50 protein-coding genes are annotated in these 53,401 nt (G+C 64.1%); 24 read left to right on the top strand and 26 right to left on the bottom strand.

Going from position 1 to position 53,401, the window contains the following annotated elements:
- Nucleotides 1-117: 117 nt before the first annotated feature.
- Nucleotides 118-1,011 (top strand): PfkB family carbohydrate kinase, encoded by an 894-nt coding sequence (locus K940_RS0117520; protein WP_028478603.1) that lies wholly within the window; start codon nt 118-120, stop codon nt 1,009-1,011.
- 66 nt (nt 1,012-1,077) lie between these two features.
- Here K940_RS0117520 and K940_RS0117515 read toward each other — a convergent pair whose 3' ends face one another.
- On the bottom strand, nt 1,078-1,890 hold the full coding sequence (locus K940_RS0117515; RefSeq protein ID WP_051407312.1) for a maleylpyruvate isomerase family mycothiol-dependent enzyme: 813 nt from the start codon (nt 1,888-1,890) through the stop codon (nt 1,078-1,080).
- 259 nt (nt 1,891-2,149) lie between these two features.
- Here K940_RS0117515 and K940_RS0117510 point away from each other — a divergent pair, with 259 nt between their 5' ends.
- Genes K940_RS0117510 through K940_RS28900 form a run of 3 tightly spaced genes read left to right on the top strand, consistent with a single transcriptional unit; the run spans nt 2,150 to nt 4,843 of the window.
- Nucleotides 2,150-2,701 carry a DUF5987 family protein gene (locus K940_RS0117510; RefSeq protein WP_196812252.1) on the top strand — a complete coding sequence of 184 codons (552 nt, stop codon included), beginning with the start codon at nt 2,150-2,152 and terminating at the stop codon, nt 2,699-2,701.
- The gene (locus K940_RS28905) at nt 2,698-4,308 is read left to right on the top strand and encodes a GMC family oxidoreductase N-terminal domain-containing protein (protein ID WP_051407310.1); all 1,611 of its coding nucleotides are present in this window, start codon (nt 2,698-2,700) and stop codon (nt 4,306-4,308) included. The genes K940_RS0117510 and K940_RS28905 overlap by 4 nt, the downstream gene beginning before the upstream one ends.
- A gap of 31 nt (nt 4,309-4,339) precedes the next feature.
- A complete protein-coding gene (locus tag K940_RS28900) occupies nt 4,340-4,843 on the top strand; it encodes a DUF2505 domain-containing protein (RefSeq protein WP_051407309.1) in 504 nt (167 codons plus the stop codon).
- A 214-nt stretch (nt 4,844-5,057) separates the two neighbouring features.
- On the opposite strand, the gene K940_RS28895 is transcribed toward K940_RS28900, so the two are convergent.
- From K940_RS28895 to K940_RS0117430, 14 genes are all read right to left on the bottom strand, one after another.
- Nucleotides 5,058-6,293: an epoxide hydrolase family protein gene (locus K940_RS28895; RefSeq protein ID WP_051407308.1), complete on the bottom strand. Its 1,236-nt coding sequence runs from the start codon at nt 6,291-6,293 to the stop codon at nt 5,058-5,060.
- Nucleotides 6,280-7,644 (bottom strand): NAD(P)/FAD-dependent oxidoreductase, encoded by a 1,365-nt coding sequence (locus K940_RS28890; RefSeq protein ID WP_051407307.1) that lies wholly within the window; start codon nt 7,642-7,644, stop codon nt 6,280-6,282. The genes K940_RS28895 and K940_RS28890 overlap by 14 nt, the downstream gene beginning before the upstream one ends.
- 30 nt (nt 7,645-7,674) lie before the next feature.
- A complete protein-coding gene (locus tag K940_RS0117485; protein WP_028478600.1) occupies nt 7,675-8,865 on the bottom strand; it encodes an acyl-CoA dehydrogenase family protein in 1,191 nt (396 codons plus the stop codon).
- A 47-nt stretch (nt 8,866-8,912) separates the two neighbouring features.
- Nucleotides 8,913-10,298, bottom strand: coding sequence for a condensation domain-containing protein (locus tag K940_RS0117480; protein WP_028478599.1), 1,386 nt, complete (start codon nt 10,296-10,298; stop codon nt 8,913-8,915).
- On the bottom strand, nt 10,298-11,995 hold the full coding sequence (locus K940_RS28885) for a non-ribosomal peptide synthetase (RefSeq protein WP_051407306.1): 1,698 nt from the start codon (nt 11,993-11,995) through the stop codon (nt 10,298-10,300). The genes K940_RS0117480 and K940_RS28885 overlap by 1 nt, the downstream gene beginning before the upstream one ends.
- A complete protein-coding gene (locus K940_RS28880; protein ID WP_196812251.1) occupies nt 11,992-13,203 on the bottom strand; it encodes a cytochrome P450 in 1,212 nt (403 codons plus the stop codon). The genes K940_RS28885 and K940_RS28880 overlap by 4 nt, the downstream gene beginning before the upstream one ends.
- A gap of 1 nt (nt 13,204) precedes the next feature.
- Entirely contained in the window at nt 13,205-14,218 is a 1,014-nt protein-coding gene (locus K940_RS0117465; protein WP_036529049.1) for a VOC family protein, read from the bottom strand.
- 186 nt (nt 14,219-14,404) lie between these two features.
- On the bottom strand, nt 14,405-15,733 hold the full coding sequence (locus tag K940_RS28875) for a class I adenylate-forming enzyme family protein (protein ID WP_051407303.1): 1,329 nt from the start codon (nt 15,731-15,733) through the stop codon (nt 14,405-14,407).
- A complete protein-coding gene (locus K940_RS0117455) occupies nt 15,730-16,215 on the bottom strand; it encodes a hypothetical protein (RefSeq protein WP_155980931.1) in 486 nt (161 codons plus the stop codon). The genes K940_RS28875 and K940_RS0117455 overlap by 4 nt, the downstream gene beginning before the upstream one ends.
- Nucleotides 16,212-17,339, bottom strand: coding sequence for a beta-ketoacyl synthase N-terminal-like domain-containing protein (locus tag K940_RS0117450; RefSeq protein ID WP_028478596.1), 1,128 nt, complete (start codon nt 17,337-17,339; stop codon nt 16,212-16,214). The genes K940_RS0117455 and K940_RS0117450 overlap by 4 nt, the downstream gene beginning before the upstream one ends.
- Nucleotides 17,333-17,869, bottom strand: a complete 537-nt coding sequence (locus K940_RS0117445) for a 3-hydroxyacyl-ACP dehydratase FabZ family protein (protein WP_081706444.1) — start codon at nt 17,867-17,869, stop codon at nt 17,333-17,335. The genes K940_RS0117450 and K940_RS0117445 overlap by 7 nt, the downstream gene beginning before the upstream one ends.
- A complete protein-coding gene (locus tag K940_RS28870) occupies nt 17,862-18,296 on the bottom strand; it encodes a thioesterase family protein (RefSeq protein WP_051407302.1) in 435 nt (144 codons plus the stop codon). The genes K940_RS0117445 and K940_RS28870 overlap by 8 nt, the downstream gene beginning before the upstream one ends.
- Nucleotides 18,293-19,687: an aminotransferase class III-fold pyridoxal phosphate-dependent enzyme gene (locus K940_RS28865; RefSeq protein ID WP_051407301.1), complete on the bottom strand. Its 1,395-nt coding sequence runs from the start codon at nt 19,685-19,687 to the stop codon at nt 18,293-18,295. Before K940_RS28865 ends, K940_RS28870 begins: the two co-directional genes overlap by 4 nt.
- Nucleotides 19,684-19,926: an acyl carrier protein gene (locus tag K940_RS0117430; RefSeq protein WP_028478594.1), complete on the bottom strand. Its 243-nt coding sequence runs from the start codon at nt 19,924-19,926 to the stop codon at nt 19,684-19,686. Before K940_RS0117430 ends, K940_RS28865 begins: the two co-directional genes overlap by 4 nt.
- A gap of 209 nt (nt 19,927-20,135) precedes the next feature.
- Here K940_RS0117430 and K940_RS0117425 point away from each other — a divergent pair, with 209 nt between their 5' ends.
- The 3 genes from K940_RS0117425 to K940_RS0117415 are packed head-to-tail and all read left to right on the top strand — an operon-like array spanning nt 20,136 to nt 22,932.
- Nucleotides 20,136-21,155 (top strand): ketoacyl-ACP synthase III family protein, encoded by a 1,020-nt coding sequence (locus tag K940_RS0117425; protein ID WP_028478593.1) that lies wholly within the window; start codon nt 20,136-20,138, stop codon nt 21,153-21,155.
- A complete protein-coding gene (locus K940_RS0117420) occupies nt 21,152-21,394 on the top strand; it encodes a hypothetical protein (protein WP_028478592.1) in 243 nt (80 codons plus the stop codon). Before K940_RS0117425 ends, K940_RS0117420 begins: the two co-directional genes overlap by 4 nt.
- Nucleotides 21,391-22,932, top strand: coding sequence for an AMP-binding protein (locus K940_RS0117415; protein ID WP_036529011.1), 1,542 nt, complete (start codon nt 21,391-21,393; stop codon nt 22,930-22,932). The genes K940_RS0117420 and K940_RS0117415 overlap by 4 nt, the downstream gene beginning before the upstream one ends.
- Before the next feature lie 37 nt (nt 22,933-22,969).
- On the opposite strand, the gene K940_RS0117410 is transcribed toward K940_RS0117415, so the two are convergent.
- The 4 genes from K940_RS0117410 to K940_RS0117395 all read right to left on the bottom strand — a co-directional run bounded on the left by K940_RS0117410 (nt 22,970) and on the right by K940_RS0117395 (nt 27,447).
- On the bottom strand, nt 22,970-24,163 hold the full coding sequence (locus K940_RS0117410) for a cytochrome P450 (protein WP_028478590.1): 1,194 nt from the start codon (nt 24,161-24,163) through the stop codon (nt 22,970-22,972).
- Between the two features lie 73 nt (nt 24,164-24,236).
- Entirely contained in the window at nt 24,237-25,079 is an 843-nt protein-coding gene (locus tag K940_RS28860) for a prephenate dehydrogenase/arogenate dehydrogenase family protein (RefSeq protein ID WP_081706443.1), read from the bottom strand.
- The gene (gene pabB / locus K940_RS0117400) at nt 25,076-27,142 is read right to left on the bottom strand and encodes an aminodeoxychorismate synthase component I (protein WP_028478589.1); all 2,067 of its coding nucleotides are present in this window, start codon (nt 27,140-27,142) and stop codon (nt 25,076-25,078) included. The genes K940_RS28860 and pabB overlap by 4 nt, the downstream gene beginning before the upstream one ends.
- On the bottom strand, nt 27,139-27,447 hold the full coding sequence (locus K940_RS0117395; protein ID WP_028478588.1) for a chorismate mutase: 309 nt from the start codon (nt 27,445-27,447) through the stop codon (nt 27,139-27,141). Before K940_RS0117395 ends, pabB begins: the two co-directional genes overlap by 4 nt.
- A gap of 215 nt (nt 27,448-27,662) precedes the next feature.
- On the opposite strand from K940_RS0117395, the gene K940_RS0117390 reads away from it, so the two are divergent.
- From K940_RS0117390 to K940_RS0117340, 11 genes are all read left to right on the top strand, one after another.
- Nucleotides 27,663-28,034, top strand: coding sequence for a helix-turn-helix transcriptional regulator (locus K940_RS0117390; protein ID WP_196812249.1), 372 nt, complete (start codon nt 27,663-27,665; stop codon nt 28,032-28,034).
- Complete coding sequence (locus K940_RS0117385; RefSeq protein ID WP_028478586.1) at nt 28,034-28,483, top strand: SRPBCC domain-containing protein; 450 nt, start codon at nt 28,034-28,036, stop codon at nt 28,481-28,483. The genes K940_RS0117390 and K940_RS0117385 overlap by 1 nt, the downstream gene beginning before the upstream one ends.
- Before the next feature lie 39 nt (nt 28,484-28,522).
- A complete protein-coding gene (locus K940_RS28855; protein ID WP_051407299.1) occupies nt 28,523-30,109 on the top strand; it encodes an MFS transporter in 1,587 nt (528 codons plus the stop codon).
- A 1,026-nt stretch (nt 30,110-31,135) separates the two neighbouring features.
- Nucleotides 31,136-31,744 (top strand): response regulator transcription factor, encoded by a 609-nt coding sequence (locus K940_RS30925; protein WP_196812247.1) that lies wholly within the window; start codon nt 31,136-31,138, stop codon nt 31,742-31,744.
- Nucleotides 31,722-32,468: a LuxR C-terminal-related transcriptional regulator gene (locus K940_RS30920; RefSeq protein WP_051407298.1), complete on the top strand. Its 747-nt coding sequence runs from the start codon at nt 31,722-31,724 to the stop codon at nt 32,466-32,468. Before K940_RS30925 ends, K940_RS30920 begins: the two co-directional genes overlap by 23 nt.
- Entirely contained in the window at nt 32,465-33,181 is a 717-nt protein-coding gene (locus tag K940_RS30915) for a 4'-phosphopantetheinyl transferase superfamily protein (protein ID WP_081706441.1), read from the top strand. The genes K940_RS30920 and K940_RS30915 overlap by 4 nt, the downstream gene beginning before the upstream one ends.
- Nucleotides 33,178-34,212, top strand: a complete 1,035-nt coding sequence (locus K940_RS28835) for a DUF1702 family protein (protein WP_051407296.1) — start codon at nt 33,178-33,180, stop codon at nt 34,210-34,212. Before K940_RS30915 ends, K940_RS28835 begins: the two co-directional genes overlap by 4 nt.
- A gap of 81 nt (nt 34,213-34,293) precedes the next feature.
- Nucleotides 34,294-39,915, top strand: a complete 5,622-nt coding sequence (locus K940_RS28830) for a type I polyketide synthase (RefSeq protein ID WP_196812246.1) — start codon at nt 34,294-34,296, stop codon at nt 39,913-39,915.
- Complete coding sequence (locus K940_RS0117350) at nt 39,912-40,358, top strand: thioesterase family protein (RefSeq protein WP_028478584.1); 447 nt, start codon at nt 39,912-39,914, stop codon at nt 40,356-40,358. Before K940_RS28830 ends, K940_RS0117350 begins: the two co-directional genes overlap by 4 nt.
- 76 nt (nt 40,359-40,434) lie before the next feature.
- Nucleotides 40,435-41,505, top strand: a complete 1,071-nt coding sequence (locus K940_RS28825) for a DUF1702 family protein (RefSeq protein WP_196812245.1) — start codon at nt 40,435-40,437, stop codon at nt 41,503-41,505.
- Entirely contained in the window at nt 41,502-42,791 is a 1,290-nt protein-coding gene (locus tag K940_RS0117340) for a cytochrome P450 (RefSeq protein ID WP_028478583.1), read from the top strand. The genes K940_RS28825 and K940_RS0117340 overlap by 4 nt, the downstream gene beginning before the upstream one ends.
- A 248-nt stretch (nt 42,792-43,039) precedes the next feature.
- On the opposite strand, the gene K940_RS0117335 is transcribed toward K940_RS0117340, so the two are convergent.
- Nucleotides 43,040-43,420 (bottom strand): SgcJ/EcaC family oxidoreductase, encoded by a 381-nt coding sequence (locus tag K940_RS0117335; protein WP_028478582.1) that lies wholly within the window; start codon nt 43,418-43,420, stop codon nt 43,040-43,042.
- Nucleotides 43,421-43,613: 193 nt separating this feature from the next.
- Between K940_RS0117335 and K940_RS28820 the strand changes: the two genes are divergently transcribed.
- From K940_RS28820 to K940_RS0117310, 5 genes are all read left to right on the top strand, one after another.
- Nucleotides 43,614-44,726, top strand: coding sequence for a sulfite exporter TauE/SafE family protein (locus K940_RS28820; protein ID WP_051407294.1), 1,113 nt, complete (start codon nt 43,614-43,616; stop codon nt 44,724-44,726).
- Complete coding sequence (locus K940_RS33940; protein ID WP_255342604.1) at nt 44,723-44,845, top strand: hypothetical protein; 123 nt, start codon at nt 44,723-44,725, stop codon at nt 44,843-44,845. Before K940_RS28820 ends, K940_RS33940 begins: the two co-directional genes overlap by 4 nt.
- A 289-nt stretch (nt 44,846-45,134) precedes the next feature.
- The gene (locus K940_RS28815) at nt 45,135-46,796 is read left to right on the top strand and encodes a VCBS repeat-containing protein (RefSeq protein ID WP_051407293.1); all 1,662 of its coding nucleotides are present in this window, start codon (nt 45,135-45,137) and stop codon (nt 46,794-46,796) included.
- Nucleotides 46,793-47,764, top strand: coding sequence for an enediyne biosynthesis protein (locus K940_RS28810; protein WP_196812244.1), 972 nt, complete (start codon nt 46,793-46,795; stop codon nt 47,762-47,764). The genes K940_RS28815 and K940_RS28810 overlap by 4 nt, the downstream gene beginning before the upstream one ends.
- A gap of 11 nt (nt 47,765-47,775) precedes the next feature.
- Nucleotides 47,776-48,843 carry a dTDP-glucose 4,6-dehydratase gene (locus K940_RS0117310; protein WP_028478581.1) on the top strand — a complete coding sequence of 356 codons (1,068 nt, stop codon included), beginning with the start codon at nt 47,776-47,778 and terminating at the stop codon, nt 48,841-48,843.
- Between the two features lie 26 nt (nt 48,844-48,869).
- On the opposite strand, the gene K940_RS33080 is transcribed toward K940_RS0117310, so the two are convergent.
- The 4 genes from K940_RS33080 to K940_RS0117290 form a co-directional block, all read right to left on the bottom strand.
- On the bottom strand, nt 48,870-49,013 hold the full coding sequence (locus K940_RS33080; RefSeq protein WP_196812243.1) for a hypothetical protein: 144 nt from the start codon (nt 49,011-49,013) through the stop codon (nt 48,870-48,872).
- 248 nt (nt 49,014-49,261) lie between these two features.
- Nucleotides 49,262-49,390 (bottom strand): hypothetical protein, encoded by a 129-nt coding sequence (locus K940_RS34030; protein WP_304412485.1) that lies wholly within the window; start codon nt 49,388-49,390, stop codon nt 49,262-49,264.
- 272 nt (nt 49,391-49,662) lie between these two features.
- Nucleotides 49,663-49,998, bottom strand: a complete 336-nt coding sequence (locus K940_RS34140; RefSeq protein WP_155980933.1) for a helix-turn-helix domain-containing protein — start codon at nt 49,996-49,998, stop codon at nt 49,663-49,665.
- Nucleotides 49,999-50,625: 627 nt separating this feature from the next.
- Nucleotides 50,626-51,423, bottom strand: coding sequence for a hypothetical protein (locus K940_RS0117290; RefSeq protein ID WP_155980928.1), 798 nt, complete (start codon nt 51,421-51,423; stop codon nt 50,626-50,628).
- An 86-nt stretch (nt 51,424-51,509) separates the two neighbouring features.
- Here K940_RS0117290 and K940_RS0117285 point away from each other — a divergent pair, with 86 nt between their 5' ends.
- Nucleotides 51,510-52,301, top strand: a complete 792-nt coding sequence (locus K940_RS0117285) for a carboxymuconolactone decarboxylase family protein (protein ID WP_028478578.1) — start codon at nt 51,510-51,512, stop codon at nt 52,299-52,301.
- Nucleotides 52,302-52,340: 39 nt separating this feature from the next.
- Here the strand turns inward: K940_RS0117285 and K940_RS0117280 are convergent, their stop codons facing one another.
- Both K940_RS0117280 and K940_RS0117275 read right to left on the bottom strand, forming a co-directional pair.
- Nucleotides 52,341-52,721, bottom strand: coding sequence for a hypothetical protein (locus K940_RS0117280; protein WP_155980927.1), 381 nt, complete (start codon nt 52,719-52,721; stop codon nt 52,341-52,343).
- A gap of 78 nt (nt 52,722-52,799) precedes the next feature.
- Nucleotides 52,800-53,401: SAM-dependent methyltransferase (locus K940_RS0117275; RefSeq protein WP_028478576.1), on the bottom strand; the 602-nt coding region annotated here is incomplete at its 5' end.

The raw sequence follows: 53,401 nt of genomic DNA, 5'->3' as shown, positions 1-53,401 counted from the left end.
CCCGGAGTTGCTCGAGAAGTTCCAGCTCACCGACCGAGACCGGACCGCATGGTGGCACCAGCGCCTGGCCCGGGTACGCGACGAACTCACCCAACGACTCCGCCGAGGAGATATCCAGTGACCAGGGCATTGTTCGTCGGATTGTCCACCTTGGACATCTCCCATGCCGTCGCACGATATCCAGGTGAAGACACCAAAAGTCGAGCATTGGACCAGTTCCTGGGCGCCGGCGGACCCGCCGCCAACGCCGCGGTGGCCTGTGCACTCGTGACCGGAAAGCAGTCGACCCTGATCACCGCGCTCGGCTGCCACCCGCTTGCCGACCTGGTGCGTCACGATCTGACCGGTCACAATGTCGCAGTCGTCGATGCCACCCCAGCCGGCATCGACAAGCCGCCGATCTCGTCCGCGGTGGTCGCAATGGACGCGCAGACCCGCACGGTCGTCGGCCTCGACGCCACTCGGATCCAGGCGCCGTGCACCGTCGAGCTCACCCGGTACGTCGAACAGGCATCGATAGTGCTCGTAGACGGTCACCATCCCGATCTCGCGATGGGAGTCGCCCGCCGTGCCGCCGAGATCGGGGTGCCGATCGTCCTGGACGCAGGCCGGTGGAAGCCGGTTCACGACAGGCTCTTGCCGCTGGTCGATGTCGCGATTTGCTCAGCGACCTTCGCACCGCCCGGCTTCGACGGTGACAGTTCGATGCTGCTGGACTACGTGCGCTCGATCGGGCCGACACAGGCAGCGGTCACGCGCGGGCCCGATCCGATCCTCTACGCCGACCGAGGTCGACACGGAGCGGTCGACGTCACGCCCGTGACCGGCGCCGACACCCTCGGCGCCGGCGACATTCTGCACGGCGCATTCTGCGCCTATTACAGCAGTCGCAGTGACTTCGTCGACGCGCTGACCCACGCATCCGCGGTGGCTACACGGTCATGTCGCTCGTTCGGCACCCGCAACTGGGTCGACACTGTCGATGGCCTACCCAGGCGACACCGCGACTAGCTCGCTGCGGTCCGGTGGATTTCGGTAGCTCGGAGGCGAGTTGCGTTGGGGCGGAAGCATCTCGGATCACCGGCTGGCGAACTGACCCGGCTTCCGGTCATCTCCGGCCGGGCCGCGGTACGCCTGCGCAATGGACATCCACCGCCGAGCCAGCTCCGTCCCGCCGCTCAGTGCGAGGTCGTCGGGGTGGCGGCGGCGGGTGACGAGCAGAGCCAAGTCCCATGCGTCGCCGGACACGACGTCGTCACCCTCGGGATTCCCAATCGTCCAGTGCTGGCCCCTCGGTGAGTTCAGCTCGAAGCGGAGGTCGAGTTCAGCAGGTGGTTGCGCCCCCCGGCCGAGCCAGCCGAATTCGCGAGTGTGATAGGCGAACTCACAGATCGCGCGCACATGATCGTTCGGTGTGCGCAGGGTTCCGAAGGTGTCGCGGATATCCTGACCGTGGGCAAAAGCCTCCGTGGTTCCGGCCATGGCGAGCACAGAGACCGGAATGTCATTGAGCAGCCAGGGCAGCATACGATCACCGGGCAGCGAATCAAGGGCAATGACGGCCTCAGCTGCGACATGTTCCCACGTCGCAGTGAGCTCGACCTGGCTCTTGGCGAGCAGCGGTTGCATCGAAGCGGCCACGTCACGGGTGAAATCACCACTGAGCTGGGCGAGTAGCGACCGGAAGCCTTCAGGATCGTTCGCTGCCTGCGTAGCGAGGCGATAGACGCTGATCAGGTGCGCGACCTGATGGCGAACCGTCCAACCGGTCGCAGGTGTCGGGGTGTCCCATTCCTCGCCGCCGAGATCGGTGAGCAATGCGGTCACGGTCTCGGCCTCGAACCGAAGTGCGGCAATGAAGACGTTCTCCACCGAGCTGGATGTTGGCATGTCGCTCCTCGATCGGTCGGGTCGATGCACGCACTGTCTATCAGGATGAGTGCTTCAGGGATCGGACAGATCGATGTCAGGTTCCCGCCACCACGTTCGGCCCCCGCGGACAGGCCCACCGCGCGAGGACGAGTCGCCCACCCCTCCAGTGGTCCGGCAGCGCACAGAACAAGACGTCCTGGTCGGCAGAGTGCTTAACGTTTTGGATGTCGACCCAGGCGCTCGAGCCTGACCGTCCAACCGATCAGAGGTGAGAATCGTGGCGCTCACTACCACAGAGATCACTACGCTGGAGGCGTTCGCCGACACCGTGCTCCCCGGTCGCAAGCGGCACGAGAACGACCGTGCGATCGCAGGCGTCTCGCCCCTTCCAGGGGCAGTGGAGGCAGGCGCTCTGACCGTGCTCCAAGACCCCGCGACCGGCATCGACGACGGCATCGCCGAGATGGCCCACCTGCTCAACGAGCACGCGCGAGAGCATGCAGCTCGAATCGGGGTAGAAGTGGGAGACGATGTCCCTTTCGCCGACCTCGACTACCAGGCGCGCAGGGGATTGGTAGCCGATCTCAGCGCGCCGGACGCAGCATTGCGCGACTTCTGGTTCCTGCTCGCGCTCTTCTCCTATATGGCCTATGACTCTGCACCGCACCGTGATACCGCCACCGCGATTGCCGAGGAGCACCCCGGACTACTCGCAGTCGGATTCGCTCGGCCGGACGAGAACGGACATTGGGGCTTCGAGCGAGCGAGTTACCGACAACCCATGGCGCGACTGCATCCCGACACCGATGAGAACGGACACTTGCCATGAGCGTTCACCAAGACACCGTCGACGCAGTTGTTGTCGGGTCCGGCTTCGGCGGCGCCATTACTTCCTTCCACCTCGCCGAGGCCGGCGCGAGTGTTGTGGTGCTCGAACGCGGACCACGGCTGGAAAGCGAAGATTTCCAGCAGAGTTTCCAGTTCGGCAGCTCGAGCACACAGATCTTCGACTTCACCGCTGGCGATGGCATGAGCGTGCTGGCCGGAAATTGCGTGGGTGGAGGCAGCGTCGTGTACTTCGCCGCCATGCCGCGAGCGCCCCACTTCGTCTTCGACCGCCGTGGCTCGCTCAACCGACCACTGTGGCCAGCTGCAATCGACCGAGCCTCGCTCGACCCGTGGTACGACCGAGTGGCACATGCACTACCGGTCACCCGGCACGACTGGAACGACGTGAGCTACCCCGGCGGTGTGTGGGCACGGTTGTGTGACCACGCCGGCTACACCGCCAACCCCTTGCCCTCGGCCGTCGATACCTCTCGCTGCACGAATTGCAACTGGATGATGTCCGGCTGCCGCGAGGACGCCAAGCAATCCATGCTGCTCAACTACATCCCTGCAGCCGAGGCGGCGGGCGCCGAGATCAGGCCTCTGCACGAAGTGCAGACGATCACTCGCACTGCGAACGACGAATATCTCGTCGAGTACCGCGTGGTGGACTCGATCGACTACCGCGAGTACACCGGCCATGGCAGCATCCGGTGCAAGGTCGTGGTGATCGCTGCCGGGGCCGGCGCGACCCCTGTCATCTTGCAACGTTCACGCGAGCGGCTCGGTGGCACGCTGCCGCACGCAGTCGGCAAGTACTTCTCCGGTAACGGAGAGCGGATCATCGTTGCGCTTCTCGATGATTCCCGGCTCCGCGAAGAGTTCGGGCTCGAGGCCGGCAACGGCTCTGCATATCGCTCGTTCCAGGTCGGCCGTGGCCCGGTGGTCTCGACCTGGGACCACCTCGACGCGAGCCGAGCCGAGTTCACTCGATTCTCGGTCGAGCAGCTCTATTTTCCGCCCGGGCTCGGCACGATTCTTGCTCAGGCGTCCGAGCCCGAACCGGGCGGCCCCGCGTGGTTCGGGCTCGAGAAGAAGCGAATGCTGGACGACTGGCAGTCGTGGCTGATGTTGTTTCAATTGATCGAAGACGACAACGAGGGTGTCTTCGGCGTGCCACCACCTACCGGGAACGCAGTGCGGCTCAGCCAGCAATTGCTGGGTCGGGGGACTCTGCGGTACCGGCCACGCGCGAGTACCCTCACCGCCTGGTCGGAGGCCGACGATCTGGTATACCGAGTCGTCGAGGAGCCTGGGTTCGGCACGGTCACCCCATGGACGAACGACCTCGTCGGCGCATATACCGTGCATCCCTTGGCCTCGTGCCGAATTGGCGACGACCCCGCGATAAGCGCACTGGATCCCATGCACGAATTGCGCGGCCACCAGGGGATCTTCGTTGTCGACGGATCGGCGGTGCCGACCGCCCTTACCGTCAACCCGTCCAATACCATCGCGGCTCTGGCCGAGCGTGCCGCACCCCACATAGTGCGCCGCCTCCAGGACCGCGGCGCCCAGGTCCGCTATCGAGGCACGTTGCCCCGCTGATCCGCCGTCGACGACACACAGGGAAGTCCACATGTACGTTGAGACCGCACGCACTTTCAGCTCGCCGCCCGCCGAGGTGCACGCCGCGCTGGTCGCTCCTGCCACTCAGGCATCCAAAGCCGCGGCTGTCGGTGCGCTCGACTACCGCATGACCACACGTGCGGATGGCGACCGACTCGAAGTTGTCACCCGACGCCGCATCGCCACCACTCGAATGCCCGAGTTCGTCAAGACACTGGTGAACCCTTCGATAACTGTGGTGGAGACCGAGCGCTGGGATGCGCCGGGGTCGGACGGCTCACGCACCGCAGAGTTCCTGATCGACATAGACGGAGCACCGATCGAGCTCCGTGGATCTGCCTACTTGACCGTCGTCGATGGTGGCAGTCGGCTCGAGTGGACCGGTGATCTCGAGGCGACGGTACCGTTCTTCCGTTCCAGAATCACCGAAGCCGCATTGTCTTCGGTGCTCGAGACAATCGAGATCGAGTACGAAATACTGGAGCGGACACTTTCCCGGACCCGCGCCGACTGACCGGTAGTAGCTCACACCCGCCGGACTGGCCGGTCCTGGGGCACGAACTGTGTGCCTCGGGTGTTTCGGCCAGTCCAACCGTGACAATGGTCGGCGTCGGAGGGGCAGCCTCGACCAGGTTGCCACATTCGAGGACACCGGCGGCGCCCCGACCCGTCACATCCGTTGTCTGCCCGGTATTTCGACGAGTCGGGGCAACTGTCACCACATATGTTCAGACGGCCCGTTGCCGCTTCGTGCCGTGGGTGAAGGGGGTCGTGGTGCGCCCGGGCGTGTCGACGGCGACCGGTGGTGACGTCTCGGTGGCAAACGTCTGCAATTCGGTGACGAGTGCGTCGGGGGCTTCGAGCGCGGGGAAATGGCCAACGTCGGGGAGGACTCGCCACGATCGTAATGTCGGCAGCAGGGGCTGTGCCCATTGTTGCACCGGTCGGACGACATCCTGCCCCAATTCGAGGACCCCGACAGGAGCCGATACTGCCCAAGGTCCGCCCCAGGTGGCAACGAAGTCGGCGTCTGTTCGGTTCGACTCGAAGTACAGTTCGGCGCTGGTGCTTGCGGTGCCTGTGAACCAATAGAGGGCCGCGGTCGCAATCTGAAATTCGAGCGACACCGTGGATCGGTCGAGCACCAGTCCTGGCGCGCTCCACTCGCGGAACTTTTCGCAGATCCAGGCGAGCTGACCGACCGGGGAGTCGTGCAGCCCGTAGGCGAGGGTATGAGGTCGGGTGGACTGAATCTTGCGCCAGCCCGTCGCCACTTGTTCGAATTCCAAAGCGAAGTTCACCTTCGCTTGGTCTTCAGGGCTGAGCGCGGCTACGCTGGCCGCCCCGTCCGGGGGAAAAGTGGCGAGCATGGACAGGTGCACCCCTCTGACATCGCCTGGGGCCGCCTCGGCCATTCGCAAGGCGATCGGGCTACCCCAGTCGCCTCCGTGTACGAGATAGTGGTGATAGTCCAGCTCGGTCATCACCTCGACGAATGCCTGTGCCACACGGCGCGTATCCCAACCGGGCGTATCGGGGTGCGGGGAGAATCCGTAGCCCGGGATGGAGGGCACGACCACGTGAAATGCTGGCGCCGATGGGTTGGCAGGCTGCGCGAGCGCGCGTGCGATCGGAAGAAATTCCATGAAGCTACTCGGCCAACCATGCACCAGCACGAGCGGGACGGCATCCGTTCGCGGCGACGGGAGGTGGACGACGTGCACCTCGGTTCCGCTGACGGGGACCATGAGTTGCGGGAACAAGTTGATGGTGTTCTCGGTCTCGCGCCAATCGAATTCTTCGGCCCAGTATCGCGCTGCTTCCCGCACCGCTGTGGCCGGCATGCCCCGGTCCCAATCGTTCTCGTCGCCAACGAGATATGGCCAACGAGCGGTGTGCAGGCGGCGGCGGACCTCGTCGATCTCCTCATCGGCGACCTGGACTGTGAACTCACGTATGGACACGGTTGCTCCTCGTTGGTTCGAGCGATCGAGTGCGGCCGGCACGCAGAGTGCCCACGAGCACCCGGGCGACCACATGAGGATGAAAGAGAGTGGCAGGAGACCGCATCAAGCCAGCGACCTGGAAGAACGTATTCGAGAGCACGGGGTCGACGCGTGCGGCCACGTGCAGCGCACTGATGTACTGGTTGGCGAACCTGACGAATACTGTGCGTCGCCCTTTCGCCGCTGGGTAGGCCAAATCCGCACCAGCCGATACCGACCACGCCTGTCCGATGATGCGAGCGCAGGCTCGATGGTAGGTTCGCGCCGAAAAGCGCTTTGCTGCAAGCAAACGGTCCAATTCGAGTGCCTGGAGGGCTGCAACGGTCATCCCTTGGGCGTAGATCGGATCGAGGCTGCAGATTGCGTCACCGAGCGGGACCAGATTGTCGAACAGTTCCGGGCAGGATTCGTAGTGGCGCCACCTGCTGGCCGGGTAGGTCAGCTTGACAGGGTGGTCGACCACCTCGGCGCCCCGTAGAGCCGTGTAGATCGATGGCACGGGTAGGGACCGCACGAACTCCATGAAGCCCGGAAGGTCCGTCGGAGCATGGTCACCCAGCATGCCGGTGAGTGAGATCTCGACCTCATTGTCCCCATACGGGGACCGGTAGAAAAAGCAGCCGCGGGGCTCCTTGGGCGAGTTGGCAAGGATGGTGGCGATCTTGTCGCCGAAAGGGTCCTCGGAGACTGCGAACCGGGCGCTGGTGTAGCCGAGTCCGATCTCGACGGTCTCCTCGTCGGGCGGGGTCATATCCTGGGTGGCCATCCACTTCGCCAACCTGCCTCCACGACCCGAGCAGTCCACGACGAAGTCGGTCTCGATCTCCTGCGAAGTCTTGGTTGGAAGGCTGTACAGCTCGAGACCCGTGACCTGCCGATGCCGGGTCCGCAAAGCTGTGACTTCGGTGTGGTCACGAACAACGACGTTGGGCAGATCGGTGACTCGCCGCCGCACCTCGAACTCGAGCGTGGGGCGGGTGGCGGGTATCGAGGTCAGGCCGGACTTGCCCGGTGCGAGCAGGTGTCCACCGAAATACCAATCGATGTCGGAGTTGAAGTCTCCGGGCACAACTCCGCGTTGTCGCAGTTGCCCGGAGATTCCGGGAAAGAGTGTTTCGAAGATTTCCTGGCCACGGGCAACGAGGCCATGGGCGTGGCGGCTTTGTGCGACACCTTGCCGTGGCTGTGCCTGCCCGGGCAGCCGGTCGCGGTCCACCACGACGACATCTGTGAAGTGGTGACTGAGGATTCGAGCAGTGAGTAGGCCAGCGAGTCCGGCGCCTACCACGACGGCGTGGTCGCGTTGCATTCGTTTCCTTTTCGGTTGGCTCATACGTACTCAGATGTAGAGAGTGTGTGGGCCCATGCCGCAGGCAACCCGCCCGTAGAGCTCGTCGTTGGTTTCGGGATTCATCACTGCGTGCAACGCGAGGGTGTGCATGTCACGTTGAATCCGTTGGATCGGCACATGGAGGTACGTCGAGGACCCGCCACTGATGCTCGCGAGCAGATCGATGGCTTCACGGGCACGACGAGTCGCTCCGCCGAGGTGTAGACGCATCCGGACCCGCTCCTCAACGGTCCAGGGCGCCTCGGAGGCGAGCCTTTCGTCGCTGAACTGTGCCGCATGGCAGACGTGCAGGCGTGCTTCTTCCAACAGCCGAGACGCGGCGCCGACCTGAATGTGGGTTACGCCAGCCCGGCTCTGGTCGGCGTGGTCGGTGTAGGTGATCCCACGTCCGGGGAGCCGGCCGAGGAATGCGTCGATCGCGGCCTCGGCGAGGCCGACTGCTACTGCGCCCACCGTGATACCTGCCATCACCATGAACGGCGTCCGGTACATGGGCACAGTCGCATTGCTGTTGCTCGGAGGGGCGCCGGCGATCACCGGCCCGATGGGAAGCACATAGGCATCGGGCACCGGGATGCCGTTCGCAACCACCGTGACGCTTCCGGATCCGCGCATCCCTGAGGTGTGCCAGTCGTCGTCCACTACGAGGTCGCTTATCCGGACCGCAACCATGGCCGGGATGGGCTCGGAGCGGTCTTCCTGGATGACCGCCGCCAGAGTGTTCCAATGACTTTGGGCAGCACCGGTGTTGAACGACCAACGCCCGTTGAGGATGTACCCGTCGTCGGTCGGGATGGCCACGCCACCGGGCGACAGAATTCCGGCCACGCGGCAGCTCGGCGTCCCGAAGATCGTCTTTTGAACCGTGTCCGGAAACAGGCCGGCCATCCACGAGCTGATTGCCCACACCGCAAGGGTCCAGCCCGCGGCACCGTCACCCCGTGAGATAGCCCGCACGACCTCGTAGGTTGTGCGGTTGTCTGCCTCGATACCGCCGAAAGCGGTGGGCAGGCGCAGTCTCAGCAGCCCGGACTCCGAGAGCGCGGTGAGAACCGGCTGCGGCATCCGGCGGGCTTGGTCACCCTCCTGAGCAAAGTTCCGAAGGATCGGTCGCAGATCGGAGGCGATCTGGCCCAAGTCGGTTGTGGTAGTTGGTCGGTCGACCGAAGTGGCGTCCAAGGCAGGCTCCTCTGATTTCGGTGCTTGGGTGTCTTCGTGGCTGCGGCTCACGCGTCCTCGAGCGCCAGCTGCTCGACAGCAACGTCGGGCGCGGCGGTCGTCTGCTCGAGGAGATCGACGTACCGGCGTGCCAGTCCACGTGCGGTTGCAGGGTCGAAAAGATCACGGCGGTAGTCGAGGGTGCCGACGATGTCGGGCGTGTTCGGGTCGAGTGAGACAGTCCAGAGGCACCCGTCGGGTATTTGTGCACCCTCGTCGTCCGAACTGCCCGAGCCATTGGCACTTTCAGCAGACCAGCGCCGCACTTCGGTGAACTCGAGGCCACCGACACGGGTGTGGTCGAGCAAGTGCGGGAACGGGAAAACCTGGAACACTGCTGTAGCCCGGTCCGATTGCATCGCAGGCATCATGGTCTCGGGCACCAGCGCCGGGATCGCCGGAATGTCGTGCTCGCTGGCCGCGAGCGCCGCGCCGCGAACCCGCTCGATCGCCTCGGTGAGAGTGCGGCCCGCGCGCAGGTCGATCCGCAACGGAGTGAAATTGAAGAAGGGGCCGACGGTCTCCGCGAAATCGGGTGGGCGACCAGGAGAGAAGGTGGGCACGGTGACCTCGGGCTCGCCTTCGCGGGCGCACAGTAACGCGTAGGCCGCGAAGCAGACCATGAACAGCGTCGCGTTGTGTGCTCGGGCCGTAGCGTGCAGTCTCGCGGTGGTGTCTACGTCGATCGTGAACCGGCAGGTACCGGTTGTCTTGACCCGACCGCTGCCGCGAGCCACGTCGGTCGGCCAGGTCTGGATGCGCGCGCCGTCGAGAACGCGGCGCCAGTGCTGGCGATGGCGCTCGGCGTCGTCCGAGCAGAGAAACTTCTCTTCCCACGCGGCGTACTCACGGTAGGGGGCGGGCTCGGGGAGCGACTCGCAGACATGGCCTTGCTCGCGCGCCAAGAGTTCGGCCAGCTCGCGCGCAAGCACCCGGACCGCGACGCCGTCGACAGCCAAGTGATGAAAGGTCAGTATCAGCAATAGGGTTTCGGGGGTGAAGACGACCAGCGTCGCTCGCATCAGCGGCAGCTCGGTGGCCGGCAGGGGAGTGTTCCGAGCGTGCGCAAGGTGCTCGGCTGTGCTCCGGTCTCGATCGACATCATCGACTTCTTCCACCACACGCAGTGGCACAGGCCGTGCCGGGTGGATCTCTTGGTGTGCCTCGTTCACCGTGGATCCGCCGGCGCGTTGGATGACGGTGTTGAGCACCTCGTGCCGGCGTGACAGCGTGTCGAGGGCAGACTGTACTTCTGTGGCACTCACTTCGCCGTACACCCACCAGCCGTGGGTGATCGTGTAGTGCGGACCGAACGGTCCGTCGTCGCCGTCGTCGTAGGCGCAGATGAATTGCTGGTTGGCCGTGAGACCACAGCTGGTGATCCGATCCGTCATCAGGGTCTCCTGAAGTCGATCACGGCGCAGAGTTGCCGTGGTGAGGGTGCGTCGAAGATCTGACGTGCCGACAGTTCGACACCGGTGTGCTCGGAGAGCGCAGCGGCCAAACGCATAGCGGTGATGGATTGCCCGCCGAGATCGAAGAAGTTGTCATGGGGCGCGACGGTTTCGGTATGCAGGAACTTACCGAAGAGCCGGCAGACCGCCGATTCGTCGACGAGACGCGGCACGATGGACTCGATGATCGCGGACCAGTCCACCTTGCCGTTGGGGGTGAGCGGAAGGCTCGGCATCACCTTTACTTCCTCGGGAATCATGTAGTCGGGCACTGCGGCTTGTGCCATACGGCGCAGAGCAGACGGGGACTCCACCGTGCCGGTGACCGCAGCTATCAAACGGGTGCGGTCGGTTGCGGGGTCGAGTGCTTTGACCGCGACGTCGCGGACTCCGGTCAGATTCGATAGTGCGTATTCGACTTCGGCGAGTTCGACTCGGAAGCCACGGATCTTCACCTGACGATCGGCCCGTCCGAGCAGCACCAGCTCGCCTCGGCCGTCTGTCCGGCCGATATCTCCGGTGCGGTAGATGCGATCGAACGGTTTCTCGGGGCGACGGACGAATTGTTTGCTCGTGAGTTCGGGTTGGTCCAGGTACCGGGCCGCGAGACGTTCGCCACCGATGCAGATCTCACCGACTTCGCCCGCTGGCAACTCATGAAGGTCTGCGTCGACGACCGTGATGGTCGCGCCCGCGAAGGCGTGTCCGCCCAGGGCGAGACGGTCGATGTCGGTGATGTTGGAATAGCTCTGCGTGGTCGAGAACAGGACTCCCTCGGTGCAGCCGTAGATCGGTCTGACCGTGGTTCCTGGACAATGCTCCAAGACGGCGCGGATGGCGGCTGGCGAGACGACGTCACCGCCGGTCGCGACCTCGCTGATGCCAGCGAGCAACGACGGACGATCCACGGCGACGGCACGGAAGAGGCCGGCCGTCAAGTGCAGTGAGTGACCCTGAAGCCGCCGTGCCAGCGCGGCGATCACGCCATAGTCCAACGGGCCGTGTGGTGCCATCACAATCGTCCCGCCACGTGCGAGCGGCACCCACATCTCATAGGTGCTCAGCTGGAATGCGTGGGGCGCAACCATTCCCACGCGGTGGTGGAGTCCGTCATCCCAGGTCGGGTCCAACACCAGTCGCTCGACCGCGTCCCGCGGGATCGCGACGCCTTTCGGCGTGCCGGTGGAACCGGAGGTGAACATCACGTAGGCCAAGGACGGATCGGCTTCGGCCTGCCGATCGAGCGCAGCTTCTGCGACGTGGGTGGGCGGCGCCACGACCCGCAGTGTTGCTTCGCTCGATGCGTCCGTTACGGTGACTGCCCCTGGATACATCTGCGCGATCTGGTGTGCCCGCGCGGAGTTGTCGCCGGGGATCGGCACGTAGTACGCGCCCGCACGCCAGATTGCGAGCAGAGTCGCGACGAGCTCGGGCGTGCGTCGCATGGCGACCTTCACCGGGTCACCGGACTTCACACCGGCCTCGGCCAGGGCACGGTCGGCGTGTTCGGTCGACCGCGCCAGGTCGTCGTAGGTGACGACGATTGCGGTGTCGTCGGGATCCAATGCCTCGATGGCTGGTTCCTGCCCACGTGTTCGCAGGTGGCCGTCGATACGGTTCAGGAGGGTGAGTGTCATGCTGCCACCTGGGTGAGTTCGAGAGCGATCGGCATGCTGGCGTAGCCGCGCAAGAACGAGGAGTAGATCGGACGGGGGTTGCCTGCCGGTTCGAGCCCGGCAAGTCGCGTCCGTAGGAGCCGCAGAACTGCCCGGACCTGCAGTCCAGCCAGGTGAGACCCGAAGCAATAGTGTGGTCCGTGGCCAAAGGCCAGATGATGCCCGCCACGGTTGAGCCGAAGTGTTTCAGGGTCGTCGAAGACCCGGTCGTCATAGTTTGCCGAGACTATCCAGCTGGTGACGATGTCGCCTGCGCGAATGACCACATCGTCGAGTTGTATGTCCTCACTGGCGACCCGAGCAATGTGGGCGATGGGTGAAGTGACCCGCAGGATCTCCTCGCTCGCCTCGTCGATGCCGACGGTTCGGCTCACCAATGCCTCCCAGGACTGCGGATTGCGGGCCAGCAGTGAAAATGTCGAGTTCAGGGTGAGCCGGGTCGTTTCGTCGCCAGCCAGGAGAAGCCCATAGCAGTTCAGTGCGACGTGCTCTCTGTCCAGGTCGGCCGAGGTAGTACCGGCGAGTACCTCGAGCAGAGTTCCGGGTTGGGGTGTCCGGGCGAGGTTGTTGAAATACTCGACAACCTCGATGCGCGCAATCTGTCCGGCCACCGGGTCGGTGTCGGCTTCATCGGCGCTGAGCGCGTCCTTGCTGCGCGCGAGCAGCCACGCGCGGTCGGCCTGCGGAACGCCGATGAGCTCGCACACCACTGTGATGGGCAGCCGTTCGCTGAGTAGCGGTGCAATGTCGACGACGCCGTCGGTCAGTGCGGCATGGTCCAGGAGTTCGTCGAGGTAGCCGGTGGCAGCGTGGTCGATCCGCCGGGGGAGTGTATCGAGAAAGGTCCGGAAATACGGGCCTCCCATGATCCGGCGAAGGCCGGTATGGTCCGGAGGATCCATCACGGCCATCAGACGGCCGCCGGCCGGATCTCCCCCCTCCCGTAGTGACAGCAGCATGTTGCCTTGGCTGGATGTCAGTCGTCGGTCGGAGGCGAGTGCCTGCACGTCCGCGTACCGTGGTATGACCCAGAACCCTGGTCGGCCATCAGTGGGTGGCGCCCAATGAGCAGGGCCGGCATCCCGAAGGTAGCGCCAGCGTTGTGGTAGGTCGCGCTGGTCCAGAGATTGGGGCCTGCCCAGCAGTGAGAGCCAGTCGGTGGTCGTCACGTCAGACGGCCCGTCGGATGGCATCGTAGAGCGCGGCGATATTGCCCTTGCCGAATAGCTCGGCGCCACGGCGCTCTATGATCTCGGCGAAGGAAGTCCGTTGCGGGTGCTGTGAGTGGGCGAAGATCTGGTACAGATGGCCGCCATGATCCTGGTCGGCAAGAATTCCGAGCCGGCGGAGGTCCTCGAGATCGCGGTCGAGGCTGGGCACGCGGTCTGGCAACCGGTCGTAATAGGCGTCCGGGGTGTCGAGGAATTCGATGCCGCCGTCGACGAGGGTCTCGACAGCGTGAACGATGTCGTCCACGCGATATGCCACATGCTGGACTCCGGCGCCGACATGGTTTTTGAGGAAGTGGTCGACTGGTCCTGGGTTGAGCGCGAGGTCGGGCTCGAGGATCGTCAGCGTGAGGCTGCGCCGGGCACTGGTGACCACCCAGGAGTTCATTGCCTGACCGCCCACCTCTGTGCGTTCGGAGAAGACCCGCTGGAAACCGAACCCGCGGGTGTAGTACTCCACGGTGGGCTCGAGTTGGCCTCCCGGCACGAGGAACGCCACGTGGTCGATCTCTTGAACGCCCACGGGATTTCGGTCAGGGATGAGCACTGCGTCGTGCTCCACCGGCTCCACCAGAGTATGCGTGACGTCGCCGAAACCTGCCACGACAGCCTGCAATTGCCCGTCGACCGAGCCGGGGCGCTCGATACCCTCAACCCCTCGCTCGACCAGTGCGGCATAGGTCGCGCCGACATCCGGGGTCTCCAGAGCGATGTCGGCGACGCCGAAACCGTGGCGAGCCAGGTACGCGGCAGCGCGAGGTTCGGGCCGAGGTTCGACTACGACACCTACTGCATCGCCTGCCCGCAACCAAACGGTTCGCTCGGCGGCCCGCACGGCCCAGGGGCCTGCCTCGATACGGCAAAGCCCCGACTCTCGCTCCAACGTGTGGGCTGACTTCTCGGCGTCTTCGGCAAAAAAACGGATATGAGACAGCTCGAGTGTGGGGTCGGACATATCTGCCTCGATCGTCGTCGATTCGTCCGCATCAGCGGCTTTGACTGCGATAGTGCTCGAAACCCGACCCGCCTTCACCTTCTCTCGTGCGTTTGCAGTCGTGACATCTGTGACCTCGGAATTTTTTCCCGAAAAGGTAACCTTGTGCGACACAACTGTTTTCGCTGTGGTGGAGGTGTAGCGACGCTATTTGTGTGGCCGCTCAGCGCGCGAAATCGTGATCTGCGTAGGGCGCTCTCGCAGAGCGAGACGGCGCAATGCGCTACGGCTGATCTCGCTGTCGGATGCGTCCGCGGTGGGCTGGGCGAACAAATGGAGGGCGTAGCCCTCGACGGTCGGCCGGGTGCGGCTATAGACAACCAGCGGCGACTCCTCGACGAGTTGCCGTACCGAGCGCAGATTGAGTTTGTTCCCACGGTGCACGACGATGTCGCGGTGGCGCTCGTGGAAGAACAGATAGCCGTCGGCGTCTGTTGAGAAGATATCGCCGGTGCGAACTATTCCGCTCTGTTCTCGATGCTCGCTTCGCCGGACTGCGCCGGCGCGCCGCTTCGCGGCGGTGTCCGTGCAGACGATCAGTTCCCGGACTTCTCCTGGGACCGTGGGGGAAACCACCTCTACGCCCTCGATCGGACGCCCAACGGAGGCGAGCCGGGCGTCGTCGATGTTGTCGGTGACCAGAGTCGACACTCGCGGGCCCGCCTCGGTCAAGCCGTAGGTTATCGCGAGGCTTGTGGTGGTGCACCGATCACGGAGCCGACGAACCTCGTCGGGCGGCAACTGGGCGCCGCCGACAGACAGTGTTTGCAGCGAGCTCGGGGACTGCCACGTGCTGGACAGAAGGTCGTGAACCAGCCACGGGGTCAGTGCAGCACTGTCGATCTCATAGCGCGACAGGTCTGCATTGAAATTGGTGGGTGTGAACGGTGGCGGCGCCAACACGATCGAGCCCTCACTCTGCAAGGCAGCAAGCACTTGAGCGACGAGTGCGAAGGAGAAGTAGAGCGGCAGGCTCACCAGCGTCCGGTACCCGGTTCCGATATCGAGCGAACGCAGATGCCGCTGCCCATTGGTGAGCAACGAATCGATGTCGTGCACACATCCGGTGGCAATGCCGGATGTTCCAGAGGTCAGCAGGACGACCTCACCGGGACGGTAGGGCGGCTGGTCGTGGTTGCGCGCCGGGACGTGCCGCAGATCGATTCTCGGACGCAACCCTGTGCCCGAGATCGTGGCCACGGCACGGCATTGCAATGCAGATGCGGCCGAAAGTAGCCGATCGCGCCGTCCTGGACCATGCGGCACCGGCACCAGGTCGGCATCGAGTATGGCGAAGAATGCCCCGATGGTGCCCAAGCCATGCGTCGAGGCCAGGAGAATGGCATCTCCTGACGCGAACGACGCCTTCCGAAGCACGGCCGCGGTCTGTTCGAACGACGCCAGCGCGCTCGCATCGCGGTCACCCGCATCGACAGCTGTGTCGAGAAACCGGGATAAGCGGTTACGGTCGATCACGACATCCCGTTCGACTGAATCGTTGTTGTCACCACATGACGGTCCGGTGAGGTCTGCTCATGGCAGGCGACGACGACGCGCCCACAGCCCGACGACAGCCAGCGAGTGACGACTGGACCGAGTATGTCCATACCCTGATCACCGAGAGAGGTGAACACCAGCGACGGTCCGTGCAGACCGTGCACGGTACAGGCGACCGCTGCGAGCGTGCCGGGTGAGGCCGCGGCGAACAGCCGCGGCGACAATCGACCTGTGTCGGTTTGGATCCGCACCTGCGCCTGAGTCGTCACCGGTCCGATGCTCGACGCCACCACCAAACCGGTCGGCCCCGCGTCGGACGGGAGGGGGTCATCGGCAATCCGTTCGCCTACAGCATGACTGACCATCCACGCGATGGGGTCGGCCTTGATCCGTCCGCGGGGTGATTTCAGCGGGTTTGCGACCAGGTCGAACACATGACGGCGGCATTGTCCTTCGGTCATGACGTGACCCTCAATGCGACGCAGGTGTTGAATCCACCGAAACCCAGACTCACCGTAACCCCAATGTTCTTGCCGGACTCGATGACCTGAGCCTTGGGTGATACTCCCAGCCCGAGCTCGGTTCGAGGTTCTGCCAACCCCAGCACCGGGGGGACCCGTCGGGTTCGAAGCATCTGCACGGTGACAATCATCTCGACGGCACCGGTGGCACCGAGACCATGCCCCAGCGCACCTTTGGTGGCAGCCACCATCGGTCCCGGCTCGATGTCGCCGAAAGCCAGGCCCAGCGCATGCGCTTCCGCGCGGTCGTTGATCGTGGTTCCCGTGGCGTGGGCACTCACTACCGCGACATCCGATGGCTCGGCGCCGGCCTCGCGCAGCGCGAGATCGATCGCCTGGGCCACATGTGATCCCGAGGGGTCGAGCTCGGTGAGGCCGGCGGCATCGTTGCTCGAGCCACAGCCGACTACTTCGCCGAAAACCGCGCCTCCGCGGGATCGCAGATGATGATCGGACTCGAGGACAACCAGTCCATATCCTTCGCTGACCAGCATGCCATCGGCACGAGCGTCGAATGGACGGACAGTGCGTGGTGACATCGTTCCGAGTACGGAATGCCCCAGCCGCTTGGCCTCCGTGAGGACGTCGACGCCGCCGCAGACGCATACATCGGCGAGACCGTCCTGCACCAGGTCGCGGCCGACGGAGATCGCGTCTATACCGCTCGAACACGTGGTGGACAGCACAACTGGGGCCGGTAGTCCTGAATTCGCGCAAGACTGTTCGGCCCACGCGAACAGTCCCTGGTCGGAATCGAGGGATGCACCGAGGCTGGTTCCCAGGACCACCGCCCACCGCTTCGATGATGTCGCTACATCGAGTCCGGCGTGCTCGAGCACATCCGAGAAACCTTGCCGAGTAAGGTATTTCAGTCGATCTGCCGGACTGGTCCGTGTGTAGTCCAAACCTGCAGCCAACCCGGCGTCGAGGTTACGCAGCTGGTGCGGACTCGGCACCGGTCGGAGGCCACCTGCGCCCTGTAGCAGGGCACTCCACACCTGGTCGATTCCGTTCCCGAGCGGGGTCGACCAGGCGTAGCCGGCAATTGCAACTGGCCTCACCACAGTTGCTCGCCCATACGATCGACCGACACCCGGCTGAGCGTTCCACGAAAGCGCGCAACAGTACGCTGCTCGACGTGCGCTCGGGCTCCGAACAGCATCGTGTCCTCCAGCAATCGCCGCACACGAAGATCGAACCGAACCACATCTCCCGGGACCACCGGGGCGCTGAAACGCGAGTTCAATGCACCGACGAGGGTCATCTCATCGTCCCGGAGCGGGCGGGAACTCAGCAGGTAGAGCACGATGCCTGCTTGCGAGAAGGCCTGCGCGAGATGAGTGCCCGGAAACACCGCCCGCTCGGGAAAGTGACCGGCGATCGCGTCCATGTTCCCGGACACGGCCAGTAGTCCGGTGAGCGACTCTCCCGGGACGTACATCGTTACCCGGTCGAGGTAGAGCATGGGGTGACGATGCCGGAGCAGATCCTTGATCTGGCTGAAGCCGAGCATGCCGCCGGTGCGGTGAGCCGCACGATCCTCGGCGGGATCCTCGGTGGGTGAGGCACAGAGGCTGGTCGACAAGTCAGACATGATTGTTCTCCTGCGAAGTGGTTGGTCGTCCGCTCACGAGACTCGACCGCAATTCTGGGGGTATGCGCTGGGCACGGCCTTCGTGATCGACGAGGCAGAACGTCAGTGCGCCGGTGGCGACCTCTACCCGTCCGTCGTCGGTGGTGGCTCTCGCGTGGACGACGATCCGCGCGCCGGTGACCCGCTCGACCTCCGCTGTGATTTCGAGCAATTCGGCATACCGTGCCGGACAGCGGTACACCGCCGAAACAGTGGCAATGGCCAGGTCGCGATGGGCGCCGATCCAGTTCGCCGAGTCTGCGGCATGCCGATCGAGACCACGCAGGGCCACGGTTTCGAACAGGGAGAGGTATCTCGTGAAGTGAACAACGCCCTGCGCGTCGGTGTCGACATGCTCGATCACGTGGCGTAGCGAACCGAAGCTCATGTGCAGGCTCCCGCTGCCTCGAGAGCATCGATGCCTCGCACCAGCCGGTCGACCAACTCGGCCGACTCATCGGAAGTGATCGTCAGCGGCGGGACGATGCGCAATGTCGGGAACACATAGCGATGATTCCGAGAGCGGCGTCCGGCGCCGGCCATGAACTCGACCAGCACTCCGTGGTCGGCGAGCGAGCGACGCAGTGCGGAGATGCGCTCGGATCCGAGCTCGGTCATTTCTACCCCCAACAGCGCCCCGGTCCCGCGCACCTCCCGGAAGAGGTGGCCCCGCTGTTCGACCAGTTCATGATTCATGCGGGAGATCAGTTGCTGCCCACGTTCCGCAGAGGAGGCCAGTAGTCCGGTGTCGTGGATGTGACGCAATCCGTGCCGGGCAACGCTGCACGCGAGCGGGCGCAGGTCATTGGTGGACACTGCGCCGGTCGTGCGAATACGCAGCTCGCGACGTGCGATCACCACAGAGAAGGGGACAACGCCCATACCGATGCTCTTGCCCACCACCGTCACATCGGTGGGCACGGGTCCGTGGGAATCGCGCATGGCCAGCAGCGCACCCGTTTTGGCGAAAGTCAGTACTTCGTCGGCGACGAGCAGAGCCCCGGCGCGCGCTGTGAGGTCAGCGACCTCGCGCAGGTATCCGTCGGGAGGTTCGAGGATGCCCGCATCGCCCTGAATGGGCTCGATCACGGTTGCCAGTAGGCGGTGACCGTGCTCTTGGATGAACCCCTGGAGTGCTTCTGCGTCCCCGAAAGGTATGTGCCGCACGTTCAGTCCCGATGCCGTCGCCGTGTCGAATGTTGGCAGCCCGTGTCTGTAGTGACGGCGGTTCAGCAATGGAAGCAGGCCCCCCGTCCAGCCGTGCCATGCGCCCTCGAAAGCGAGCACGGTGTCGCGGCCGGCTCGCGGACCGGGCCGGCCGGTGGACATGTCGACGCGCGATTCCAGGACGAGTCGCAACGCGAGCTCGAGTCCTTCCGAACCCGAGCTACGACCACTCGCGACGTAGTCGCCGTAGGCGAAGTGATCAACGAGTAACCCATTGGGCCCGAGCAGATCCAGCAGAAACTCCGAGCGCTCGGCGGCACCCATTGCATCGGTCGCGTGCCCGGCAGCCAGCCCAGTGGTCAGGGCCTGCCCAACCACAGGATGCGCGGCTCCCAGACACGCGCTGGCGTAGGTGCCGCTGGCGTCCATGGCGCGGATCAGCTCGCCACGTCGAGTACCAGCGGTGACAACGGCGTCGGCCCAGATGCCATCGCCGCCGACGATCGCGAGATCGAGGGGCCGGCCACCGTAGTGGCTGAGATGGAGATCCATGCCGTCGACCAGACGTTGTGCGTCGATGGCCGACCCATCGAGATGTCGATTCACCATCATTGGCGGGTTCGTACGAGCTCGGCGATCGTGCCGACAGAACGGAAGTTCTCGGGGGTGAAGTCGTCGTCGCCGATACGGATACCGAACGTGTTCTCGCACTGAACTCGTAGTTCGACGAACCCCAGCGAGTCCATGCCGTGGTCGGAACGAAGACTGTCGCCGTCCTTGATCGACATTGCATCGGACTCCGTCATCATGTCGTCATCGATGATGGATCGGATTTGGTCCTCGATACTCATGTGTCACACCTCTGGTTCGAGATCAGGGACTTTCACGATCGCCCGCACGCCGGCCTCGGTTCATCTCTGCGCGTGCCTTGTACTGCTCGATCGTCCGCAGTTCGTCCACCGTGGGGCACGGCGCCGTGCTGCTGCGCACGCCAGGAGAAGGCAGGAGCGTGGCAACTCGCGACGGTGATGAGTAGATCGAATCGGCGACAGGAGGCATCGTGCGACTGGAAGATATCTACATCGCTGGGACCGGCACCGCATTGGGCGAGTTGCGGTCGATCGATGAGGCAGTGACGGCCGGAGAATATCCGATCGACCTCGCCGAGGACGACGGCTACGTGTCGGTGTCGGTCTGCGAGGACGTCGCGGCAATCGAACTGGCGGAAGCTGCCGCGCAGCAGGCGCTGGACCGCGCAGCGCTCGGGACGCACGCGGACCTGTTATTGCACGCTTGCGTCGGATTTCAGGGCCTGGACGACTTTGCCAGTGCGGCATACTTGCACCATCGGTTGCTCGAGGGCGATGGGGTGCCCTCGGAGGTACGGCAGGCATCCAACGGTGGGTTGGCGGCGCTCGAATTGGGTGCCGCTTTCCTCGCCGCCCGGACCGATCCTGCGTATGCGCTCCTGGCTACGAGCGATGTGTTCGCTCCGCCGATGTATGCCCGCTACGGCACCCCCGGCACGCTGTATGGCGATGCTGGCACTGCGTTGGTGCTGTCGAACCGACCCCAGCGACTCCAGCTCCGCTCGATCGTCTCGGCAAGCGATACCACCCATGAGCCGTTGCAGCGAGCGGGCGTGAGCTGGATATGCCATGCCGGTCAATCCGGTTGGCCGATCGATGTCGCGAGTCGTGTCGCGACCTACGTCGAAGAGCGTGGCCCCGAGGCGATGATCGACCTCGTCTCCCGGATTCGAGCCACCGAGCGATCCACGATCGACCGTGCGCTGTCCGATGCAGGCATAACCACCGACCAGGTCACCGCATGGATCTTTCCGAACATGGGCCTCACCCTCACCGACTGGGACGCGCGAACCGCCGCGGGAGTTGCAGTCGAGCGATCGACCTGGGAGTGGGGGCGAACGGTTGGCCACCTCGGTGCAGGTGACCAATTCGCGGCGCTCGATCACATCGAGGGGCGGTTGAGTCCGGGTGACCATGTCGTGATCAACGGTTCGGGAACGGGCTTCACCTTCACTTCAGTCGTCGTAACCGTCGTGGAGGCCGAGGTATGAGCGGGCCGACCCGGGACGAATTCATCGAGGTTGTCCAACGTCTCGAATTACCTGTGAACGCAGCTGGTTTGCACTCCGATTTCGATCAGGAGGTGCGCTGGCGCTCCATGCACCGAGTCCGGCTCATGGCCGCCCTGTGCGAGCTACGTCCGGACACCGCTCTCGATGTGTCGGCGGTGTTTACCGCAGCAACCGCGTCCGAGGTCTTCGACGTGTTCACGATCGGGCACGGGCGATGAGCGGCCGGTTCCTGAGAAATGTTCTGCACCGTTCGGTGCGCCGCGCACCGGCTGTGTCCGCGGTTTCCGTAGCGGGGGAGGACCTCACCTACCGGGAATTGTGGCACCGCGCAGGAGCTCTCGGGCGCAAGATCGATCACGACCTGGGAGCGCCGGCCCGCGTGGGCGTGCTGACCAGCCGCACCGTGGAGACATACGTGGCGTATTGGGCACTGGTGCGTCTGGGGTGCTCCGTCGTGCCGCTCAACCCGTCGATGCCCGCCCCTCGATTGGCTGCGGCCCTGCAGGACGCGGAGGTCGGCGTACTGCTGCACACCGAGCACCACGTCGGGCTGGCTCGTGAACTCGGCATTCGTTGTGCAGGACTCGTTCTCCAACAGGTCGATCCCTCGACGGAAGGCGCCGAACTGCCCGCCCCGACCGCGGAAACCGGCCATCCCGGCAACGAGGCCTACGCTATTTTCACCTCCGGTTCGACAGGGGCGCCCAAGGGTGTCCCCATCACCGACGACAACTTGCGAAGCTGGCTTCCCCATGTCGTCCGCACCTACGCGACAACCGAACCGATGCGCGTTGCTCAGACAGCTGACATCGCGTGGGATCTCTCGGTCTTCAATATGTGGTTGGCGTGGTCTGCGGGTGGCACTCTGGTAGACCCCGGGCACGAGGTACTGGTGATGCCGGCCTCGTTCATTGCCGAGGCGCGCCTGACGCACTGGTTTTCCACACCGCAGTCGATAACCATGGCCGACCTACTGGGCGACCTCCGACCAGGGGCTATGGATGGGTTGCGGTGGAGCCTGTTCGGAGGCGAATTGCTGCGACACGACCAGACACGTCGCTGGATGCGGGCGGCCTCTGGAAGCAGGCTTGCGAACGTGTACGGACCAACCGAACTCACCTGCACCTGTTTCGACTACATTGCTCCGCACGACCCTGCGGATTGGCTTGTGGACCAGCGTGGGGTTCTCCCTGTCGGTCGCCCCCACCCGGCGGTCGACCATGCGCTCATCCCGGTGGATGCAGCCGTGAACCGCGGCGAGTTGGTTGTGCGTGGCTCGCAGCGATTCGCAGGTTACGTCGCCTCGCGTGACGACCACGGCGCTTTCGTCCGAGGCGGCGATCGCGAGATATGGGGGACTGTCGACCGACCGGAGAGTTCGGATTGGTACCGCACCGGTGACCTGGTGGAGCAGCGCGTGGACGAGCATGGTCGCGCTGTGCTGTACGTCGTTGGACGCACAGACGACCAGGTCAAGATCGACGGCCATCGGGTGGAGCCCCAAGAGATCGAACACTGTGCCCGAACCTGCGCTGAAGTCGACGATATCGCTGTCGTCGCTCATACGGTCGGTGAGACAACCGAGTTGACCGCATTCGTCGTCGGGAATGTGCGCGCAGATGTGCTGCTCGCGCATCTGCGCGCACGTCTGCCGGACCACATGATCCCGGCACGAACTCAGCGCCTGACAGTCCTTCCACAGAATGTGAACGGAAAGGTCGACCGGCGGCGGCTGCGTGAGCTGGCCAGGGCCTGAACCGGCAGTCCGTTGCGCCTGTGGTCCGGTCGCGCCGCTACCAGACCACAGGCAACCGCTCCACGCCGTACATGCCAACTGATTCGGGCCTCATCGGGACGTCCTCGGCGTCGACGGCCAACCGTAGTGTCGGGAACCGCGCGAACAGTGCTGCGAAGATCACTTCGAGCTCCATTCGGGCGAACGAGCTCGCGAGGCACGTGTGCGGGCCATGGCTGAACGTGAGGTGGTCACGCGAATGCCTAGCTATGTCGAAAGTGTGCGGATCGGGGTAATGACGCGGATCACGGTTGCCGGCCTCGAGAACCATCAGCACACCCTCGCCGGCCTTGATCACCTCGTCTCCGAACTCGATGTCCTCCATCGCCACTCGTTGGATCGGGTTGGTGATGATTGTCTGGTGGCGCATCAGTTCGTCGACGGCGTATCTCCACAGCGAGGGGTCTTCGCGCAATCGGCGCAGTTGGTCCGGGTGTTGCAAGAGGGAATAGGTTCCCAGGCCCACCATTGTCGCGGTGGTCTCCGAGCCCGACACCAGCACGATCATTGCGATCGAAACCACGTCGTCGCGTCCGAGGTTTCCCGGGAGCAGCTCGCCGTGAACCAGGCGAGACAGCAGGTCGTCGCCGGCTGCTCGCTCCTTGCTACTGATGATCTGGTCCAAATGCGCGATGATCGCCCCGACAGCGGCGCCCACCTCGCGCTCCGAACTGGTGGCGTCCATCATCGCCCGGGTGTTCGATTCGATGATCGGGCGATCGGCGTCAGAGACTCCGAGGTGTCGAAAGATCGTGCTCGCGGCAACCGGGATCGCGTAGTCTCCGACGAGTTCGGCTGGCTGTCCGGACTGCTCCATGGCATCGAGGGCCTCATGTGCCAGGCGGGTAACCAGCGGACGGACCTCCTCGACCCGGTTGCGGGTGAACTCACGGCCCAGGATCCGGCGCACTTTCAGGTGGCGCTCGCCGTCGCTATGAGCGAAAGTGCCGGCGAGCGGTGACTCGAAGTCGTCCTCGTACAGGAAGGGATAGCCGGGTTGGCGCTCATCTGCGCTGAGCCGTTCATCCTCGAGAAGTTGCCGGATATGGTCGTATCTCGTGACGACCACGCCCGTTCGGCCGCTGGGTAACAGCGAGCGATGGATCGGATGTTCGTCCTGTAGCTGCGAGTACTCTCGTGGCGGATGTAACCGCGAGGTTCGGGCAGCGGGGTAGGGACACGCATTGTTCATCGGGCACTACTCTTTCGACTGCTATAGGGTCAGCGCGTCTCCTGAGCGCGGACGGTCGCCGGTTTCTCTACTGCTAAGCCAGGTGGTACAGGTCTCGAGCGGTGCGGTTGGCCTGGGTGAGTACCTCGAGCCCAATGTTGTTCGCCCACTCGTCGAGTAGTGCTGCGAAGCTGTCGGAACCGAGCCCATCGAGTCGGCCAATGGCCTCGCGAAGCTGATGCCGGACGTCCTGGGCGGGCACGGCGCGCTGAATATCGCCGTATGTTTCCCGCGATCCGCCGAGGATACGAGCGAGAACAGCCAGAAGAATCTTGGCCGGTGGAGGTGCGATGCTCCAGAGCATGGCGACATCGGCATCCGACGACGCCAATACCCCAGCGACGCCGAGTGCCGCTGCGTGCGGCAAGATCTGCACCAATCGCATGGCCTCGTCGTGCTCGTTCGGTGAGGCGACAGTGGGGGCGGCGCCGACGGTCCGGGCCCACTCGGTCACCTGGTCGACCGCGGCCGGTCGGCTGCGGGCGTCGGCGATGACCAGAATCGGACGGCCTTCGGCGGAGAGCGCTGGGCTGAACATCGGCGTGAACCCCACGAGTGTGCCGCGGAAGTTCGGCTCCTGCGGTACCTCGAAGTATGGTGTTTGCACCGACGATGTGGTCACCACCGGCACGTTCGCGCCAACGGCCTGCGCCACCCACCGCAGCGTCACGACGCCGACGGACTCCGGCAGTGAGAGGACGACAGTCTCGGCGCCTCCCACCAGCGTTCGTAGCTCGAGGTCCGGCGAAGTCACGTCGGCGACGACATCGCCGTCATACAGGTCGACGCTTACGACGTCGGTCTCGGACGCCAATATGTCCCGGGCGATCCATCGCCCGATCATCCCATTCCCCATGATGACGACGCGGCCGTTCACGGTGCCACCTTCCGCTGAGGGCGGGCAGCGGGCGCACCGGCGAGGGCGTGATGCGGCACACTCGCTTTGACCAGAATTTCGGTGAACTCGTCATCGGGATCCGATAGCGCGGTGATGGCCCCACCGATCCCGACAGCGACCTCATGGCCGTGTAGCACTGCCGTGCGGATCACCACATTCAGCCGGACAGCGCCCGATGCGTCGAGCCATCCGATGGCGCCCGAGTACACCCCGCGTGCTTCGTTCTCGAGGCGGTCGATGATCTCCATCGTGCGAATCTTCGGCGCTCCGACCATGGACCCCGGCGGGAAGCACGACCGCACGGCTTCGACGGAGCGTACGCCTTCGCGCAGTCGACCCCGGACGACCGAGACCATCTGATGTACGGAACGAAAGGACTGGATTGTGAACGGCTCGCGGACATGTACCGACCCGGGCTCGCACACCGCATTGAGGTCATGCCGTACCAAGTCGACGATCATCAGGTTCTCGGCGCGGTCCTTCACACTTGCGGCGAGCTCGCGCCGCAAGTGTTCGTCTTCTCGCGGTGAACAGCCCCGGGGTCGTGTTCCTTTGATCGGGGCGCTACTGACCTCCCGAGATGCGGCGACCTCGAGAAACAACTCCGGCGAGGAGCTGAGCACGGTGATACCCCCGAGTCTGAGATAGGCCCCGTAGGGAACTGGGCTGGCTGCCCGCATTCGCTCGTAAGCGGTGAACGGATCGTGCGGGGCCGACAAGGTCGCCCGGTTGGTCAGGCACACCTCGTAGGACTCGCCGTTGCGGATCAGGCGACTCGCTTCGCGGATGTTCCACAAATAGGTGGTTCGGTCATCGCGCAGATCGAGCGCGCTGGCATCGACCGGACCCGGTCGATAGTCCGCGCTCGCGGCCTGCGCAGATGCCTCCCGCAGCGCTGTGGAGGACTCCGATCGTGTAGCGCCGCAAGCGGCCGGACCTGTCGCGACACTCCATGCGCGGCGTTGGTGATGGTCGAGGACGACGAAGCGTGCCGGCCAGAGCAGCGATGCGTCGGGGGTGGACGAAGTGTGGGCGGATGTCCCACCACACAGCGCTTTCAACTCGTATCCGAGGTATCCGACCAGACCTCCTCGGTAGGGGATGTCGGCTGGGAGCTCATCGGTTTCGACTGCCATGGCTTCGAGTAGGTCGCCGATCAAGGCGAACAGATCACCGACCACGGTGCGGACGCCGGTCGGTCCGCTCATGGTGAGTTGCCGGCGTGCCAAGTCATAGGTGAGGTGGACGTCGTCCGTGGTCCCGCCCATCACGGAATAGCGGGCGTCGGTGTGGTCGCTGTTCTCGGCGTCGAGCCAGAACGAGGTCTCGCCCTCGAACTGGGTGCGGAAGTGGTGTGCTGGTTCGCTCGGCCATGGAATCTCGGCCACCTCCGGGCGGACGCGGAGGTGGCCGCCCGTGGCGACGAAGGCGGCCGCACTGTCGGTCGGCTCACCGGTGCGCGGCCTTTCGTCTGTGGCCAAACGCACGAAGTTTGCGATCAGTTCGGTGCCGTATTGCGCCTCGATCGATTCCGGATGGAACTGCACACCCCAAATCGGCAGTCCTCGGTGTCGCAGGGCCATCACCAATCCATCCGAAGTCGTCGAAGTCACCTCGAGTTCCTCGGGGAGATCCCGCACGATGAGCGAGTGGTAGCGGACAACCCGCAGTGGCGTGGGTAATCCGGCGAAAAGCTCGTCGGCACAATGCTCCACAAGATCTGTCACACCATGGGCCGGCTCGGGAGCGTGCACGACAGTGCCGCCGAAGACCTGCGCGATCCCCTGATGGCCCAGGCATACGCCAAGCACCGGTCGTTCGCAATGTTCGAGCACTTCACGACACACGCCGAAGTCCTCGGGCACCCCGGGGTGCCCTGGGCCGGGTGAAATGATCACTGCGTCGACCTCGTGCATGGGCAGGTCGCCGTACGGGGTCGTGTTGTCGACGATCAGCGCCGGATTGCCCGTCACCGCGTGCACTTGGGCGGCCAGATTGTTGGTGAACGAATCGAGGTTGTCGATGATCAGGATGCGGGTCATTCCGCATCCTCCGTGCTTTGCGCCATACGGTGTTCTTCGGCCCGGCAGGTTGCTTCGATGATGCGCTCGTAGACGCCGACGAGAAACTCGGCATCGACGTCGTATTCCTCGGCCGCGGTTCGAGCGCGGCCGAGGACCATGTCGACCCGATGTGGCTGCATCATGGCGATCGCTGCCTGTGACTTCAGGTCTGCGATTTCCAAGCACACCCGCAGACGTGCCGACAACAGGGCGAGGATCGAATCATCGAGCTCGTCCAGCTTGGCCCGCGGCTTCGCAAGGATGTCGTGGTCCGTCTCGGCCATGCCTCCACCACCGTTCGTTCGATCGACTCTGCTCTCGGAGGTTCGAGTGGCCGGCCCGACCAGCGTCCGATCGACGGGCTGGCGGCACTCGGTTCGTTCCTCCGTGTCATCTCAAAGATGTCCGAGCAGCTATTGCGCGACTTCTCCTACAGTGCGGTGCCTTGTTACTTAAGTGTTTACTTGACTGTCTGGGTGCCGATGCCTACGGTGGGAGCGTGCCCGATGATGTCGATGCAGGCGACATCGATGCGGTCTTCAAAGCGCTGGCGAATCCCGCACGGCGCAATGTCATCACGCGTCTGGCCTATGGGCCGGCGACCACATCGGCGCTCGCGGGACCACTCGACATGTCCTTGGCCGCAGTGGTCCAGCACTTGCAGCACCTCGAGTCGGCCGGTTTGGTGGTATCCCGCAAGGTCGGACGGATAAGGGTGCACGAGCTACGAAAGGACGGACTGTTGCGCCTGGAACGGTGGTCGGCAAGCAGGCGCAATCGCCATGAGGCACGTTTGGACCGGCTGGCCGAGGCGGTCGCTGCCCTGACGGCCGCCGACTCCGCAGATCAGACCGACGAGAAGGGATCCTGATGAGCACTCCCACCCTGACACACAGCACAGTGGAGGTGGCCCGCAGCTATCCGGCGTCGCCCGACAAGATCTTCGCGGCCTATGCAGACGTCGAGCGACGTGCTTCATGGACGGCCCCCGACGGGCACGAGGTGGTATACGTGACCAGCTCGTTCGACGTGGACGGAGTGGACGACTTCCAATGCGGACCCGTAGGTCGAGCAGAACTCACCGGCCGAGTCCGCTATCTGGACATCAAAGAGGGTGTCCGCATCGTCTACAGCGAGACGATTTCGCTGGGCTCGGAACCGCTGGCGATCTCGTTGGTGAGCTGGAGCCTCGATCCGAGCGACATTGGAACCGAGGTCACCGTGATCTCGCAGATCTGCTCGTTCGTGGGTGACGACATGATCGCCGGTACTCGCGAAGGACTCTCGATGGCTCTCGGCAACCTCGCCAACGCGCTCTGATCTCGCCCGGACTACTCACCGATCTGATTGGGAGATTCGATGAACGCTTCGCGTGAGCCCAACGCACGCTGGTGGGCCTTCGCAGTCCTCGGTTTGCCGACGATCTTGATATCGATGGATCAGAGTATCCTGTACCTGGCACTGCCAGCGCTGTCGAGCGAGCTCGGTGCGACGAGCACCGAGTCGCTATGGATCATGGACATGTACGGCTTCCTTCTGGCGGGCTCCCTGATCACCATGGGTTCGCTGGGCGACCGTGTAGGACGCCGAAAGCTCTTGCTGCTGGGCGCTGCTGTTTTCACTGTGGCAACAGTGATCGCCGCGTTCTCGCCGACCCCAACCGCCTTGATCGTTGCGCGGGCAGCAATGGGTATCGCCGGCGCCACCCTGTTGCCATCGACGCTGGCCCTGATCTCGAACATCTTCACCAACCCACGCGAGCGGGGTAGTGCGATCGCGGCATGGTTCAGTTGTCTGATGGTCGGGGGTGCACTGGGTCCCGTTATCGGCGGCGCGTTGCTGAGCTGGTTTTGGTGGGGCTCGGTGTTTCTCGTTGGAGTCCCGATCATGGCCATCTTGCTGGTACTGGGTCCACGTTTGCTTCCCGAGTACCGCGATCCGAACGCTGGTCGGATCGATCTACTCAGTGTCCCGTTGTCGCTGGGAGCCATACTGCCGATCGTCTACGCTCTCAAAGAGTTCGCGACCGGCGCCGACGGCTCGGCAACGTGGGTTCCGCTCATCTGCGGCGCCTTGGTCGGTGTGATCTTCCTTCGGCGTCAGCAGGTCATCACCGACCCGATGGTGGACCTGAGGCTGTTTCGAAGTCGACAGTTGTCGGCTTCTCTGGTCATCCTCTTCTTCGGGTCCATGACCACCGGAGGCATGTACCTCGTGGTCAGCCTCTATCTTCAGACCGTTGAGCAGCACTCGCCGTTTATCGCAGGTCTATGGCTCTTGCCATCGACCGCGGCGATCGTCATCGGCTCGATGGCTGCGCCGGGACTGCTCGGCAAAGTTCGCATCAACCATCTCGTGGCCGGTGGTCTTTTGGTCACGGCTGCGGGATATCTGCTGATGACGCAGGTGCCCGAGCAAGGCAGCATGGTCTTCCTCGTGGCCGCCTTCGTATTGGCCTTCCTCGGTCTCGGCCCCATGGGGGCAATCGGCACGGACCTGGTTGTCAGTGGGGCGCCCGCTCAACGCGCGGGATCCGCGGCGTCGCTTTCGGAGAGCAGTAACCATCTCGGCATTGCTGTAGGAATCGCTGCCTTCGGATCTATCGCATCGGCTGTGTACCGCTCCCAGATGGCAGAGGTCGACGTCCCGGCCGATAGCGTCTCGGTTACCGAAAGCGTGATGCAGGCAGCAACTATCGTGCGTGATCTTTCTCAAGAGTCGCTGCGCGTTTTCGTTGGTGACATGAACGAGGCCTTCGTGTCGGGTATGCACGTCACGGCGTGGGTCGGCGTCGGTCTGTTCGTTGCTCTGGCCGGTATTGCAGTGGTTGCCTTGCGTGGCGCGCAGCCTCCGCAACCGAGTACAGACCTGCCAGGAGTCGAAGACGACGATGTATCGGACGACGTATCGACTGACAAGGCCTTATCTGCTGACGACGAGCGGTGAAGTCCGGGTGTCACATGACAGCACGAGTGTGACACCCGAACCACCCCTCCACGTCGCCGGTGCTCCGGCACCGGCACCCGATAGGGCAGCTGTTGTGGTCGGGGGCCAGAACCCGATCGAGCCATTCGGTATCCGAGGGTGCTTGTCGAGCGCAGCTGAACACCTGAAATTCACTCGTGTTTCCTATAGACGATCTTTGGGGGCCAGCAACCGAACTATTCTGTGAACTCGATATTGTGAGCGGCCGTGATGATGTCTGGTGTGGCGCGGTTCGCAGGCACGAAGCTCGGCGAATACGCATGAGGTAGCGTTGGCCCGAGTAGACGGTGACGGCGGTGACGTTGCCATCCTGTTCCTCGAACCCGTTGTGCAGAAACCACATTCCGATCGAGAGGTCGCGGACTCCGCACCTGGTTGCCTGCCACGGATGCTCGTTCGTGGTGGCGAGCCAGCTGCCGGATGAACAACAGGTAGCTCGACCGCGGTGTCCTCGTCGACATCGGTCACGATGGGCTCGCCTTCCTGTTGCGACCGACGATAACCTACGCCACATTGTCGGCGTGCGGATACTGCGAACAACAGGGGCGACCACGGCTTTCCGGCCGTGGTCGCCCGCTACTGCCTACGCCGGGACGACCGACTTCACCACGGAGGCACCCTCGAGTGCTTCGGGTGTGAAGTCACTACCCAGGGGGGGCTCAGGGAGGGCGCTGCCCATCGTGCGCCGAGTGCACCCGCACCGAGACTCCCTACCAACACCCCGGATGCCCAACCCCAGCGCACACCCCGGGCGGCGTCGAAAATCCTGTGTCCGTATGGGTTCGACGCGACCGCTGTGGACTCTATAGTGCCCGTGGTGACGAACACGGACGAGAACCTCGCAATATCAATTGGCAGGGAAGAATGTATAGGGACTGCGGTACACCATTTTCGAATTCGTCTACAGAGGGCACCATTGCTGTCGGAGTCATATCGTCGAGTTCGGTCATCAGCACCGGACTCCGGGCAATGCTCGAGCAAGTGAAATTGGTCGACTTCGTGGGATATCCGAATCCCGATCGGCCCTCGCTGAATTGCTACGATCTACTGATCGTCTCAGACGATTGCATAGGTATGGTGCCTGTCCGCATCGATCCTCGTGTGCTCGTCGCCGTGACATCGCTCGTCGATGCTCGAGCGACAGTTGGATCACCCCGGGCCGTGGTTGCCGACGGTTACGTCGAAATCGCCAACCTTTCACCCTCCGTACTGGACGAAGTCGTGCGCTTGTGCCTCGAGGGCGCCTTTCCAATTCCACCCAGCATGCTGCGCGGACTGGTGGGCAAGAGACCAGCCGGAAGTTCCATTCGCAGTGCGTATGCCATCACCGCACGTGAGAAGGAGACGCTCGAGTATATCGCTGATGGACTGAGCAATGATCAAGTCGCTCGGAAACTGGGTATTTCACCGCACGGAGTCAAGCGACTGATTGCCAGCGCCATGGTGAAGCTGGACTCTCCCAACCGCACCTCGGCCGTCATTGAGGCGATCAGACTCGGAATTCTCCAGTGCCCGAACCAGCACTGCGCAGGGCATAGTGCCGGCTGCAAGCGGATACACGGAGGTCCAACTGATGCACACGACGACGACCGATGAGGACTGGCCCGCTGACAACCGCAATGTCATCACTGCGCACGACCATCCTCCGATGCACGATTCCCCGCTGTCGGGCTGGAGAACCTCGACTGCCCCCGAAGTCGTTGGGTCGACCCCCGTCTTCCGCGTGGTGGGGGGACCACCGACACTGCGTTGTGGTCTCGCGACGATCTTTCGCGCTGCTGGCATGCACCCTGCCGTCGGACCGGTCGACGAGGACTCGTCCGATAGCGCGGGTTCTACCGTAGTTACGGTCGCCGTGCACGATCGTGGTGAGCTCCCACGACCTTTCATTCCCACCAGCGATCGACTCCAGATCGCGATCGCGGCAGCGTATGAGGAGAGAACGTTGGTGGCAGCCCTGGCGGCCGGGTACCACGGAGCGCTGGATCTCGCAGCGTCACCAGAAGCCATTACCATCGCGGTGCGGGCTGCTGTATCCGGCCAGTGCACGCTCCCCTACGACGTCGCGCGCCGCCTCGCCCTCGGCTGTCCGACTCCCGACGACACGCTCGGCGCTCGAGAAGTCACGTGGCTCAACCGGCTGGTAGCTGGTTCTTCCGTGCTCGAACTCGCAGAGTCGGAGGCACTGTCGGAACGAGCAATGTACCGGAGACTATCGGCGATCTATCAGCGATTGGGTGTCGACTCACGGAGCGAGGCCATCGCCGTTGCATCACGGGCCGGTCTGCTCGGCGATCGCTCCGCGTGGCAAACAGCATGAGACGCATCGACTGCGACGTGTGGATGCTGCGACTCGACGAGATCGATGAAGAACAGGTCGCAGGGTTGCTTGCCCCCGAGGAACAGCGTCACCTGAGGCGGCTGCGCAACCGAGGCGACCGATTGCGCCACGCAGGCGGTCGCTCCCTATTGCGCGCGGCCGTCGCCGAGCGCGCCGGAGTCGAGCCCACCTCTATTCATGTGGCCTGCCGCTGTGTCATGTGTGGCTCCACAGAACACGGCAAGCCCTACCTCGAGGAGCGCGACGAGTACATGTCGATTGCGCATTCCTCGAACCTGGTGCTGGTCGCACTCACCGAGGCCGCTCCCGTAGGGGTTGACGTCGAGAAGCGAGACAGCAGTACCGAAGTCGACCTGATCGCGGGGTACATCGTCGTTCCCGACGAGCCGACGCCGGTCGGTCTCACCGAGTTCTACCGAACCTGGTGTCGCAAGGAGGCAGTGGTCAAGGCCTGCGGTGTCGGCATCTCGATCCCTTTGCGAGAGGTCCGCGTGACCGCCCCGAATCAGGAGGCCGCGCTGGTGTCGTTCCCGAAGCTGAATGCGCCTGTGGCACTGTGTGACATCGACCTGAGCACCGCGCACGCGGACTACGCCGCGGCGCTGGCCGTGCTCGCCGACGGCTCCCTCGCGCCGCGGCTGCGGGATGGCACCTCCCTCATCCGTACCCTCACCCGTGGAGGCATCTCGTGAACCGGCTGCGCAAACTCGTTCACGGTACGCTCGCCAGCGCTGTCTCACCCGGCATCGACGACGTCACGCTCACTGCTCGATTCGGGCACGATGCCATCGACCCCCGAGTGCGATCCCTCTCGGCCGTGCCGCAGGCGGTGGTCGTGGGTTTGGAGCACGCACTGTGCGAGACCGACCCCGATGGCGTGCACGCGCGGCTTGCTCTCGTCGAGGAGGAGCACCGGGGTTTCGCCTACGAAGGCGCCATCATGGCCGCCACGATCCTCGATGCGGTGTCGCTACCGCCCTACCGCGAGCCACAGACCGCCGAGTTGATCATGACCGGGTCCGGACTTCCTCATCAGTTCCTCAACTACATCGGAATCGGCTTCGCCATGGCGCGCCTTCCTCGTCGCCTGTGGTCGCGGGTGCTGCCCGCTACCCTCCCCCCGCACCCGGCGATGGCCTGGCTCGCTGTCGACGGCTACGGTTTCGACCTCGCCTACTTCCACCCCGAACGCTACATCCACCGCCAACAGCGACCCGCGCCCTACTCCTGGCGCGCCGGACAGCAGTGGTACTTCGAGAAGGCCGTCGATCAGGGTGTGGGACGAGCTCTGTGGTTCGCGTGCGCCGGCCGTGTGGCCGAGGTATCGCACGCCATAGAACAATTCGCACCCGAACGCCGCGAGGATCTGTGGTCCGGTGTGGGGCTGGCCGCTACGTTCGCGGGCCACGCCGACGACATGTCCTCCCTGGTGCCTACAGCCGCGACATTCGCACCCGACCTCGGCGTCGGCGCTCTCCTTGCAGTGAAGGCGCGCCACACCGCGGGCTTGGTGCCGGCCCACACCATCGAGACGCTGGCCACCATCACCGGGCTGAGTGTGCGCGACGCTGTGGCCGTCGTGGATGCCTTCGAGGTGTCCGGACCCGACGACCGCCCCATGCCTCGGTACGCCACCTGGCGCGACCGATTGCGCGAGTGGCTCGCTGTCGACCTCCTCGGTGGTCCGGGTGCCAACGGCAGGCACTCAGCCCCGCAACGGTGAAGTGGCCGCAGTGGTCGCTGATCAAGACGATCGATAGCAAGGCTGGGCCGGATGGTCCAATCCCGTTCGGAGGAGCGCACTGTGAATCGAATTGCCATCGTTGGCATGGGCTGCGTCTACCCAGACGCCACCGACCCGCGGCAGTTATGGGAGAATTCGGTGAGCGGCCGTCGAGCCTTCCGGAGCATCCCGGATGTACGAACCTCCTTGGCCGACTACTACAGCGCCGACCCGGCCACGCCGGACACTTTCTACGCGGACAATGCGGCGGTCCTGACCGACTACACGTTCGACCGGACCGCGTTCAAAATTGCTGGCAGCACTTACCATTCAACCGACCTGACCCACTGGTTGGCACTCGACGTTGCGAGCAGAGCGCTAGCGGACGCCGGATTCGAGAATGGCGAAGGGCTGCCCCGTGAGCGGACGGGTGTCGTCGTCGGCAACACACTCACCGGCGAGTTCTCCCGCGCCAACCTCTTGCGGTTGCGGTGGCCATACGTACGACGAGTCGTTGCAACCCAACTACGTCGAATCGGTTGGGACGACGATGCGGTCGCCGACTTCGTCGACGAGATGGAAGATCCTTACAAGGCGCCTTTCCCGCATGTCGACGAAGACACTCTGGCGGGAGCGCTGGCAAACACGATCGCCGGGCGCATCTGCAACTATTTCGACCTGCAGGGAGGTGGCTACACCGTCGACGGCGCATGCTCGTCTTCGTTGTTGTCTGTGACGACAGCCGCTCGCTCGCTCATCGACGGCGAGTTGGACGTGGCCGTCGCGGGCGGCGTCGATCTGTCCATCGACCCCTTCGAGATCGTCGGTTTCGCCAAGACCGGTGCCCTTGCCCGGACCGAGATGAAGCTGTACGACAAGGGATCGAACGGTTTCTGGCCGGGCGAGGGCTGCGGAATGGTCGTGCTGATGCGCGAGGAGGATGCCCTGGCGGCCGGACGCAAACCGTTGGCCCACATCGCCGGCTGGGGAGTGTCCTCAGATGGCGCTGGCGCAATGACGCGCCCGGACCCGATGGGATACCAACTCGCCCTGAGGCGTGCCTACGAGCGTGCGGGCTTCGGCATCGAAACCGTGCCCTACTTCGAGGGCCACGGCACTGGGACACCCGTCGGCGACGATCTCGAACTCTCGGCCATCTCCAGCGCTCGCCGCGCCGCCGGCGCCACCGATCGCGCTGCAATCGGTTCGGTCAAGGCTCAGATCGGCCACACCAAGGCTGCGGCTGGCGTGGCGGGGCTGATCAAGGCGGTCCAGGCGGTGCGCCACGGCGTCGTTCCACCGACGATCGGCTGCCGGCGACCCCACCTTCGCTTCACCGACCACGACAGTGCCGTCCGTCCGGTAATGCTCGCCGAGCCGTGGCCCGACGCTGCTCCGTTACGTGCCGGTGTCAGCTCCATGGGTTTCGGAGGTATCAATACTCACATCGTGGTGGAGGGCGATCCTGGCAGCGCCGAACTGGTCGATTGGGACCGGCGGCCGGACGTGCGTGCCCTGGCGGCTTCGCGCCACGACGCCGAGTTGTTGCTGCTCGCTGCACGCACCCCTGCACGCCTCGCTGCCCGGCTGCGCGAGGCCGCCGCTGCTCTGCGCACCTGCAGCTACTCGGAGCTGACCGACTATGCGATGAGCTGGGCACGGGAGGCGGCCGGCACGTACCGGGCAGCCACTGTCGTCACCGCCCCCAAAGAGGCGGTGCGCCGGCTCGTTCTGCTGGCAGAACGCCTCGAAGAAGACGGACCACTCGCCGGGGATCCGCTCAGCCCGGCAGTGATCGAGGTACCTGGCGGGGGTTACCTCGGCCGCGCACCGGACGGTGAGAGCGTTCAGATCGGGCTACTGTTCCCCGGTCAGGGCACCGGCAGCCACTTACGAGGGGGAGTCCTGGCGCGCCATCTGCCCGACGTCACGAGATATCGGCAGCATGCCGATGCAGCTCTTTTCACCGACGTCGTCGCTACTCAAAACGCCCAGCCATTGACGGTGATCGGTAGCCTCTATGGCCTTGCCGCACTACGCGAACTCGGCATCAGCGCTTCGTCCGCCGCCGGGCATTCTCTAGGCGAGCTGTGCGCCCTCGCCTGGGCAGGTGCCATCGACAGCGATTCACTTGTCGAACTGGCCCGTATGCGTGGGACCATCATGGCCGAGAATGGCTTGCCCGGCACGATGGCCAGCCTCGACGCACCGCAGGACGTGGTCCGAGCATTGCTTCCGCCGACCCACGACGTGACCATCGCAGCTCTCAACTCGCCCCGACACACCGTCGTCTCAGGGACGGGTGAGGCTGTCGCAAAGTTGCTCACGGAGGCAGAATCAGCTGGTATTGCTGGCAGGCGGTTGCCGGTCTCGCATGCCTTCCACTCGCCTCTGGCGCTACCGGCCGCTGAGGCGCTCGCGGGGTGTCTGGACCGAATCCCGCTGAGTGCGCTGCCGCTCGCGGGAGAGCACACGGTGGTCTCCACCGTGACCGGCGCAGTTCTTGCCGCTGACCGCGAGATGCCCGTTGCCGAGCTCTCCGACCTGCTGTGTCGGCAGATCGTCGAGCCGGTACGGTTCGCCGAGGCGGTGGCAGAGGTGGCTGCCCGCAGCGACCTGTTGATCGAAGTCGGTCCAGGCCACAGCATGGCGCGGCTCGCGGTGGCGAATGCCGTGACCGTACCGGTTGTCGGTCTCGACAGCGACGACCCAGATCTGACCTCCTACCTTGCTGTTGCGGCTGCGACCTGGGTCGGCGGTGCACTGCCCGACCCCACCGCCGTGAACGGCGAACGCTTTCACCGTGATCCGCCGCACGGCGAGCAGACCTTTCTCTCCAATCCTGCCGAGAGTGTCGCAGCCGATGGCCTGCGACGCCGAAGCGGCGGCAGCGTAGCGACCGGCAAAGATGCTGTGGTGTTGGCAGGAGACGACGTCGACGTGCTCGATCTTCTGATCAGGATGACGGCCGAGCGAGCCGAGCTCCCCCTCGAGGCGGTCGGCACGGAGAGTCGGATGCTCGACGACCTGCACCTGAGCTCGATCACGGTGGGGCAGGTCGTAGCTCGGGTTGCCAGCGCAGTGGGCGTTCACGACTTCGGGTCGTTGAACCTGGCGACATCGACGATCGGTGAACTTGCCGCCGGACTGGAGTCGCTGCGCGGCAACACCGGAACATCGAGAGATTCGGATCCCCTTGGGGCGGTCAACGCTTTCGTCGGCACGTGGATCGAAGAGTTCTCTCCCATGCCACTGCGCACCAGTGCGCCTGCCCCCGTTGCGGAGCCCGCAGCCTGGATCGTGCACGCAGAGGGTTGGACACCCACTGCCGAGGCGGCTTGGTTGTCGGCGCTCGCGGGCGATACCGACGGCGGCGTTCTGCTGGGTCTGCCGGCCGACGCAGACCGCGCGAACCTGCGCCGCGCATTCTCCGCTGTTCGAGCAGCGACGACCCTTGGTGCGGGCCGCCGGCTGGTGGTATTGGGCGGGCACGATACGACGACAGCCCTGGCAAAGACTCTCTTTTTGGAGCACTCCGAGCTTCGGGTCACCGTCGTCGATGGGGACGGATCGGTGCAACCCGAGCAACTCGCCGCGGAGGTCGCCGCCACGGACGGATTCGTCCACGTGCGCTATCTCGACGGAATTCGGTACGTGCCTCACCTTGTGCCGTACGTGCTCGACGAGGCGCCTGCGCCAGACCTCGGCAGCGGGGTTGTGGCCGACGACCGGCCTGTGCTGCTGGCTACGGGAGGCGGCAAGGGCATCACTGCCGAGTGCGCACTCGAATGGGCGCGTCATTTGGGCGCACGAGTTGCGATCGTGGGGCGCTCCATCGCCACGACCGAGGAGGTCTCCCAGACACTCCGGCGGTTCGAGGACGCCGACCTCGAAGTGCACTATGTGCAAGCCGATTTCGCCGACTCCGTCGCCATCCGCCATGCTGTCGAGCAGATTGCTGCTCGGTTCGGCGCGGTCACCCACGTGCTCCACGGAGCTGGGCGCAACGACCCAGCGATCCTAGAGGGTCTCACGTGGACAGACGTCGAAAACACGTTTGCCCCGAAGGTCGACGCGCTGTCTACCCTGCTATCGACCTTGGCCGAGGTCGATGACGAAGCACTCCGGCATGTGGTGACGTTCAGCAGTGTCATCGGTCGCTCCGGGATGTGGGGCGAGGCGCACTATGCCATGGCCAACGCCGAACTTGCCCGAGTGACCCGCAGTCATGGAGTGCACAACCCACAGTGCCGGACAACGTGTTTGGAATGGTCGGTGTGGTCGGGCATCGGCATGGGCGTCAAGATGGGAGCGGTAGAGAGCCTTGCCGCCGCCGGGATTTCCGCGATCTCGCCGGCGGACGGCACCGAGTTGTTCATCCGGACCGTGACCCGCGATACGCCGCCGACACTGGTGGTCTGCGGACGCACAGACAGCGTGCCAACTCTGCATACCCGTCCCGTCGAACTGCCTCTCAGTCGATTCGTGGACCGGGTGCGGCGACACCACCCGGGCTTCGAGCTGGTCGCCGACGCTGTGCTCTCGGTGAGCAGTGATCCCTACCTTCTCGATCACGAGATCGATGGCGACCACGTGTTGCCAGCCGTTATCGGCCTCGAGGCGATGGCCCAGTTCGCAAGCGCGATTACCGGAGTTGTGGGTCCAGTCCGCTTCACCGACGTGCGTCTGGACCGCCCGATCATCGTGCCGGCCGGCGACGACTACACCATACGTCTCAGCGCGGTCCGCCGTGTCGACGGGGCGGTCGACGTCGTGCTGCTCGGTGAGGAATCGGACTACGCGATCGCACACTTCGCGGCGACTGCCGAAACCGGGGCCAGAATCGACCCGGGCTCGGGCCACGTGTCGGTATCGCCGGCCTCCGAGCCGGTGGCGCTGGATCCCGATGTCGAGCTCTACGGCAGGCTGCTGTTTCAACGTGGACGGTTCCAGCGGGTTCGTGGCTATGACACCCTGAGTTCGACGCAGGTGCGCTGCCGGGTATCCAGTGCCGAGGTCGACTGGTTCTCCAGTGCTCTTCCTGCAGATCTGCTGCTCGGCGATCCTGGAGTTCGTGATGCACTGATGCACGGTAATCAGGTGAGTGTTCCGGATGCCACATTGCTACCGCAACGGATCGACCTGCTCGAAGTGCTCGATCCCACACCGGCCGGTGACCGGGTATTCCTTGCCCGCGAGACCCGTCACGACGGTACGTTGCACGTCTACGACATAGATGTGTTCGACGAGCGCGGTGTCCTCGTGGAACGGTGGCGAGGACTGCACCTGCGCGCGGTCCGACAGCAAGTGCCCGACCTCTGGTCACCGGCCCTGCTCGGTCCACACTTCGAGCGAGTACTCGCAGATGCGGGCGTGCTCGGCTCCGTACAGGTCACGGGCTCGCCCGAGGGCACTCTGATGATGAGTGCCACGCTCGAAGGCGCTTCGTGTGCGGTGCGGTGCGCGGCCGACACCATCGACGACCTCACGGACGCCGCTTTCGGTGAGATCCTCGGGCGCAGTATCGAATCCGGCGAGATCGAAGTACGCAACCTCGGCGGTACGCGCGGGCTCCACCGAATGGCTGCCGGACCAGCACAGGCCCTGGTCGCCGACGTAGAGACCACCTGGCAGCAACGTGTGCGCCTGACTGTCGCCTGGTTGTCGGTGGTGTCGGAACATGAGGACAAGGTGGTCGCATGAGGACACCGGCGTATGAGTACCGGCATGTTGTCGGCTTCGAGGAGACAAACCTCGTCGGCAACGTCTACTACGTCAATTACCTGCGGTGGCAGGGACGGTGCCGGGAGATGTTCCTGAAAGAGATGGCGCCGGAAATACTGGATGACGTCCGCGGCGACCTCAAGCTCTTCACCCAGAAGGTCGAGTGCGAGTACATCGCCGAGATCGCCGCATTCGACGACTTGGTGATCTCGATGGTCCTGGCCGATCTGGGCCAAACCACACTCGAACTCGAATTCGAGTACTGGTGCGAACACCCTGACGGCCCGTTGCTGGTCGGGCGGGGTAGGCAGCGCATCGTCTGTATGCGAGGCCCGAATGGTGACACCCGCCCGACCCGCGTTCCAGAGCCGTTGATCGAGGCATTGCGTCCGTACATGAGCGATGCGGTGTCGGCCCGATGACGGCCACGCAATGTGGGTGGCAGCAGGTGCCCGTGGCGCGACGGATCGCCGACCCATTTTCGGTAGGAGCATATCCATGAGCAATATCTCGACGACCACTGCCAGGACCGAGGCGCCGGCGTCCGGCCTGTGCGCCCAACCGCGTCTCGCCGTCGACGGCGGACTCGAGTCGGTGGCGCTGCTCGTCGACCGGAACGGTCCCGGAGCATGGCTGCGAGAGCGGATCATGCTCCCGCCCCAACGACAGGTCCATCCAGCGCATCGTGGATTTTTCGCCTGGGCGGAGGGGCCGAGCATCACCGAACATGTCGGGCGGGCGTTCCTCACCGGCTACGGCACCGGACTCCGAGCCCGTTCGCTACGGCACGCGGCCGCCGCATTGCAGGTCTTGGCCCCGCAGTGGCGCGGCTTCGCAATGGAGGGCCTCGGCATGGCGGCTGGCGTCCGTGACGGGCTCCGGCTCGGTGGCCACCAGTTCGCAGACCTGATGGTCTACAGCGGCGAACGTCATAGCTACATGCTCTACGTCGGTCTCGGCTGGTCGCTGGCCAGGCTGCCACGGTTCACCTGGCCGCGGCTCGATCGCCTCGACCCACTCCTTGCGCCGCTCGTCTTGGACGGGTACGGCTTCCACGAGACGTTCTTCCACACCGAGGCCGTATTGCAGCGACGTGCGGTTGCGTTCCCCGCGCGGTACTGGCCCGGGACCCGCGCCGACAGCCAGCAGCAGGTGATGCAGGGCGTCGGCCGCGCGTTGTGGTTCGTGGCTGGCGGCAACCCGAACGTACTCGCCGAAATGGTCGATCGCTTCGATGCTGGCATGCACGGATCGTTGTGGGCGGGTATCGGATTGGCGGCCGCCTACGCAGGAGGTCGGGACGCCGTGACATTGCGCCAGCTCCGCGAGGGCGCTCACGAGCACCGGTGCTGGATCGCCCAGGGCGCCGCGTTCGCCGTCGAAGCTCGGCTGCGGGCGGGTCTGGATGTGCCACACACAGAAACCGCGGCGCAGGAACTATGCGGCCGCAGTGCGACGGAAGCCTCCGCGATCACGTGGCAAGCACGTCCCGACCCGGCGCGAATCGACGCCGGCGATTGGTCGGCCTACGAACAGTGGCGGCAAGCCGTTGCTGGCAGGCTGGCATGATCCGCGCGCAGGTGCCGCGTAGCCGGCTGCCGAAGCTGCTGCACGGGATGCTGTCCGATCGTGGTGATACGTTCGCCTGCCTGGCCCGCCGCTATCCCGCCGGAGTCACCGTACCGTTGCCCGGGCGCCCGCTGCATGTGCTCAATGGGCCAGAGGCCGTCAAACATGTCCTGGTCACAGCTGCGGACCGCTACGAAAAAGGTATCGGCCAAGCCGAAGCCCGCGCCGGTCTCGGTCGCGGCATCCTGACCGACGACGGCGAGACCTGGATGCGAGCCCGTGGTTCCCTCGGTCCATGGCTGCGAGCACGTCGGATACAGCAGCATGCACCTGCTATCCACCGGTATGCGGTCGACTCGGTCACGGAGCTGGCAGGACCCCATCCACGCCGAATACCGGTCGACGGCTTCCTCGCGGAATACACCCTGCAGTGCTTGGCGGCGGTGCTCGGTGTTCCGGCCCCGCACATAGCTCCGGTACTCGCAGCGCTGGACGTCGTACAGGACGACGCGATGTTCCGGGTGGTCACTCAGGACCGGATTCCCACCGTGCTACGCCCTCGGGCAGAACAACGACTACGCGAGGCACGAACGGTTCTCGACCGTGCCGCTGACGAGGTCATTGCCGCTGTCGATTCCGGTGTCCCAGAAAGTGATCCGCCCTTGTGGGCCAACCGCGACGACGTCATATCGCTGCTCTTGGCAGGCTACGAGACCACCTCATCCACTTTGACCTGGGCGGTCGAGGAGTTGAGCCGACGACCTGCCCTCGCCGATGCTCTCGCCGAAGAGCGCGACGCCGCCGATGATCCCACCGATGACCCGGCCGATCTGCTGCGCCTGACGGGGCAATTGCGGCTCACCACTGCCGTCGTCAAGGAGGTACTTCGCCTGCATCCCGCAGTATGGCTGGTCAGCAGGCGTGCCCTCCGCGACGATGTTGTCGCCGGTTGGCCGATCCGTACCGGCGACGACGTCTGCATTGTGGTCGCCGAGGCGCACCAGCAGGGTTGGGCCGAGCCCGACCTCTTCGACCCAGACCGCTTCCTGACCAATGACCACCGCGGAAGATACCTGCCGTTCGGCCTGGGACCCCGTGGTTGTCCCGGCGCCTCCTTGGCACACCTGGAAGCCACGCTGTGGCTAGCCGAGGCGAACCGTCGGTTGACGCTACGGCCGGTTCTTGGGCGCAGGACCCGAGCCTTGGCGAGGATGTCCATGACAACGATGCCGGGGACACCCTATCTGATTGCACGACGGACCGTAGCCCGAGCAGCATTGGCGTAGTTGCCATTCCCACCAGCGGTTCCAGCCTGTCCTGGGAAGGGCCCGATGGCCGATGGGGTACCCAGTGCCCTGTGGTCGGCGCGCTCCGGCTCGGTGACGAGGGGCATTCGCCGGGTACGCAGCCACGCCTGCAACACGCGTACCCCGGCGAACCACAGGGGACAGGTCATCCCTTGCCCACGTCGTTGTCGTGGGTATTACAGGGTGGTCGGCGTGTCTCGATCACCTCGAGGAGCAGGCCGGGTCGGTCAGTACGGTGCGTTCGTATACGACGCGAGGGACCAGGAATCGCCATCGCGCACCAGAACCCACGTCGCCCGGACCCATGCGCCATCGGGAAGTGAGTCGGCGGTGGTCGGACGTATCCCGCCTTGGGTGAAGAGAATGACGACATCGTCGGTCAGGGTCTTGACGTCGAACGGCGTGCCGATGACCTGAGTTCCGGCGTATGGGCCAGCGAATGCCTCGGTCATGAACGCAGCAATGGCGTTGCGCCCCTTCTGGTGCACTCCTGGGAGGATCATCGTGCCGTCCTCGGTGAATACGGAGGCGAAGCCGGCGGCGTCGTTGTTCTTCCAGGCATCCATGATGCGCTGGGGGATGACGGCTGGATCGGACACTGTGGTCATCGGTGGTTCCTTGTCTGGTCGGGCTGGTCGAGCAGATGGGACGACGATCGCACGTCACGTCGTCACGAACCTCTTACCGATTGCTACAACGTCGGCAATGCATGAGAGCTGTGGGGGTACTGCTGGGCCCTAGTGTCGCCGGAAGATCGCCGACCCAGCTGGATGGGGCCTGAGTGAGGAAGCGGTAGTCGCTATGGGATCGACCGATGACAAAGACACCCACGGTGTCTCGTTCCGCCGGATGATGACCGTCAATATTGTGCTCGGTGCGATCGTGATCGCAGGTTGGGCAGCGATCGGCGGCTCACGCGCCGTCGAGGCCATCGGAGAGCACTGGCAGGTGTCGCTCACGATGACGCTGGGCTCTCTCGTAGGGGGTGGTACGTCGGAGGGTGGCGGGGCAGTGGCCTTTCCGATCCTCACCAAGGTGCTCGCCGTGCCGCCGGAGGATGCCCGGCTGTTCAGCTTCGCGATCCAGAGCGTCGGCATGACGGCCGCGAGCCTGTCGATCCTGTGGAATCGGGTACCGCTGGAATGGGCCGCACTCGCCTATGGCGGACTACCCGGTGTAGTCGCCGTTGTCTTCAGCTTTCTGCATATTGCGCCCCGGGTCAGCGCACCTCATGTGCGTCTGCTCTTCACCGCGGTCCTCGTCGGTCTCATGATCGCGCTGATCATTGGTCGACGCTATCGTCCCGCCCGACGTCCACGGATCTTCGAGCGGCGAACGGATCTGGGCGAACCGGCGTTGCCGTTGCAGGACAAAGCCGTGCTCGTATTGGCCGGCAGCATTGGGGGGTTGCTGTCGGGTATCGCCGCCGTCGGAGAGAACACCATCATGTTCGTGGCTCTCGTGCTGTTGTTTCGGGTCAGTGAAAAGACCGTTACACCAACGACAGTCGTCCTGATGACGATGGTGACGCTCGCTGGATTCGCAGCCTCATCGATCGAAGGCTCTTTCACGGGTCCGGTCGTGGACATGTGGCTTGCGGCGGTGCCAGTGGTGTGCATAGGCGCCCCCTTGGGTGCGCTGATCTGTACCCGACTTTCGAGTGCGTCGATCGCGCGAATCCTCTACGTCTTGATCACGGTGGAACTCGTCTCGACGGTCGCCCTGGTGCCGATTGGGCGCAGTGAAGCGGCGTTCTTCGCGAGTGGCATTCTGGTTTTCACCCTTGGGTGCCTTCGCCTGGCCACCCTTCGGCGGTTCGACCTGGGTCCTGATCCGGCGCCCACCGGTCTTTCCATCCAACGAGACCACGTGGACGAGTCGGCAGGTCGCAAGCACGCAGCCCGGCAGCGATGATGAATTCCGCATACCTGTGCAGGACGGTGGGTCCGGCCGCGGACGCGCAGGAGAACACCGGTCCCGAGTTCCACGAATCCGTCTGGGTCACCGAGCGCGCACAGGACGAGATGCCGTGAAAAGCCTGGTCCATTGGGATGGAGTCACGGACCTGAGAGGCGAGACCGTAATGGAGCGACAATGAGACGTTTGTTGGTACCTACGTTATCGATAGCGCTGTGTCTGGGCACGTGGACCCTAATACCGGCAGGGCCGAGCGACGCGTTGGTCGGTCGGGCCTCGGCGGAGGTAACTTTCGACCGTCACCTACTGCCTCCATCGCCGACCAACCAGCGTGTGCGGCCCGTTGCACAAGACTTCGAGCCCATTCGGCCGTGGATCTCCGCGGTCGGGGCATCGGTAGGATCGATGGACCTACGGGGCCAGGGCCACGCGGGCGACGCGTGCACCACCGACCCACGCGACGACGAGGTGCGGGTGTTTCCCGTGCCGGGCAGTACGGGCGAGCCGTTCGAGCCGTTCGAATTGCGACCCGACGGTCTACGCTACGACGACACCATGGCGCCGATAGGCTGTGTACCCGCCGACATCAATCACGACGGCACCACAGACCTCATCGTCTACTACTGGGGCCGCTCGCCCGTACTGTTTCTCAATCAGCGCGAGTCAGGCGATGCTGGCACACCTCGGCGCGCCGATTTCGAGCCGACCGAGCTCGTTACCCCCATGAATGTGTGGAACTCGACCGCGCTCAACATTGCCGATATCGATGGCGACGGAGTCCTCGACATCATGGTGGGAAACTACTTTCCCGACGGAGCACGTGTGCTCGATCCCGCTGCTGCCACCGACTCGCGGATTCGGATGCAAGACGGGATGAACAAGGCACGTAATGCCGGTACCAACCGTCTTTTCCTCGGCAACCCCGTCGACGACATTGGTGAGATGCCGGAATTCATCGACGTCAGCAACCGCATCCCGAAGGAATCGGCCAGTTCGTGGACTCTATCGTTCGGGTTCCAAGATCTCACCGGAGACGGATTGCCGGAAGCGTACGTGGCAAACGATTTCGGTCCCGACCAATTGCTGGTCAACCGGTCGAAGCCCGGTGACGTTCGATTCGAGTCGGTGCGTGATCGTCGCTCTCTCACCGAGCGTCGATCGACCGTCCTCGGCCACGACTCGTTCAAGGGTATGGGGGTTGCTTTTTCATACTCCGGGGCAGACGAGTTGCCTCGGATGGTTGTCAGCAACATCACCAGCCCATGGGCGTTGCAGGAGTCGAATTTTGCGTTCTACCCCGATGGCGAACCCGAAGATCTGCTGAAGGGCGAAGTTCCATTCACAGACCGCTCCGCGCAGACCGGTATCGCACACAGCGGATGGTCGTGGGACATCAAAACCATAGACATCCTCAACGAGGGTCGTGATGACCTGTTGCAGGCGACCGGTTTCATCAAAGGCACTCGCAACATATGGCCACGTTTGCAGGAAACCGCGATGGGCAACGACCAGATCCTCGAATACCCCGAGCTGTGGCTGCGTATCGAGGAGGGGGACGACCTGTCCGGTCATGAGCCCAACCGGCTGTGGCGGGAAATGAACGACGAGTGGGTCGACATCGGTCAGCAGATCGGTTTCAGCGACGAGGTCTCGCGCGGAATTTCCACCGCCGATATCAATGGCGACGGGCTGCGGGACTTCCTGGTGGCCAACCAGTGGGAGGATTCGTATGCCTATGTGAATACATCCGAGACCGACAACCGTCGGGTCAGTTTGAGAGTGGTAGCCGAAGGAGTCGGAGGCGCGTCCACGCCAGTGATCGGCGCGACGGTGATCCTTGAAGGAGAGGGCGGCTATCGCCGGGAAACGCAGGTGTACCCCGCGAACGGACACTCTGGGGTCACCGACGACATAGCACACTTCGGCATCCCCGACGCACAGCGTCGCGATGCACTCAGTGCAACCGTGACGTGGCGCCATGACGGCGAGCTACACCAGCGCACGTTCGCGTTGGAAAACCTGGTCGATCCCGACGAGCCGACGACCACACTGAAGGTGCAACCATGACTATCCAGATCGCGTCGAAAGTGGCGCATGGAGCGGTGGCCGACGACGTCACCCCGACGCAACAAGCCCTCCCGAAACCTGTGGACCGGCGACGTAAAGCGCTTTTGCGGTTTGCAATTTCGATTACCGCCTTCAACGTGCTCGGACACCTGCTTCTTGGGTTCGAGCAAGCGCCAATCGTACCGATCGCCACTGTTGCCGTCAGCTACGTAATGCATCTGTTGCTGGAGATGTTCGACGCGTGGGCGCATCAGCGAGCGCCCGAATACGCCGGAGGCCGTATCGAACTGTTCTACTTCCTGCTACCAGCACACATCACCGCTTTGGCCTGCTCGATGCTCATCTACACAAGCACTCTATGGCCCTTTCTGTTCGCGGTGACCGTCGCGGCCGCTTCGAAGTACGTGTTTCGAGTGCGGGTGAAGGGTCGTCTCAGGCATTACCTCAATCCATCGAACACGGGCATTGCGGTGGCCCTACTGCTCATCCCATTGGTGGGCTTCGCGCCGCCGTACATGTTTCTGAACAACACGGGCACCGCGCTCGATGTTCTGATCCCACTCGGCGTGTTGATGGCAGGCACCATGCTCAATGGCAAGCTCACCGGCAAGATGCCGTTGATCGCCGCATGGGTGGGTGGATTCGTCCTGCAAGGTCTCGTGCGCTCGATCTGGGCCGATGACGTCTTCATTTCGGTACTCGGGGCGATGACCGGTGTCGCGTTTGTGCTCTTCACCAACTATATGATCACCGATCCTGGTACTACACCGATCTCGACACGAGGCCAGGTGGTCTTCGGGCTCACAGTCGCAGGCGTATACGGGCTTCTCATCGCTGCCCAGGTCGCATACGCAATCTTCTTCGCGCTAGTGATCACCTGCGCGATTCGGGGGATGGTGATGTATTTGGCGCCGCGGCTACGGCGGTGGCGCTCATCCGCTCAGCATCGCCGGACTGATTTCGGCTAGGCTCGGCTGACATGCCCACCTACCTCGTGACCGGCGCCGCCGGATTCATCGGCGCCAACTACGTGCACCTCCTTTTGGAGTGGGAGCCCGGCGCCGAGGTGGTGGCGGTGGACTACATCGGCTTCGCCGGCAATCTCGCGAACGTGGATGCGGTGATCGACCGGATCACCTTCGAGAAGGCCGATATCGCCGACTTCGAGGTAATGGAAGCGCTCTACCGCCGCTACCGGCCCGATTATGTGGTGAATTTCGCGGCGGAGTCGCATAACGACCGCGCGATTCTGGGTCCGTCGTCGTTCATGCGTAGCAATGCCCTCGGGGCGCAGGTGATGGCCGAGTGCAGCCGCCTGGTGCCGGTCCGCTCGCACGTGCACGTGTCCACGATCGAGGTGTACGGGGAACTGGCCGAGGGAGACAAATGGTTCACCGAACGGTCGGCGCTGAACGCGAAAACTCCGTATTCGGCGGCGAAGGCGGCCGGGGATCAGATGGTGCGCGCCTACATGCAGACCTATCCGGAAATCGATATCCGGATGACGCACTGCGCCAACAACTATGGCCCGTTCCAGTTGCCGGAGAAGCTGATTCCCCTCGCGGTGACGAATGTGCTGCACGGGAAGAAGGTGCCGGTCTACGGTGATGGGTTACAGCGCCGGGACTGGCTGCATGTGGCCGATCACTGCGCTGCGGTGCACCGGGTGCTGCATGCCGAGCTCGACGCGATCCCGGCCGCGGCGGCAACCGACCCGGGGCTGCTGCCGATCTTCGACGTGTCCGCCCGGTTCGAGGTAACCAATATCGACATCGCCGCCATGGCGGTGACCGCACTCGGCCTGAATCCGGATGAGTGGATCACACACGTCCCGGATCGGCCGAATCACGATCGTCGCTATCTGATCAACCCGGACAAGATCGAGTCCCAGCTGGGCTGGGCACCGACCCATGATTTCGCGACCGGGATCGCCGAGACCGTGGCCTGGTATGTCGAGCACCGTATGTGGTGGGAGCAGATCATCGCCGACAAGGGCGAGCTCGGCGTCGACTGGAGCCAGGTCGGTCAGGCGGCGGCCCCGCGTTAGGTGTCGCCGGTCAATACGGTGTAGCCCTAGCGGTCGCGCCACGGTCCGCTGTGGCGGGCAAACCAGTCGCGTACCGCGACACCGACGCTGTGCGCGATCTGCGGGCCGTGCGGCGAGTCGTCGGGGATACCGCACGCGAATCGGGCGAGCACGTCCGCGTAGCGCAGCACACTCTCGGGGGGTGGGAAGGACCAGCGTGTTGTCTCGCCGCCACACAGCGGCGTGCCCGCATTCGATGCGCATCAACTCCGTGGCGGCCTCGATGTCCAATGGTGCCGCGGTCAGTGTCGTGACCTATACCACTGGAGAGTGTCAGGGCGGCCCGCACGTCGGTGCGGAGATCGAATCGGTTCTCGGAGTATGTTTCGTGGGTGGTGACCTGCTCGGCCAGCAGCGTCAGCGGTTCGACTATCGGGCCTCACCGCCGCCCGTGGTGTTTGGTGACGATGTGCGAGCCGATCACCAGCGCGTCGGCCGGGCAGGAATGGAAGAACGCCAGTGCTTGGGCGGGATAGGCGATGATCTCGTCGGCGGTCTTGGTCCACACGAACGGTTTCGGGTCCTCATTCCAGGCAGCGATCCAGTCACGATCGATTTCCCCAGCGCGGCAACGCTTCTGTGGACGCCTCGACGGAGTTGCTGGTCGGTCATCAGCCCGAACCAGCGTTCGACCTCGTTCGACCAGGAAGAGTAGGTCGGGTTCGAAGCATGTGGGGGCGCAATTCAGAAGGCGCAGTCGAGCCACGCCACACGGCGTGGCTCGGGGCGGCCATCAACTCACTGGTGATTGTCGCAAAGATGCTACAGAGAAGGCTCAGGCTATTTGCACCGGGCTGGGAGGCGCTCGTAGACTGTCCGAGGGGTTGCGGTTCGGAAGTGCTGCCGGAAGGCGCTCGGCGACACGCCAGTACGTTCGCGGAACCGAGTGCTGAAGGTGCCAACACTCGCGAATCCGACCTCGTATGAGATGTCGACAACCTTGAGGTCAGTAGATAGCAGAAGTTCGCGAGCGCGCTCGAACCTGAGTTCGGTGAGGTAGCGCCCCGGGGAGTCCCCAGTTACCCGCTGGAAAACGCGGGTGAAGTGATACTTACTGAACAGTGCTGTTCTAGCGATCTCGTCGGCTGTGATCGGCTCGGCCAAGTTGTCCTGCATGAAGCAGATCGCTCGTGTGACTGCGCGGTGAAGGTGTTCGCTCACCTCGGCTACCGCGGACTCGTTGACGATTTGCCGACGGCTGACGATATCGACAACAGCTGCATCGTCGTGTGTATAGGCGGTCGGTATCTGGGTCATAACCGTTCCTCTCGGTAGGCATGGCCCAACGCTAGAAACGATGGATTGCATTGCCTATCCGAAGAAGAGCGCACCTTCGAGATGTCAGGGGCCCGCCTGTGAGTTGCCCCGATCGGGCATAGCCTATCGGCTACAAGCCCTGGCCGCGACCGGGCATCCGAGTCCGCCCCCGGTCCGATCGACCACCGAATCCGGCTTGTCACTGCCACATCGGACTTCGAAGCCGAAAGTCGAGCCCGTGTGCAGTCGTGACGTTGCGTACAACCTCGGCGCCGGCGATGGCCTCGCGGCACCATTCGCTGCTACCACGCCCACGGCCGCGAGTCGGTCGACATACTCACATACGGGCCATGCTGTCATGTGGCTCGTTCGGTGCCCGACACCGGGTCCACATTGTCGACGCCCTTCGCAGACCAGATGGTCCACTTCTGCGTGCAGGGTTGCCGCGGGCCAGGTATCCGACGAGGCCGAGCAGGTCCCTGCGTGCTACTCGGAGTCCCTCACCGCCTCCGACGGCCGTGGTGAAGACGCGGTGTGCCCGCCCATTCGCAGTCGGTCGGCATACATCAGTATCGATTCGAGGTACACCGCGTACTGGCCGACCCATGAGCGCGCGGCTCGATCGAACTCGACAACGGCGCCACGTGTCACCTGCCGGGGCCGCGCGTCGGCTTCGCGAACCAACTGCTCCAGGTCGCGGAAGGTCGCGTGCAGCGAGACAGACGCACCCGGCCACAGCACAGGCGTGTATCCGATATTTCGGTCCCAGTAGGATTTCTGCACGAAACCGACAACCGCCGAGTTCTCGGCCAGCATTGCCTGCCACGGGTTCTCGGCGATGCCGACGAGATCGGGCTCGACACCGGCGAACTGCTTCATGCGTGTGACCTGATGACCGACACGTCGACGATCAGCCTCGGACAGACCGATCGCGGCGGCGACTGCGGGGGTGTGCGATACGTACACCAGGCGCCTCGGCTCGCCCGTCGTCTCGCTACGACCATTGCCCGTACCAGCGTCGCTGTGATCGTCCGACATCGGCAGCTCACCGTCGAGAGGAGACACCGCAAAATCTGGGTCACGCCCTGCAACTTCGATAGCGGCAGCGGTCTGAATTGCCCGGGCCTCGAGCTCCGCGGACACTCCCGCCCCTTCGAACCGTGCCGACTCGATACGCCCGATCAATTCGACGATCGACTGCCGAAGCCAGAAGATCACAGCGAGGCCGAGGAGTGGCCACTTGAGGGCATTGACATAGCTGAGGACCATCTCCGGCGCGCTCACGCCGAATATTCTAGATATGCACCATTTCTCATCGTGACTACCCTGTACCTGGCCAGTGCCGCGATGTTTCATGGAAGGACACAGCAATGCACGACGAGCGCGATCGGTTCCTCCGGGGCTACGAGGCGCTGTGCGCGATCGAAAACACCGATGCCCCGTCGATCGTGACCGGCCTGGCCGATATCGCGCCGGACCTGGCGCGGTTCGTGGTCGAATTCGGCTACGGCGATGTGTTGACTCGCCCAGGTCTCGCCCCGGCCGAGCGTCAGCTGGTGACTGTCGGGGCACTCACCGCACTCGCAAATGCGGCTCCGCAGCTCGCATTTCACCTGCACGGTGCGCTCAATGTCGGCTGTAGTCCGACCGAACTGGTCGAGGCCATTGTGCATGTGTGCTTGTATGCAGGTTTCCCGGCCTCGATCAACGGTTTGACCGTCGCGAAGACAGTGTTCGCCGAACGGGGCATCCGACCGGATGTCACGCGCGCCGATCTCGGCGGCATGGATCGGTGGGAGCGTGGCCTGGCGACCTTGGCCACGGTCGACGGCCGCGCCGGACAGCACGTTATCGAGTCGCTGAATGACATCGCCCCCGATCTCGGGCGGTTTCTCGTCGAGTTCGCCTTCGGCGATGTCTACCCGCGCGGCGGACTGGATCTGCGCCAGCGCGAACTGGTCACCGTCGCCGCCTGTACCGCGCTCGGCACGGTCGACCCTCAGCTGCGGATCCACATTCACGGCCTGCTCAACACCGGTGGTACGCAAGTCGAGCTGATCGAGGTGATCATCCAGATGGCACTGTATGCAGGCTTCCCGGCCGCTCTCAACGCGCTGACCACAGCACGAGAGGTCCTCCGGCAGCGCGCTACAGACCAGTGAACCCACAACGACAGCTGCCACAGGGAGGCGGGGAAGATGTCAGGTGCGGATGAGCGTTTCGTGCACGGAAAGCCACTTGTCGGCGCGGAGCACCCCAGTCACGACGCGAGTCGAAGATCCATGAACGTCGCTGTGTCGCTCTTCCCACCTGAGCAACTGCAGATCTCCCGAGGCCTCGAGCACCGTCACCCAGGATATTTCGATGGTCGTGTCCGGCGCCGTTGCACCGACACCATGAAACATGTCATCGAGTTGAGCGCGAGTCGCGACAGTGCCCTCGACGGTCACGAGGGTGAACTCGGCGTCGTGGGCGTTCAGGAACCGTTGAAGGGCAACCTCATCGGCATTGTTCAGCCACGATTGTAGATCTCGATGGTGTTGCACCACCAAGGCGGTCACATCTGATCGACGGTTCGACACCCACCGACGGTAGCAACGGGAGATCGTGGTTGCGCGCGGCAGTGGCGGGAACCCACTGTACTTCGAGGTTCATAGGAGTCAGCGCGTCGCTGTCAGATACCTCGGTTGCTTCATCATCCGGCCGAGTTCGTCGGGCATCTCCGGAATGGCACGTCCGTAGCTCAGAGTGAGTCCCTCGAGCGAGAACGGGTGGACCACCCAGCCTTTGTCCGCCAACCACACCGCAGGATCGGCGCGCTCATCGTCATAGAAGAGCTCGTCCGGGTCGACGCCACCGAAGGGACTTTGGCCGGTCATCTGTTTCTCGTAGTCCGAAATACTCTTGAAATCGCCACTTGCCATGAAGACCTCCAGACCGAGCTGGCTGCCGGGTGCGGACAGTTCATCGATCCGGGCGAACAGCAAGTCTTGCGCAGTGCCGGGAAGATAGGGCAGCAGCCCTTCCGCCGACCACGCTGCCGGTTTCTCGGGGTCGAAACCTGCCGAGCGAAGGGCGGCGGGCCAGTCTTCTCGCAGATCGACCGTCACCGGTCGCCGGTCGCACGTGGGTTGGGCGTGATGCTCGGTGAGCACCACCTGTTTGAATTCCAAGACCTTCGACTGGTCGATTTCGAACACCGCGGTATCCGCAGGCCAGTCGAGGCGATACGCTCGCGCGTCCAACCCCGCGGCAACGATCA

Source organism: Nocardia sp. CNY236 (assembly GCF_000482385.1).
Classification (GTDB): Bacteria; Actinomycetota; Actinomycetes; order Mycobacteriales; family Mycobacteriaceae; genus Nocardia.
This window is presented reverse-complemented; position numbering and strand designations above follow the sequence as displayed.

Bases quoted from the DNA above. Each gene is read 5' to 3' on its own strand.
- K940_RS0117515 (WP_051407312.1), bottom strand. From the start codon at position 1,890: ATGCCAACATCCAGCTCGGTGGAGAACGTCTTCATTGCCGCACTTCGG.
- K940_RS28905 (WP_051407310.1), top strand. From the start codon at position 2,698: ATGAGCGTTCACCAAGACACCGTCGACGCAGTTGTTGTCGGGTCCGGC.
- K940_RS28900 (WP_051407309.1), top strand. From the start codon at position 4,340: ATGTACGTTGAGACCGCACGCACTTTCAGCTCGCCGCCCGCCGAGGTG.
- K940_RS28890 (WP_051407307.1), bottom strand. From the start codon at position 7,644: ATGCAACGCGACCACGCCGTCGTGGTAGGCGCCGGACTCGCTGGCCTA.
- K940_RS0117480 (WP_028478599.1), bottom strand. From the start codon at position 10,298: ATGACGGATCGGATCACCAGCTGTGGTCTCACGGCCAACCAGCAATTC.
- K940_RS28885 (WP_051407306.1), bottom strand. From the start codon at position 11,995: ATGACACTCACCCTCCTGAACCGTATCGACGGCCACCTGCGAACACGT.
- K940_RS0117465 (WP_036529049.1), bottom strand. From the start codon at position 14,218: ATGTCCGACCCCACACTCGAGCTGTCTCATATCCGTTTTTTTGCCGAA.
- K940_RS0117455 (WP_155980931.1), bottom strand. From the start codon at position 16,215: ATGACCGAAGGACAATGCCGCCGTCATGTGTTCGACCTGGTCGCAAAC.
- K940_RS0117445 (WP_081706444.1), bottom strand. From the start codon at position 17,869: ATGTCTGACTTGTCGACCAGCCTCTGTGCCTCACCCACCGAGGATCCC.
- K940_RS28870 (WP_051407302.1), bottom strand. From the start codon at position 18,296: ATGAGCTTCGGTTCGCTACGCCACGTGATCGAGCATGTCGACACCGAC.
- K940_RS28865 (WP_051407301.1), bottom strand. From the start codon at position 19,687: ATGATGGTGAATCGACATCTCGATGGGTCGGCCATCGACGCACAACGT.
- K940_RS0117430 (WP_028478594.1), bottom strand. From the start codon at position 19,926: ATGAGTATCGAGGACCAAATCCGATCCATCATCGATGACGACATGATG.
- K940_RS0117420 (WP_028478592.1), top strand. From the start codon at position 21,152: ATGAGCGGGCCGACCCGGGACGAATTCATCGAGGTTGTCCAACGTCTC.
- K940_RS0117415 (WP_036529011.1), top strand. From the start codon at position 21,391: ATGAGCGGCCGGTTCCTGAGAAATGTTCTGCACCGTTCGGTGCGCCGC.
- K940_RS0117410 (WP_028478590.1), bottom strand. From the start codon at position 24,163: ATGAACAATGCGTGTCCCTACCCCGCTGCCCGAACCTCGCGGTTACAT.
- pabB (WP_028478589.1), bottom strand. From the start codon at position 27,142: ATGACCCGCATCCTGATCATCGACAACCTCGATTCGTTCACCAACAAT.
- K940_RS0117395 (WP_028478588.1), bottom strand. From the start codon at position 27,447: ATGGCCGAGACGGACCACGACATCCTTGCGAAGCCGCGGGCCAAGCTG.
- K940_RS0117385 (WP_028478586.1), top strand. From the start codon at position 28,034: ATGAGCACTCCCACCCTGACACACAGCACAGTGGAGGTGGCCCGCAGC.
- K940_RS28855 (WP_051407299.1), top strand. From the start codon at position 28,523: ATGAACGCTTCGCGTGAGCCCAACGCACGCTGGTGGGCCTTCGCAGTC.
- K940_RS30920 (WP_051407298.1), top strand. From the start codon at position 31,722: ATGCACACGACGACGACCGATGAGGACTGGCCCGCTGACAACCGCAAT.
- K940_RS30915 (WP_081706441.1), top strand. From the start codon at position 32,465: ATGAGACGCATCGACTGCGACGTGTGGATGCTGCGACTCGACGAGATC.
- K940_RS0117350 (WP_028478584.1), top strand. From the start codon at position 39,912: ATGAGGACACCGGCGTATGAGTACCGGCATGTTGTCGGCTTCGAGGAG.
- K940_RS28825 (WP_196812245.1), top strand. From the start codon at position 40,435: ATGAGCAATATCTCGACGACCACTGCCAGGACCGAGGCGCCGGCGTCC.
- K940_RS0117340 (WP_028478583.1), top strand. From the start codon at position 41,502: ATGATCCGCGCGCAGGTGCCGCGTAGCCGGCTGCCGAAGCTGCTGCAC.
- K940_RS0117335 (WP_028478582.1), bottom strand. From the start codon at position 43,420: ATGACCACAGTGTCCGATCCAGCCGTCATCCCCCAGCGCATCATGGAT.
- K940_RS28820 (WP_051407294.1), top strand. From the start codon at position 43,614: ATGGGATCGACCGATGACAAAGACACCCACGGTGTCTCGTTCCGCCGG.
- K940_RS33940 (WP_255342604.1), top strand. From the start codon at position 44,723: ATGATGAATTCCGCATACCTGTGCAGGACGGTGGGTCCGGCCGCGGAC.
- K940_RS28815 (WP_051407293.1), top strand. From the start codon at position 45,135: ATGGACCTACGGGGCCAGGGCCACGCGGGCGACGCGTGCACCACCGAC.
- K940_RS28810 (WP_196812244.1), top strand. From the start codon at position 46,793: ATGACTATCCAGATCGCGTCGAAAGTGGCGCATGGAGCGGTGGCCGAC.
- K940_RS0117310 (WP_028478581.1), top strand. From the start codon at position 47,776: ATGCCCACCTACCTCGTGACCGGCGCCGCCGGATTCATCGGCGCCAAC.
- K940_RS34140 (WP_155980933.1), bottom strand. From the start codon at position 49,998: ATGCAGGACAACTTGGCCGAGCCGATCACAGCCGACGAGATCGCTAGA.
- K940_RS0117285 (WP_028478578.1), top strand. From the start codon at position 51,510: ATGCACGACGAGCGCGATCGGTTCCTCCGGGGCTACGAGGCGCTGTGC.